This is a genomic window from Undibacterium sp. GW821-FHT11H02 (assembly GCF_058808015.1).
In genome coordinates this window covers 1-57671 of sequence record NZ_JBXARG010000017.1, presented here as the reverse complement: position 1 = coordinate 57671, position 57671 = coordinate 1, and the positions used below count along the sequence as shown (strand labels likewise).

General features: G+C 46.6%; 53 protein-coding genes (1 of these 53 running past the window's edge). 25 read left to right on the top strand and 28 right to left on the bottom strand.

All coding sequences use genetic code 11. The features are described 5' to 3' along the window. The 8 genes from AC1RR2_RS16055 to AC1RR2_RS16020 form a co-directional block, all read left to right on the top strand. Positions 1–1147, top strand: the end of a protein-coding gene (locus tag AC1RR2_RS16055; protein WP_493223277.1) for a bifunctional diguanylate cyclase/phosphodiesterase. 1262 nt of this gene lie to the left of the window's left edge; only the last 1147 of its 2409 coding nucleotides appear in the window; its start codon lies beyond the left edge, outside the window; the stop codon is at positions 1145–1147. Further along, positions 1134–2018 carry a hypothetical protein gene (locus AC1RR2_RS16050; protein ID WP_493223276.1) on the top strand — a complete coding sequence of 295 codons (885 nt, stop codon included), beginning with the start codon at positions 1134–1136 and terminating at the stop codon, positions 2016–2018. Before AC1RR2_RS16055 ends, AC1RR2_RS16050 begins: the two co-directional genes overlap by 14 nt. Positions 2019–2043: 25 nt before the next feature. Next, complete coding sequence (locus AC1RR2_RS16045; RefSeq protein WP_493223275.1) at positions 2044–2700, top strand: methylamine utilization protein; 657 nt, start codon at positions 2044–2046, stop codon at positions 2698–2700. 63 nt (positions 2701–2763) lie between these two features. Continuing rightward, positions 2764–4218: an amidohydrolase family protein gene (locus tag AC1RR2_RS16040; protein ID WP_493223274.1), complete on the top strand. Its 1455-nt coding sequence runs from the start codon at positions 2764–2766 to the stop codon at positions 4216–4218. Between the two features lie 165 nt (positions 4219–4383). After that, on the top strand, positions 4384–5082 hold the full coding sequence (locus tag AC1RR2_RS16035; protein WP_493223273.1) for a FadR/GntR family transcriptional regulator: 699 nt from the start codon (positions 4384–4386) through the stop codon (positions 5080–5082). 592 nt (positions 5083–5674) lie between these two features. Continuing rightward, positions 5675–7090 carry a glycoside hydrolase family 88/105 protein gene (locus AC1RR2_RS16030; protein ID WP_493223272.1) on the top strand — a complete coding sequence of 472 codons (1416 nt, stop codon included), beginning with the start codon at positions 5675–5677 and terminating at the stop codon, positions 7088–7090. Between the two features lie 22 nt (positions 7091–7112). Continuing rightward, entirely contained in the window at positions 7113–8348 is a 1236-nt protein-coding gene (locus AC1RR2_RS16025; protein ID WP_493223271.1) for a BT3233 family polysaccharide utilization protein, read from the top strand. A gap of 158 nt (positions 8349–8506) precedes the next feature. Continuing rightward, the gene (locus tag AC1RR2_RS16020; protein WP_493223270.1) at positions 8507–10342 is read left to right on the top strand and encodes a glycoside hydrolase family 28 protein; all 1836 of its coding nucleotides are present in this window, start codon (positions 8507–8509) and stop codon (positions 10340–10342) included. A gap of 93 nt (positions 10343–10435) precedes the next feature. Here AC1RR2_RS16020 and AC1RR2_RS16015 read toward each other — a convergent pair whose 3' ends face one another. From AC1RR2_RS16015 to AC1RR2_RS15995, 5 genes are all read right to left on the bottom strand, one after another. After that, positions 10436–11185, bottom strand: a complete 750-nt coding sequence (locus tag AC1RR2_RS16015; RefSeq protein WP_493223269.1) for a sulfite exporter TauE/SafE family protein — start codon at positions 11183–11185, stop codon at positions 10436–10438. A 36-nt stretch (positions 11186–11221) separates the two neighbouring features. Continuing rightward, the gene (locus AC1RR2_RS16010; protein WP_493223268.1) at positions 11222–12565 is read right to left on the bottom strand and encodes a pectate lyase family protein; all 1344 of its coding nucleotides are present in this window, start codon (positions 12563–12565) and stop codon (positions 11222–11224) included. A gap of 115 nt (positions 12566–12680) precedes the next feature. Then, on the bottom strand, positions 12681–15614 hold the full coding sequence (locus tag AC1RR2_RS16005; protein ID WP_493223267.1) for a TonB-dependent receptor: 2934 nt from the start codon (positions 15612–15614) through the stop codon (positions 12681–12683). Positions 15615–16285: 671 nt separating this feature from the next. After that, positions 16286–16858: an outer membrane beta-barrel protein gene (locus tag AC1RR2_RS16000; protein WP_493223266.1), complete on the bottom strand. Its 573-nt coding sequence runs from the start codon at positions 16856–16858 to the stop codon at positions 16286–16288. Between the two features lie 313 nt (positions 16859–17171). After that, a complete protein-coding gene (locus AC1RR2_RS15995; protein ID WP_493223265.1) occupies positions 17172–17627 on the bottom strand; it encodes an Lrp/AsnC family transcriptional regulator in 456 nt (151 codons plus the stop codon). Positions 17628–17953: 326 nt separating this feature from the next. Here AC1RR2_RS15995 and rocF point away from each other — a divergent pair, with 326 nt between their 5' ends. After that, positions 17954–18874, top strand: coding sequence for an arginase (gene rocF, locus AC1RR2_RS15990; RefSeq protein ID WP_493223264.1), 921 nt, complete (start codon positions 17954–17956; stop codon positions 18872–18874). A 556-nt stretch (positions 18875–19430) separates the two neighbouring features. Here rocF and AC1RR2_RS15985 read toward each other — a convergent pair. Then, complete coding sequence (locus AC1RR2_RS15985) at positions 19431–19655, bottom strand: hypothetical protein (RefSeq protein ID WP_493223263.1); 225 nt, start codon at positions 19653–19655, stop codon at positions 19431–19433. Positions 19656–19728: 73 nt separating this feature from the next. On the opposite strand from AC1RR2_RS15985, the gene AC1RR2_RS15980 reads away from it, so the two are divergent. After that, positions 19729–21375, top strand: a complete 1647-nt coding sequence (locus AC1RR2_RS15980; protein ID WP_493223262.1) for an eCIS core domain-containing protein — start codon at positions 19729–19731, stop codon at positions 21373–21375. Between the two features lie 89 nt (positions 21376–21464). Further along, a complete protein-coding gene (locus AC1RR2_RS15975; RefSeq protein WP_493223261.1) occupies positions 21465–22511 on the top strand; it encodes a hypothetical protein in 1047 nt (348 codons plus the stop codon). A gap of 33 nt (positions 22512–22544) precedes the next feature. Here the strand turns inward: AC1RR2_RS15975 and proB are convergent, their stop codons facing one another. From proB to AC1RR2_RS15950, 5 genes are all read right to left on the bottom strand, one after another. Then, complete coding sequence (gene proB / locus AC1RR2_RS15970) at positions 22545–23666, bottom strand: glutamate 5-kinase (RefSeq protein ID WP_493223260.1); 1122 nt, start codon at positions 23664–23666, stop codon at positions 22545–22547. 180 nt (positions 23667–23846) lie between these two features. Then, a complete protein-coding gene (cgtA, locus tag AC1RR2_RS15965; protein WP_186922155.1) occupies positions 23847–24956 on the bottom strand; it encodes an Obg family GTPase CgtA in 1110 nt (369 codons plus the stop codon). A 384-nt stretch (positions 24957–25340) separates the two neighbouring features. Next, positions 25341–25595, bottom strand: coding sequence for a 50S ribosomal protein L27 (rpmA, locus tag AC1RR2_RS15960; RefSeq protein WP_186892094.1), 255 nt, complete (start codon positions 25593–25595; stop codon positions 25341–25343). Positions 25596–25647: 52 nt separating this feature from the next. Next, positions 25648–25959 (bottom strand): 50S ribosomal protein L21, encoded by a 312-nt coding sequence (rplU, locus tag AC1RR2_RS15955; protein ID WP_186892095.1) that lies wholly within the window; start codon positions 25957–25959, stop codon positions 25648–25650. 183 nt (positions 25960–26142) lie between these two features. Beyond that, positions 26143–27051, bottom strand: a complete 909-nt coding sequence (locus AC1RR2_RS15950; protein WP_493223259.1) for a glycoside hydrolase family 18 protein — start codon at positions 27049–27051, stop codon at positions 26143–26145. 422 nt (positions 27052–27473) lie between these two features. Between AC1RR2_RS15950 and ispB the strand changes: the two genes are divergently transcribed. From ispB to AC1RR2_RS15915, 7 genes are all read left to right on the top strand, one after another. Continuing rightward, a complete protein-coding gene (ispB, locus tag AC1RR2_RS15945) occupies positions 27474–28403 on the top strand; it encodes an octaprenyl diphosphate synthase (protein ID WP_493223343.1) in 930 nt (309 codons plus the stop codon). A gap of 216 nt (positions 28404–28619) precedes the next feature. Next, a complete protein-coding gene (pilB, locus tag AC1RR2_RS15940) occupies positions 28620–30347 on the top strand; it encodes a type IV-A pilus assembly ATPase PilB (RefSeq protein WP_493223258.1) in 1728 nt (575 codons plus the stop codon). A 15-nt stretch (positions 30348–30362) separates the two neighbouring features. Beyond that, a complete protein-coding gene (locus AC1RR2_RS15935; RefSeq protein WP_493223257.1) occupies positions 30363–31598 on the top strand; it encodes a type II secretion system F family protein in 1236 nt (411 codons plus the stop codon). Beyond that, a complete protein-coding gene (locus AC1RR2_RS15930; protein WP_493223256.1) occupies positions 31598–32464 on the top strand; it encodes a prepilin peptidase in 867 nt (288 codons plus the stop codon). The genes AC1RR2_RS15935 and AC1RR2_RS15930 overlap by 1 nt, the downstream gene beginning before the upstream one ends. A gap of 1 nt (position 32465) precedes the next feature. Continuing rightward, positions 32466–33080, top strand: a complete 615-nt coding sequence (gene coaE, locus AC1RR2_RS15925; protein ID WP_493223255.1) for a dephospho-CoA kinase — start codon at positions 32466–32468, stop codon at positions 33078–33080. 143 nt (positions 33081–33223) lie between these two features. Beyond that, the gene (gene zapD, locus AC1RR2_RS15920; RefSeq protein WP_493223254.1) at positions 33224–33979 is read left to right on the top strand and encodes a cell division protein ZapD; all 756 of its coding nucleotides are present in this window, start codon (positions 33224–33226) and stop codon (positions 33977–33979) included. Positions 33980–33990: 11 nt separating this feature from the next. Beyond that, positions 33991–34185, top strand: a complete 195-nt coding sequence (locus AC1RR2_RS15915) for a DNA gyrase inhibitor YacG (protein ID WP_493223253.1) — start codon at positions 33991–33993, stop codon at positions 34183–34185. 1 nt (position 34186) lies between these two features. Here AC1RR2_RS15915 and AC1RR2_RS15910 read toward each other — a convergent pair whose 3' ends face one another. From AC1RR2_RS15910 to alr, 3 genes are all read right to left on the bottom strand, one after another. Continuing rightward, on the bottom strand, positions 34187–35743 hold the full coding sequence (locus tag AC1RR2_RS15910) for a sigma-54-dependent transcriptional regulator (protein ID WP_493223252.1): 1557 nt from the start codon (positions 35741–35743) through the stop codon (positions 34187–34189). 165 nt (positions 35744–35908) lie between these two features. Continuing rightward, positions 35909–37186 carry a D-amino acid dehydrogenase gene (locus tag AC1RR2_RS15905; RefSeq protein WP_493223251.1) on the bottom strand — a complete coding sequence of 426 codons (1278 nt, stop codon included), beginning with the start codon at positions 37184–37186 and terminating at the stop codon, positions 35909–35911. A gap of 45 nt (positions 37187–37231) precedes the next feature. Beyond that, positions 37232–38350 carry an alanine racemase gene (alr, locus tag AC1RR2_RS15900; protein WP_493223250.1) on the bottom strand — a complete coding sequence of 373 codons (1119 nt, stop codon included), beginning with the start codon at positions 38348–38350 and terminating at the stop codon, positions 37232–37234. Between the two features lie 366 nt (positions 38351–38716). On the opposite strand from alr, the gene AC1RR2_RS15895 reads away from it, so the two are divergent. Together AC1RR2_RS15895 and AC1RR2_RS15890 are read left to right on the top strand one after the other, a co-directional pair. Beyond that, positions 38717–39028 (top strand): hypothetical protein, encoded by a 312-nt coding sequence (locus AC1RR2_RS15895; protein ID WP_493223249.1) that lies wholly within the window; start codon positions 38717–38719, stop codon positions 39026–39028. 137 nt (positions 39029–39165) lie between these two features. Next, positions 39166–39816, top strand: coding sequence for a hypothetical protein (locus AC1RR2_RS15890; RefSeq protein ID WP_493223248.1), 651 nt, complete (start codon positions 39166–39168; stop codon positions 39814–39816). Between the two features lie 47 nt (positions 39817–39863). Here the strand turns inward: AC1RR2_RS15890 and ruvB are convergent, their stop codons facing one another. Further along, complete coding sequence (ruvB, locus tag AC1RR2_RS15885; protein ID WP_493223247.1) at positions 39864–40934, bottom strand: Holliday junction branch migration DNA helicase RuvB; 1071 nt, start codon at positions 40932–40934, stop codon at positions 39864–39866. A gap of 16 nt (positions 40935–40950) precedes the next feature. Next, the gene (gene ruvA / locus AC1RR2_RS15880; RefSeq protein ID WP_493223246.1) at positions 40951–41532 is read right to left on the bottom strand and encodes a Holliday junction branch migration protein RuvA; all 582 of its coding nucleotides are present in this window, start codon (positions 41530–41532) and stop codon (positions 40951–40953) included. A 402-nt stretch (positions 41533–41934) separates the two neighbouring features. On the opposite strand from ruvA, the gene AC1RR2_RS15875 reads away from it, so the two are divergent. Then, complete coding sequence (locus AC1RR2_RS15875) at positions 41935–42258, top strand: hypothetical protein (protein ID WP_493223245.1); 324 nt, start codon at positions 41935–41937, stop codon at positions 42256–42258. A gap of 145 nt (positions 42259–42403) precedes the next feature. On the opposite strand, the gene AC1RR2_RS15870 is transcribed toward AC1RR2_RS15875, so the two are convergent. From AC1RR2_RS15870 to AC1RR2_RS15815, 12 genes are all read right to left on the bottom strand, one after another. Continuing rightward, a complete protein-coding gene (locus AC1RR2_RS15870) occupies positions 42404–42673 on the bottom strand; it encodes an immunity protein CdiI family protein (protein WP_493223342.1) in 270 nt (89 codons plus the stop codon). 42 nt (positions 42674–42715) lie between these two features. Continuing rightward, complete coding sequence (gene ruvC / locus AC1RR2_RS15865) at positions 42716–43258, bottom strand: crossover junction endodeoxyribonuclease RuvC (RefSeq protein WP_493223244.1); 543 nt, start codon at positions 43256–43258, stop codon at positions 42716–42718. Between the two features lie 291 nt (positions 43259–43549). Then, positions 43550–43831 carry a GIY-YIG nuclease family protein gene (locus tag AC1RR2_RS15860; RefSeq protein WP_493223243.1) on the bottom strand — a complete coding sequence of 94 codons (282 nt, stop codon included), beginning with the start codon at positions 43829–43831 and terminating at the stop codon, positions 43550–43552. 26 nt (positions 43832–43857) lie between these two features. Then, positions 43858–45423 carry a bifunctional phosphoribosylaminoimidazolecarboxamide formyltransferase/IMP cyclohydrolase gene (purH, locus tag AC1RR2_RS15855; RefSeq protein WP_493223242.1) on the bottom strand — a complete coding sequence of 522 codons (1566 nt, stop codon included), beginning with the start codon at positions 45421–45423 and terminating at the stop codon, positions 43858–43860. A 21-nt stretch (positions 45424–45444) separates the two neighbouring features. Further along, entirely contained in the window at positions 45445–45678 is a 234-nt protein-coding gene (locus AC1RR2_RS15850) for a helix-turn-helix domain-containing protein (RefSeq protein ID WP_186892113.1), read from the bottom strand. A 114-nt stretch (positions 45679–45792) separates the two neighbouring features. Further along, entirely contained in the window at positions 45793–46827 is a 1035-nt protein-coding gene (gene dusB / locus AC1RR2_RS15845; protein ID WP_493223241.1) for a tRNA dihydrouridine synthase DusB, read from the bottom strand. Between the two features lie 319 nt (positions 46828–47146). Continuing rightward, positions 47147–47665, bottom strand: a complete 519-nt coding sequence (locus tag AC1RR2_RS15840; protein ID WP_493223240.1) for a peroxiredoxin family protein — start codon at positions 47663–47665, stop codon at positions 47147–47149. A gap of 95 nt (positions 47666–47760) precedes the next feature. Beyond that, complete coding sequence (locus AC1RR2_RS15835; RefSeq protein ID WP_493223239.1) at positions 47761–50082, bottom strand: putative bifunctional diguanylate cyclase/phosphodiesterase; 2322 nt, start codon at positions 50080–50082, stop codon at positions 47761–47763. A 190-nt stretch (positions 50083–50272) separates the two neighbouring features. Next, a complete protein-coding gene (locus tag AC1RR2_RS15830) occupies positions 50273–51175 on the bottom strand; it encodes an aldo/keto reductase (RefSeq protein ID WP_493223238.1) in 903 nt (300 codons plus the stop codon). Positions 51176–51196: 21 nt separating this feature from the next. Then, on the bottom strand, positions 51197–51844 hold the full coding sequence (locus AC1RR2_RS15825; RefSeq protein WP_493223237.1) for a DsbA family protein: 648 nt from the start codon (positions 51842–51844) through the stop codon (positions 51197–51199). A gap of 83 nt (positions 51845–51927) precedes the next feature. Next, entirely contained in the window at positions 51928–53037 is a 1110-nt protein-coding gene (locus AC1RR2_RS15820) for an anhydro-N-acetylmuramic acid kinase (RefSeq protein ID WP_493223236.1), read from the bottom strand. 74 nt (positions 53038–53111) lie between these two features. After that, positions 53112–54515 carry a M23 family metallopeptidase gene (locus tag AC1RR2_RS15815; protein ID WP_493223235.1) on the bottom strand — a complete coding sequence of 468 codons (1404 nt, stop codon included), beginning with the start codon at positions 54513–54515 and terminating at the stop codon, positions 53112–53114. A 350-nt stretch (positions 54516–54865) separates the two neighbouring features. Between AC1RR2_RS15815 and tyrS the strand changes: the two genes are divergently transcribed. The 4 genes from tyrS to AC1RR2_RS15795 all read left to right on the top strand — a co-directional run bounded on the left by tyrS (position 54866) and on the right by AC1RR2_RS15795 (position 57627). Further along, on the top strand, positions 54866–56128 hold the full coding sequence (tyrS, locus tag AC1RR2_RS15810) for a tyrosine--tRNA ligase (protein WP_493223234.1): 1263 nt from the start codon (positions 54866–54868) through the stop codon (positions 56126–56128). Further along, entirely contained in the window at positions 56125–56586 is a 462-nt protein-coding gene (gene dtd, locus AC1RR2_RS15805; RefSeq protein WP_493223233.1) for a D-aminoacyl-tRNA deacylase, read from the top strand. The genes tyrS and dtd overlap by 4 nt, the downstream gene beginning before the upstream one ends. Continuing rightward, positions 56583–57236, top strand: coding sequence for a histidine phosphatase family protein (locus AC1RR2_RS15800; RefSeq protein WP_493223232.1), 654 nt, complete (start codon positions 56583–56585; stop codon positions 57234–57236). Before dtd ends, AC1RR2_RS15800 begins: the two co-directional genes overlap by 4 nt. A 115-nt stretch (positions 57237–57351) precedes the next feature. Further along, positions 57352–57627, top strand: a complete 276-nt coding sequence (locus AC1RR2_RS15795; protein WP_493223231.1) for a hypothetical protein — start codon at positions 57352–57354, stop codon at positions 57625–57627. Positions 57628–57671 lie beyond the last annotated feature (44 nt).

The window sequence follows — 57671 nt, the reverse complement described above, 5'->3', positions numbered from 1 at the left end:
CCGCTTACAAGCAACGCTAGATCAACACCAGACGCTTGTTGCGCGTCTTGGCGGCGATGAATTTGGCATCTTAGTTCCAACGACAGGGCAAGATGAAACAATCGAATTATCACAACGTATTTTAGCGGCACTGGACCATGCGATTTCTTTGGAGGGACATCAACTGATTGCGAGTGGCAGCATTGGATTTGTCCAGTTTCCAACGGATGGCGCGGATTTTAATGCACTGTTGCGTCACGCTGAACTCGCCATGTATACCGCGAAACGCAGCAACAGCGGATTTGCCCCATATGACCCTAGCCTGGAAAGCAAAACCCAGCAAAATTTATCGTTGATGGCAGAACTTAAACACGCGATCGAACATCATGAACTGCAACTTTACTACCAGCCAAAAGTTGATATCCGTAGCAATACCATTAGCGATGTCGAAGCACTAATACGTTGGATACACCCGAAACGCGGCGTCATCCCCCCAGATCAGTTTATTCCTTTTGCTGAAAGCACAGGATTTATCGCCACCATCACCGAGTGGGTTATAGAACGCGCGCTAGAACAACGCGCTGCGTGGCAAGCAGCCGGCTTTCCTTTATCGATATCGGTCAATATTTCTGCACGTGATTTGTTGAATGCAAAACTACCTGCAAAATTTGCACAGCTGATGCAAACGCATCATGCAGCACCGGATTGGCTTAGCCTTGAGATCACTGAGAGTGCCATCATGACTGATCCCGAAGGCGCAATGCAAGTGCTGAATCAATTACAGCAAAGTGGTCTACACATGTCGATTGATGATTTTGGCACGGGCTATTCTTCACTTGCCTACCTCAAAAAATTGCCGGTAAATGAGCTCAAAATTGATAAGTCCTTCATCACCGATATGGAGAATAATCACGACGACGCCATCATCGTGCGCTCAACCATAGACTTAGGTCACAATATGGGCTTACGGGTAATCGCCGAAGGGGTAGAAAACCAAGCGACCTGGGATGCTTTGATGGCTATGGGTTGCGATTCCATTCAGGGCTATTTTGTCAGCAGACCATTAGCACCCGAAAAATTAATGCAATGGTTACAGAATTCAAATTGGAAATTTAGTCCCGCAGCTCATCGTCACCAACCCGCAGGCGCCGACCATGTCTCTTCATAAACACCTGTTCTTATCCGTCACGAATTTGCTCCTCATCGCAAGTCCAGCGATGGCACAAGCTGACAATTTCGCGCAATTTGATACACGCCTTCGTTACGACAGTAATCTTGGCAATGCGAGACGTCAGTATATGGTCAGCGATACTAGCCTGATGACGAGCCTCAACTTAGGCAAACAGCACTTTATCGACGATAGTAATTTCAGTTTGTCATATGCTGCCAAGCTATCGAATGAAAATTTCAATCAACTCACAGGCTTGAGTCATTCGGGTGCCAGCGTGCAAATTAGCGGAAAAAACAAATTCGGCATTGGCCCTTACGCACCTAGTGTGAGTTTGGGACTCGGCTTAGAACGTCAGGCGTTTCGCGATAAAGAGCGCAATGCCACATCACAGCAAATTGAACTCAAAGTCAGCAAACGTCTTTCTGAAAGCTTTAATCTCTGGGCTACGGCAGCAATCGAAAGAAATCATGCCGATCATCAGGAGAGCGTCGAATACGACATCCCTGGCACAACGTTTGAAACGAGCAATCGAGTCTACAAACTCAATCTCGATTTCGCCCAAAGTGAATCCAACATCTGGAATCTCGCCTATGCGATGCGCCAAGGGGATGTCTTAGTCACGACCAGAGCTGACTCGCTTTACCTCTACGCAATGGCTCTTGCGATTCGCCCCGACAAAAGTTTTGGTGAGAACCGCGATGTTTATCGCTTAGACGGCAACACCCAAACTTTATCGACGGGATTCACCCGCAGCATCAACAGCAATTGGTCAGTGAATGTCAATCTTCAAAAACACTGGACCACTATTACTGGTGGCGTGAATTATCAGCGTCATGGTCTCACTCTCAGCGCCAGCTATCAATTTTAGAGATTTAACATTAAGGATGAATGCCATGCGATTATTGAATTTCAAAAGTTGGATCGCCATTTGCTTATGTTTCTCAAGTCTGGCGCAAGCTGGCGAAGTTCGCGTCAACGTCAAAGACCAACACGCGAAACCGGTGGAAGATGCGGTGCTATTACTGACGCCGGTAGACCCTGCAAAAATGCCACGACTTAAGCCGCGAGATGAGGTGGTCGATCAGATTGACAAAGAGTTTATGCCCTATGTTAAACCTGTGGTGGCAGGATCAAAAGTTTTCTTCCCCAACAAAGACAATGTGCGTCACCATGTGTATTCGTTTTCTCCCGCAAAGTCATTTGAGATTCAACTCTATTCGGGCAAATCCGCGGCACCAGTGACACTAGACAAACCTGGCATCGTTGTTCTTGGCTGCAATATTCATGACTGGATGCTTGGGTATATTTATGTCGCTGACACGCCCTATTTTGGCAAATCGAAAGCGGATGGTTCGATCTCAATTGAAGGTTTGCCAGAAGGCGATTACCAAATGCGCATCTGGCACCCCGGCATGGGGATGATGGCAGGTGAAACTGGAAAACAAGTCAGCATACGTGATGGCAATGCAACTCAACTTAATTGGCAAATTAACGTCAAACCAGTAGCAAGAATTTCTCGCAAGGACTCGAACCAGGGGCCAGGGTATTAAGACTGATAGACATGGTCGCAGCACACCGAATAATGACAACTATTCACTGACATTTCACCACTTATGTTCAAACGAAAATCACTGTCGACGCCCCTCAATGCCATTGCACTGATCGCTATCACAATCAGTGCCAATGTATTTGCTTACGACAAAATTTCAGCCGATTTATCGTTAACTGGCGCGCGTATCATAGACGTGGCAAACGGTCGCACTGTGTCAGGCAAAACGATACTAATCCGCGGCGATAGCATCTTAGCGGTGGTTGATCAAAAAGACCTAAGTCGTTACGCACCGAAACGTACATTGAATTTGCGCGGTAAATATTTGATGCCAGGTTTATGGGATACCCATGTACATTTTGGCGGGGGGGCAGAATTAATTGAAGAGAATAAACGTCTATTACCTCTTTATCTTGCACACGGGATTACGGCGGTGCGCGATTGCGCCGGAGATCTATCTGACACGGTATTGACATGGCGCGCGCAAATCGCCCGTGGCCAAATGCAAGGTCCGACTATCTTTACCTCGGGTGCTAAATTGGAAGGCTATAAGCCTTTATGGAAAGGCACGATAGAAGTCGGAACGCCTGCAGAAGTCAGTGCAGCACTCGACAAGCTGCAAGGGCAGCAAGTAGATTTTGTGAAGATCACGGAAAACACCATGACGCCAGCTATCTACCTAGAGAGCTTAAAGCAAGTCAAAGCACGCGGTATGGCAAGTTCAGCGCACATTCCTGTGCAACTCACATTAGATCAAGTCTTTGCGGCTGGCTTAAGCAGCATCGAACATCAATCCTATTTACTCCGCGCCGCGACACCGGAAGAATCGCTATTAACTGAGGCGGTCGCGCAGGGAAAAATAAGCAGCAAAGAAGCGATGAAACGCAGTCTGACGAGCTATGACGAAGCAACAGCCAGAGCAGCATTTAAGCGTATGGCGGCAGCAGGCACTGCGATCGTGCCGACCTTGTATGGTTCCTATGTCACGGCTTATCTCGATCAAAACGATCACAGTCACGATAACTATCTGCAATACATAGGCAAAGGTTTACGCGCAACCTATGACTGGCGCGTACAACGTGCTGCTCAAGATGACGCAGAGGCGATTAAGACACGGCATGCGCTGTTTGAAAAATCGGCGTCTTTATTGCCTTTGCTAGCGCAAGAAGGTGTCAGTATTATTGCGGGCACCGACGCAGGCTTTCTCAATTCATTTGATTATCCCGGCATCGCCTTACACGATGAAATTGCCTTATACGTCAAGTATGGTTTAACACCGGCACAAGCCTTGCAAAGTGCCGTACTTGCTGGACCAAAATTACTCGGAAAGACAGATCGTTATGGCAGTGTGAGCGAACAAAAGGTAGCGGATTTATTAGTCTTAAATGCGAATCCTTTAAAAAATATTCAAGCGACACGCGATATTTATCTCGTATTAAGTCGCGGCAAAACCTACGATCAAGCTGCGATCAAGAAAATGTTAGAAGACACTAAAAATTGGGTCGCCAATCCGCATTAACCCAGATACGTGGGCTAGTTGGTGGCTAAAACGTGGACTAACATGGGATTTAATGACGAATTGAGGTTCCAGGGCGACGACATCGCTTGCGACATTGGACAGACCAATTTAGAATAAACCTTGTCATTTTTATCCCCATCTACTTCTCTTACCTTCTTAGATTCAATGAAAAAAGTTGCTGCTGCAGTCGAAACAATCGCCCCTGAACCACGCTTGTATCGCGTCGTCTCTGCCCGCATTCAACAACTAATCAAAGAGGAAAATATCGCCGCTGGTGAACGCCTACCATCGGAACGCGATCTCGCTAGCAAACTCAATGTCAGCCGCGCTTCTTTGCGTGAAGCCTTAATCGCCTTAGAACTGGGCGGCATCGTTGAAGTGCGCGGGGGTTCTGGTGTCTATGTCAGCGAACAAGCAAAAGCAGAAGCCGATGTCATGGAGGTCGGTCCAGGCCCATTTGAAGTGCTATCAGCACGTCGCTTAATCGAATCCGAAGTCGCTGCGATTGCCGCTAAAAATGCCACCGACTCGGCGATCGATGCGATTTTAAAAGCGGTATTAGAAATGGAACGCCATCACGATAATCGTAATGAAAACGAGATGGCAGATAGAAATTTTCATTTGGCGATTGCACGAGCGACCGGCAATAGTGCACTCGTTGGTGTCATTGAATACTTGTGGAATCAACGTGGCAGCCTTTGGCACAAGTTGAAAGAACACTTCCAAACAGAAGAATTACGCAAACAAACTTTGCTCGATCATCGCGCTATCTTAGAAGCGATCGCAGCCCATGACGCGAATGGCGCAAAGCAAGCCATGCGTGCGCATTTGGATCGCGTTAGCAGAACTTTTTCTCGAGGTTGAATTCGGTCGAATTTAGGCTCGCCAGCATTAAGTTAAACAATCTCGTAGGGCGGGTGCAAGCCGCGCCGTCCAATCATCGCGCACCTGAGCCGCGCGGGTTGCACCCCATAGGCGCTAACCAAAATCAAATTGAAACCTCTCAACACAGAGGCACAGAGAAAGGCTGGAGGAAATCAAGATGTGAGGATTCTCTTCATTTTGTGTTTTTCTCTGTGCTACCTCTGTGTCTCTGTGCCTCTGTGGTTAGTGGTTTTGGAAGTTTGGTTAACGCTTATGGGGTTGCAGCCGCCCTACAATTTTGTCTTCGTCGCAGAAAATATTCAAAGTGCTCACTCAATCTATCCCTGATAAGCTCATTCGGGATACATCATAGGTGCATCATTCGCACAACATCGGCTCACCATCAAAATCAATTTAACTATCATGACAACTAAGCCTTTTACGCTTAGAAATCAGATACTTATTTGAAAACATTTTTCCTCAAAATACAAAATTCGGCTAGTCCACATTGCATATTTGGTCTTACCACATTAAAATGGCCTGACCAAATTTAAGTATTTCATCGATTTCATAAAAAAGACGCGAGACGACTATGAAACTTCAGGCAAAAATTCTATGCACCATGCTTTGCACGCTCTTTATCCAACATACCGCGTTGGCAGAAGACAAAGCGCGAACGTACCGCAATCCTGACAATCCGAATCTGGCCGATAGCGGAGAAGGGACGTATCCAGTGCCTTACAAAAAACCGGTCGCGAAAGAAGTCACTGAGGCCTTGCATAGAATTCGTAGCTATCTGGAATCAACGACGCCGACACGGGTCATTAACAAATCAACTGGCGCAACGATCAGCGACTTTAAGAATCCAATCAAAGAAGCAATTTTTGAACCGAGCAAAGGCGATTACGGCATCATGGTGTACGAAATGGGTGTCGTGCATTCAGCGCTGTTGAAAGTGCGCGCGGCCACCAATGACAAACGCTTTACCGATATGACAGAACGTCATTTCGGCTTTTTTGCACAAACCATGCCCTACTTCAAAGCGCAAGAAGAACAATTTCATTTGGAGCGCGGAAATAGCTTTTCACGCTTTTTAGATCCGCGCTCACTCGACGATGTGGGTTCCATGTGCGCCGCCTTAATTCGCGTACGCCTCGCCAACATCGGCCCCGATCTACATACCATGATACAAACTTGCAGCAACTGGGTAAGCAAACAGCAGTTCCGTTTAAACGATGGCACCTTAGCGCGGAGACGCCCTCAAGCAATGTCGCTATGGGCGGATGACATGTACATGGGCATTCCCGCATTAGCAGAGATCGGACGTTTAACAGATGACAAGACGTATTTTGATGATGCTGTACGCAATGTATTGCAAATGTCTGCTTACATGTTCAATCCGCAAAATAACTTATACACCCACGGCTGGAATGCAAACAATCCTGATGCACCGCGTTTTTATTGGGCGCGCGCCAACGGCTGGGCAGTATTGGCGATGTCTGATCTACTCGACGTTTTGCCGAAAGACCACCCCGGCTATCCCAAAGTTTTAAATCAATTACGCCTGAGTTTGAAAGGTATCGCCGAACAACAATCAGGGCAAGGCTTGTGGCATCAAATGCTAGACCGCCATGATTCTTACTTAGAAACGTCGGCTAGCGCGATGTTTGTGTACGCGATTGCGCATGCGGTCAATCAAGGCTGGATTAGTCCTAGTACTTGGGGTTCGATCGCGCAAGCAGGCTGGGCGGGTTTATCAACGCGCATTACCGACAAAGGGGCGATTGAAGGAATCTGCGTCGGCACAACCTTTGCCAGCGACCACACTTACTACTATCACCGTCCGACTAGCGTCGAAGCATTACATGGTTATGGCCCAACGCTGATGGCGGGCGCAGAAATTTTGCAGATGCTGAAAAATCCGGCCTTCAATGTTGAGTACAAAGTTAGAACCTATCACTACGTACCAACTGGTGCAGATAAAACAGATTATCGCGAACATCACTAATTCTCAGTTTAGGGTCACCACCATGCGTTTTCCATACAAAGCAATTGCACTGAGCTTAGGCTTACTTCCTCTTGGCCTACTCGCCCAGCACAGCCAAGCACAAGAACGATTAACGATCACTGTCACCCATCAATTAAACGATGCGCGACCATCTGAGACCATCACGATTCCATGGTCGCAGGTCAATCAATACTTGCCGCATGCCTTAATCCAAAGAATCGCCGTTAAAGATAAGCACGGCAAAATATTGCCGTATCAAGTCACCAATGTCGCCCCTCAGGCGAAAGACCCGCAAGGCGTAGGTATCGCTTACGGTGAATTGATCTTCCAACATAATTTTGCGGCAGGTGAAAAGTCAGCAGAATTCACCATAGAAAAAATCGACACGGTTGCGCCCGTATTTGAGACCAAAGCTTTCGGTCGCCACGTGCCAGAACGACTCGATGATTTTGCCTGGGAAAACGACAAGATCGGTCACCGTACTTATGGTTTGGCCTTGGCCGCGCCAGCGCCCGTGGGTGTGACGAAAGAGGTCTTGGTGACCAGTGGTATCGACATTTGGTTTAAGCGTGTGCCCTACCCTATCGTCGATCGCTGGTATAACAAAGGCCACGACCATTATCACAAAGATGAAGGCGAAGGCTTAGACATGTATAACGTCGGCAAATCGCGCGGTTGCGGTGGCACCGGCATCTGGGATGGCAAGCAACTCTACACCAGCATCAATTACGAAAAATGGAAAATTCTCGCGAATGGTCCGGTGCGCACGGTATTTGAACTCAGCTATCAAAGTTGGGATGCGGCGGGCTTGGCGATTACCGAAACCAAGCGCTTTACGGTGGATGCTGGACATTATCTCGACAAGATAGAAACTACCTTTCAGTATGTAGGTGATGCCACATTGACGGCAGCAGTAGGCTTAAATAAAACGCCTTCCGACAAAGGTCAAGAACCAAAAATCAGTGTAGAAAAAAATCTGAAATCGACCTCACTCTCGCAATGGATACTGCAAACGACCAAGGGAGCATTTGGTACCGCGATTATTCTACCAACCGCAACGGACTACACCGAAGACAATTTGAATCACTTGATTTTGGCTCCCGTCACGAGCGGCAAAACCATGACCTATTACGCTGGTGCGATTTGGGAGCGTTGGGGTGATATTAAAACCAAAGAAGAATGGGATGCGTATTTGAGCAAGATGGCTGCGCGGTATCAAGATCCGATTAAAGTGAGTTTGAGTGGCAGTATGAAGTGAACCAAGGACTATCCATGATCAACCAATACCCAAAAAAAACCAAAGTATTCGCAAATGAATTCTTTTAAAACTAAGCTGCACGCCCCTCATCCCCGTCCCTTCTCCCGCCTGCGGGAGAAGGGGGTTTGAAACATCACAGACTACCAATTCAAAAAAATATGACTATTTCCATCAACATCAAGCGCCGCGCTTTATTGCGATTCTCCAGCGCTGCCAGCCTGTTCAGCATCCCAGCACTCAGCCTCTCGCAACTCTCCATTGCAGCGGAAAGCGACCCATGGCATCGTGCTGAAAAAATCGTCAAACAATTTACCAAACCGATCAAATTCGCCAAACGCGATTTTCCGATTACACGATTTGGAGCGAAGACCTGTGAAGTCATCACCGTCAAAGCGCAAATTGCTTCTGATACCGAAGGCGCGATTGAAGGCGAAGTGTTAACGCCACAATCTGGTTCGCACGATAACTATGATGCGATTAAACAAGCGATCCTAGCCTGCAATAAAGCCGGCGGCGGACGGGTTATCATCCCAGCGGGAAATTGGTACTGCGCTGGCCCAATTCGCCTACGTTCAAACGTACATTTGCATCTGGCGGCAAATGCGCATGTGTTCTTCAGCGCTAACCCAGCCGACTACGCAAAATATGGCGATATCGATTGCGGCAAGAATGGCAAACTGGTGATCTCACGTTGGCAAGGCAATGATTGCTTAAACTATTCCCCTATGGTGTACGCCTATGGTGAAAACAATATCGCGATTACTGGCGAAAATTGGACGAGCATTCTCGATGGTCAAGGTGGCACCTTATTCGAAGATGGTTCTGGCAATTGGTGGGATTGGAAAGGCCGCAAAAATCCCAAGAAACCGATACTGCAATCTGAAGTCAATGTGAACCCAAACAATCCAGAAAACTTAGATCAACTCGCACCATCCCTGACGGAAGACGCAAAAAAACGCGTGCAAGGGACTGGCGATAAATGGCGTACTGATTCGCGCTATTTACCGGTATTGTCTGAACTAGGCATTCACACATCGGCACGCATTTTTGGCGTTGGTCATTATCTACGCCCTTGCATGATAGAACTGATAGGCTGCACCAATGTCGAACTCACAGGCTACAAAATTCAAGCAGCGCCGTTCTGGCTACACCATCCGGTCAAGTGTCGCAATGTGCATATCAGCAAAGTGAATATGGATAGCATGGGACCGAATAGCGATGGTTTCGATCCTGAAGCTTGCGACACGGTGCTAGTGGAGCATTGCAGCTTCAATACAGGTGACGATTGCATTGCGATTAAATCCGGCAAAAACCGCGACACGCAAATGGGGCCAAGCCGCAATATCGTGATTCAACATTGTGTGATGAACAGCGGTCATGGTGCCGTCACGCTAGGCAGTGAAATGGCGGCAGGAATAGAACATGTGTACGCGCAAGAGCTCGACTTCCGCAATATGCATTGGGATAAAGACCCCTTAAATACCGCAATTCGTATGAAAACCAATATGAATCGCGGTGGATTTTTGCGCCATTTCTACGTACGCAATGTCACGATTCCGAATGGCGTAAAAACCACCGCAGGCTTCTACAAACCTTTATACGATTCACAAATTCCCGCACAAACAGTATCGTCTAGCGCAGGTGCCGTGATTACGATTGATTGTGATTACGCACCTGCCGACGACAGCGTGCGCATACGTCCACCTGTCATCTCCGACATTCACATTTCCAATATCAAAGTTGGTACGGTGCAAATGGATGGTGGCAACTACTCTGCCTACCAAGCCTTCGTGTTATTGGGACCAGTCGCATCGAGTTATAACGGTAAGACCAAGCAAGCGATTTTGCCAATACAGAATGTCAGCATCCGAGAATGTGATTTCGGTACGGTACGCAATCAACACACACCGTGGTTCTTGCATCATGTGCAGAATTTGCAGTTAGAAAATATTCAGATTAACGGTAAAACTTATACCGAAACTTTATCAACGTAATTGCGTCTATATCGTTGAACCTTGTACATCGTACGGTTCAACGATGAAAATGCAACTGAGATTGAGTACGCAGTAAAACCGATCTACCGCAATTCATAGCGCATCGTAGATTAACTTCATACCAGAAATCCCCAACAAAGCTGTCGCCAAAGAATAGAAATAGCGTTCGGGAATCACACGCAAGACATGCAAACCCATCCACACACCCAGTGGTGCAAAAATCGCCAGGCTAGCGGCGATTTGCAAACTATCTACGGTGAAGAATCCTAGTGCGATGTAAGGCAATAACTTACCTGCATTCACCACCGTAAAAAATACCGCAGTGGTGGCGACGAACTGTTCCCTGGCCAAATCTTTCGCCATCAAATACACCAAAATGGGCGGACCTCCCGCATGTGCTACGGTGCTAGTGACACCCGACACTGTGGCGCAAACGCGTGCAAATACTTTGCCAGGTTGATGATGCCAATGCAGGCGCTGCCGCAGCTGAAACAGTCTATCCAACATGAATGCCACCGCGATCACACCTATCATGCCTTTGATATGTTTATCAGAAAACACACCCATCGCAAACGCACCCAAAATAATCCCGACGATGCCGCCAGGTAAGATGATTTTTAACTCTACGACTGACCATTTTTTCCAATAGGCTTTGACGCCGAAGACATCCATTACACAAAGTATCGGTAGTAGAACCGCGACGACTAAACGCGGCGATAAAAACATCGCAATCAAAGGTACACCGACGCCACCCAATGCGCCGCCAAATGCTGATTTAGAAATACCCGTGATCAAAATAGCGATGGCACAAATCATCCAACCGATCAGACTCATTTCATGCATAAAGGCCATCTACCGCGAGGTAGGTATTTGCGCTATTCATCGCGAACTTGCTCTCGGTATTCCATTGCTCATATCCCAGTCTTGTTCATTAAACGCTGCCTGTACCATCTTGACGTTTGGATAGCGACTGACTTCGCGCTCATCATTGATAATGGTTCCACGACCTTCAGCGATATAAAAGAGAATCCGAATATCATCTGCATCTCTATCCCAAGGGCGAGCGCCGGCATAGCGCAATAAATCTGTTTCTACATCTCTAGCTGGCATCGCTTGTAAGCCATCCGGCCAATCGATAGGTGCCTCTTTCAGCAACAATTGCGCACGGGTTTGTCCATAGCGACCCAGCATAGGCAAAGCCGCGCCAAACTGATCGACGGCGATATTATCTTTCTCAAAATAGGCAAGATCACCATCACCGCCTAGACTCATCAGAGGCAAGCCCTTCTTCGTCGATAAACCACCGCGTAGTACATTGCCGACCACGTTCAATTTACCCAACTGATACGCATGCTCGCCCCACTCTAAGGCCATCAAATTATAGTGAATCGCCTTGGCGCGTGGATTGTAAATCAAATTATTCACAACGCTCGCTTGCACACCGCCTTTGAGTAAAGGGTTGCGCTCAACATTGTGCGCCCAGATATTGCGATAAAAAACAATCTGCGTCACGTTATCATGCACCAGACTGCCCTTGGAATGCTCCCCCTTACTGTGACTCGCTTCGGCCAGTCCTTCTGCGGCAATATTATTTGAAAACAGCACGTGGTGACTGGTACCATTGCGCCATTCATCGGGCGTGTCACCTTTAAAGCGCGGCCCCGATGCCGACATATTTTCATCGATCGCCCAACTAATGCTGCAATGATCAACTAAGACATGGTGTGCGGCCGAGACATTTATTCCATCGACTTCCCAACCACTGTTCTTAGTTTGACCATCGACACCCGTACGCACCCGTAGATGTTGAATGATCGTTTGCGATGCGCGAATATTGATACCACCACGGATCAGGGTAATGCCAGGAGCGGGCGCGGTTTGTCCGAGTATTGTGAGGTAAGGTTCAGCTACTTGTAAGACACTGCGCTCAAGGTCAATTACCCCGCCCACTTCAAAGACGATGATGCGTGGCCCCTTAGTTTCAATCGCGGCGCGCAAAGAGCCTGGCCCCTCTTTTTGCAAATTAGTGACACGCAAGACCTGTCCACCACGACCACCTTGTATCGCTGCTACCCACGACATATCGGCAGGATAAGCGTATTGCTTTTGTAGCGATAAAAAATCGGCTGCACCCGCGCTAAATGACAGCATCGCAATACCAAGGTAAGTCAATAGTAAACGACATCGATACCAATTCTTCATCTTGTTTCCCAATTCACTCATCACTATTTCCTTAGTCATTTTTGACGTAAAAAATAGCGCGGCTTAACAAATCTATCGTTAAGCCGCGCCGCTTTTTACTTCATATTGTTACGTACATTCAAACCGTCGCATACGCTTAGAATTTGTAACGTACCCCTAACAAAAACTCACGACCAGTTACGTTATTCACGACCACGCTATCACGGGCGCGGCTGATAAATTGATCATTCGCCTGATTAGTCAGGTTGGATCCTTCAAAACTAAATTCCCATTTATCATTAAGTTTATAAGTCATGGACAAATCAACGTTGACCGTACCATTTTTACCTTCTACGTCGTTGTTGTTTTGACCTGGCACACGAGTCAGGAAGGCGGAGCGTTTCGACGCAGATACACGTGCACTAAAAGCGCCATCATCATAGTAAAGCGTGGCATTCCAGGACTTCGGTGATAAATTCAACAAATCATCCGTAATCGTTACCGCGCTGGTTGGCGAGACCACATATTCAATTTTAGAATTGACGTAAGTATAGTTAAGCAAGGTACCGAAATTTCTGCCCCATGCTGGCAAGAAAGTGAAGGGCTGTTGATAATTTATTTCAAAGCCACGCAACTTGCCGCCTTTGGTATTAATTGGCGCAGTCACTTGGAACACTTCTTCACCGGTGAAATTGGCTGGCAATAAAGACATAGGCAAACCCGTGTCTTTAAAGGCGACGTTGGTACGTATACTTTGGATATAGGTATTAATGTTCTTTTGGAATAATCCTAAACCTAAGAACGCATTTTTTCCAAAATACCACTCGAAGTTAGAGTCAAAAGTATCAGCGCGGAATGGCTCTAACAAAGGATTGCCACTAGTGACAGACAGCGTACCCGTGGTTGAGATTGTGCCGCCTGGATTTAAGTTACCTAGCTGCGGACGCGCCATCACTTTAGCGGCAGCAAATCGTGCAATGAAATCTTTCGACAGATTCAATGCTATATTCACTGAAGGCAAAACATCATTATAGGAATTGCGCACAGTCACTGCAGTACCGCCGGCATTTGCTTGATAGCCAGTGGCAATTTGCTCAGTCTGTACATAGCGCACACCAAAATTACCGCGCACTGGAAAACCAAAAATATTGTTCGTGAAATCCCCCATGATGAATGCGCTCTTATCGTTCTCTGTCACGGCACGGTTATTGCCGCGAGCATTACCATTGGTGATAGAAGACAAAGTGAAATCACCTGGGCCGCCCGCTGGGCCGCTCTTCAAACAATTGCAGTATATGTCGTAAGCTTTGGCAATCGCATTCAGGTCAGGGATTAACCAAGAGCTTGGCGTCCCTGCCGGTAAATTTTGACCGCGGCCAAAACCAGTTAATTGCGTCGTTAAACTCGCGATACTTGTGCCTGCATTGGGCGCAAAAATCGTGTCATTTTGATTGACGCGACGTGATTCATAAGAATCAAACGTGTATTTTTTGTAGTCGGCACCAGCGCGTAAAGTCAATTTGTCTTCAATCGCATCCCAAGAAAAATCAACATGAGCGACATCGTTACGATTATTCGCACCTTGCGGACGAATCCGGATTTCACTGGTTGAGGTATTGGTCACAGTGTTTGGCTGGGTGCCCGTTGCTACTTGCGGCACAGAAACCAGTGTCATCGGCCCCGTCGCCGATGTCACATCAAACGGATAGGTGATCGTCGGCATGCGGTCGTTGGCACGAAAATCTAGCGCATAGCCATTCACGTTCAGGGCATCTAAGGTGGTGGTAGTTTGTATAGGATTGGCAAACTTGGACGTAGCACGGCCAACGCGCGCATTCATGCGGAAAGTTTCACTGAACTGATGATCCAGGGTCAAAGTAGGTTGTGTGAAAGTCGTCGATAATTGGTCGAAACGTGATTCAGCACGAATATCAACACCGTTATACATGCCATACAACAAGGCGCCGTTCGGTGCATACTCAGTTTTCAGGACGCTAGTTTGTGGCTTTCCACCTTGACTGGCGCTACGACTAAAAGAGATCGCTTCTAAGAAATCCTCTTGACGTGTCGCATCCAATTTGGAATACAGCAAATCCAAAGACAAGGTAGTGCCGCGTTGCGGTTTGTATTGTAAAGACGCGGTTAAACCGAGGCGATCCTGATCATGTGTCAAACGACCATAGCGTGGCAAACGGGGGGCAAAATTATTGGCCGAACTAGCGAGATTGTATGCAGCGATATTCTCTGCGGTACCTGGCAAACGTGCGACGCCTTGTGCGGTCGGTCCACAGGTAGTCGTGGTGGTAGCCGGATTGGCAGGTGTCACGCCAACCGGAGAACACCAGCCACCTGATGAAGGTCCATTATCCCAACGCACAGTACTAAAGCCTTCTTCATAAACGCGGCGTTTAGAAAATGCCCCCGACAACAAAGCACCAAATGTATTGTCTGCAAAGGTATTTGAAATTAAGAATCCAAGGCGGGGATCGGTCTTTTGTGATAAATCGTTGTAACGGCCTTTTGCCATCACAGTCGCATTAAAGCCACGCAGATCAAACGGACGCATAGTTTGTAAATCCACGGTCGCACCAAGCGAACCTTCATCCACGTCAGCGGAAGCGCTCTTGCGCACGGTCAAAGAATTAAATAATTCTGAGGGGAAGACATTGAAGTCAAAACCACGCGAACGATTAGCGCCGCCCGAACTATCGGTACCACCTGTCGTCGCCAAGCCTTCGATGCCATTAATACGAACACGGGTAAAATCTTGCCCCAAGCCGCGCACGGTAATACTACGGCCTTCACCTGCATCGCGATCAATCACCACACCGGGAATACGCTGCAAAGATTCGGCCAAGTTAGTATCGGGGAATTTGCCCATGTCCTCCGATTTGATCACGTCGACAATACCATTGTCGTCACGTTTTTTGTTTAAGGCACTCTCTAAGGAGGCACGTAAGCCAGTGACGACGACTAACTGCTCATCACTCTTCTTAACCTCCTGAGCGTAGGCACTGCTGATTGCCATCGCCAGCACCGAGCTGGTCAAGGCAAATCGACCGATTTTTTGCTTCAAATTGGTATTGCGCATGATCGTATTCCTTTGGTCTCGAATTATTATGATTAAGCTAGTGCAGGAATCGTCTCTGTTGCCTTACCACGATAGGGTGATCAAGCGATATCGCGAACGCGAGTAAAACCCAGATACATTTCTATCTACCTAACTTTGAACCAATTCTAAAATTAATTTCCTTATCAACGCGAGCACTATCGATGTAGCAAAATAAGCAAATTCTTAAAAACCCAAGCAAAAATAATTATTTTTAGGCAATCTTAAATAGTGCAACAAATCGTTACCACCTTAAAAATTAATCTAAGTTCGCCTAAATTCTTTTAAAATTATAATAAATTTCCCTTAAGCAATAATTTTTATTAAATTAAAACCGTTGAAGACACTATCAAAAAAAATCTAAAAATATCCCCAAAAAACAACAATTGGTCTTACCAAAATCATTTTTTGGTTCACCAAAAATACTATTTTGGTCAATCCACATAGATTCCTTGTCCTACCACATATTCAAACAAATCGATGTGTTTAAGGATACGAAAGGCATCTTTCTGAAAACAAACGTAGCGCATTCAAGGAAGACAGAATGCAAACTAGAGGCAAACAATCGGGTAAAAAAAACAGCCGCAAATTGCGACTGTTTTTTCATCGTTGAATGCTTAACTAAGAAACTAGATAAGCAGCAAATGAAGATCTTAGAACTCCGATTGCAAGCCTATCGTAAAGCTAGTCACGCCAAAAGTTGAATCGCTAAAACCTGCAATTTTTACTTTACGTTTATCAACTTCAGCGCGCACTGCCACTTTTTTATCGATTTGATAGATGACGCCCAAACCAATCAATGGCTGACCAGAGTAATGTGTTTCAGAGCCTGTAAAACCAGCCGCGCTGGCAACAATTTCCCCCTTCATAAACGCAACACCTAATTTCGCAAAACCTACGAAATTATTCATAGGTGTCGTCTTCGCGACACCTGCTAAATCAGCACCACGGCCATTGAAAGTTGCCTTCAAAGTGGAGTCACTGGCACCGACTTCATTCAAATACACGTAGCTGCCTTCGATACCGAAATTAGGTGAAAAATCGCGACCACCGAATAACTTCCAAGTGCCGGCGGCAGTGTGACAGCTAGTCGAACCAGCACAATTAAAATCCCATTTCGCACGGCCAATAGAACCGCCAAAATAGCTTGACTGAGCAGACGCCTGCGCGCTCACAAATGCGCTACCTAAAACAAGGGCTGCAACCAGAATATTTTTCTTTAACATGAAGTATCACCTTAAGATGAGATTTTAAAAAGCCCGCACCTAGTCATTATTTGTGTCACTAGTTGAGCCGCTAAGTGAGCCAGCTAGTGATTCGTTTAACAAGCTATTAACGAGCCGAACATCTGACGAAATCAAAAACAATTGCTTCTATACAGTCGCGATTTCGTATCAATTTGGCATTCTACCCGTAGAGAACTGGCGTGAGCAGGAATTATTTACATTTCGTTGTGTTTTTCTTGCATTCTGGAATATCGACGAATGCAGATCTTATAAGCGATTTACAAAACACAGTCCCGAGCATAAACAAACTACATTAACGTATAGGCAAACTACTGACTGGTTTAATCTCTTCCATACAAATCATAGAGCGCAGATTTCCCACACCCGGCACTTGCATCAACTTATCCGTCAAAAACTGCGACAAGCTCTTCAAATCATTTGCCACCACCTTCAACAAATAGTCAAAGTCACCTGAAATCGTGTGGCACTCAATAATGTCGGGAAAGGCTTTTAAGTGCCGCTCAATCTCGCGTGCATTACGATATTGCTCTCGGTCCAGGGACAAACTGACAAAAGCCATCACGCCCAAGCCTATAGCTTCCGGTGCAACTTGTGCTGTATACGAGCGAATCACATTAGCCTCCTCTAAGGCTCGTACCCTACGCAAGGTCTGCGGTGGCGATAAATGTATCTTCTCTGCCAATTGCAGATTACTGATGCGCCCATCATCTTGCAAATGGCGCAAAATATTCAAATCATAATTATCCATATATCCCCACCTTCCCATAAATTCCGCATAAAATCGCAAAACAGACACTTAATTCCAAAAACAATCACAATGTGAAATTAAATTTCTATTTATCCGATTATACATAATAATTACGAAATCAAATTATCGCACGTACGCATATAATTTCACCACCTGATAAAGTCCAAAGAGGGTAAAACGTTTCAAGTTACCCATACCTAAAAAAAGACGCATAAACCCATCGCAATCAGTGATTAACAAGTACCATTACGCCCGTATGCGCGGTCGCAAGATCGTAACAATAATGTTCAAAGCCCGACCGTTTTTTTGAAAGCAAAGAAGAGACAATGAAAACTATTTCCTTAATTGGTGCACCGACCGATGTTGGTGCGAGTGTCAAAGGTGCAGGCATGGGACCTGACGCATTACGCGTAGCAGGCTTGACACAGGCGCTAGAAGCGCGAGAATTAACGGTAATTGACCACGGCAATCTGCATGGACCCGCCAATCCCTGGCAAGCGCCAGTCAATGGCTTGCGCCATCTGAACGAAGCGATAGATTGGAATCAAGCGGTCTACGATGAAGTCAGCAATGCACTCAAACTCGGCCATATGCCCATGATGCTGGGCGGCGATCATTGCTTAGCGATTGGCTCTATCAGCGCGGTCGCCAAACATTGCAAAGACAGCGGCAAAAAATTACGCGTTTTATGGTTCGATGCGCATGCTGACAGCAATTTATCGACCATCAGCCCAACCGGCAATATCCACGGCATGCCAGTCGCTTGCCTGATGGGTCACGGCCCAGAACAGTTGATCGCCTACGGTGGCTATACACCCGCGATGCTCCCCAATGAAATTCGTCAAATCGGCATACGCAGCGTCGATGATGGCGAACGTCAATTCATCCACGACATGGGCATTCCCGTGTTTGACATGCGGTATATTGACGAACATGGTATGCGTGCCGTGATGTTAAAAGCGCTCGAAGGCATCGATGAAAATACGCACCTTCACGTCAGTTTCGATCTCGACTGTCTCGATCCAGATATCGCACCTGGCGTAGGCACTGCGGTACTTGGTGGCCCCACTTATCGTGAAGCGCAGTTATGCATGGAGATGATTGCGGATACTGGCTTATTGGGATCACTCGACGTGGTTGAACTGAATCCTGCATTGGATCTGCGTAATCAGACAGCGATTTTGGCTGTGGATTTGATCGAAAGTTTGTTTGGCAAATCAACCTTGGTGCGGATGCCAAGTAAATAAACCATCACGCAGTAAAGTACACAAGCCCGCAGAATATTCAAATACTGCGGGCTTTTTTTTGCCTATTAACAAGCACTTAAGCCGCTGAGCTCAGAAGCGCGCTTGCAGAATAAGGAAACACCTCACAACACAAGGCATTCTGAGAAATAAACACTCAGCGTGAAATCAAGCACATGAACTTGCTGAGCTCAACATACAAAAATCTAGGGTTCAGAATATTTCCGCTCCAGCTAGATTAGATCGATTGGCTTTGAGGATTATCCATTGCTTGGATCACAATAATCAGGCTCGTACTTTCAATTCATTATCAAAATGAGGAAATCAGCGAACCGCTGAGGAGAATCCAAATATCAGGTTCATCGCACCTTGCCTTTTTGCGTGTAAGAGAACATATTTACATGCAAGGCTAAATTATTTGACATGTAATGTACTCATAATTATGGTAGGCCTTACCACTTTCGCAGTAAATTTTTAATACTTTGTAAGCAAAGAATGAAGACTCTGCCTCGCTTGCAAGCTTGCACAATCTTTGCTTAGTCAAAAAAAATGCAATGAATTACGCGACAAAACTAAAACAGAAAACCCGGTGCCATCCTTGACTCGTCGGTGCTAGCGCGGCCATGGAAGCATAATCTAGCAAACTATGTGATTGGACTTGATTGATGACTGCCGCTTCCAGGATAAACTCGACGCCCGCATCGAAAGTGAGGTCTTTAGCCTCACCTGCACCCCAGAGCATCTCGCAGTGCGTTAGCGACTTTGATGCGAGATCCGAGACCATCGCTCAAAGAATACAAAGCAACCAAGCCAATCAAAGTAGCCAGAGTTTGCAATTGAAAGAGCGGCAAACTCAGATGGCAACGAGCCTGAGCGCAGTACAGATGAAAGCTATGGCAAGCCGGATGAAACAAGCTGAACAAGCTCTGCAACGACCTGCGGAGCCGCCACAAAAGAGCAAGCTGCCGTTTCAATTACAAGCGGGAATAGAATCACTCTCTGGCTTAAATATGGACCACGTCAAAGTCCACTACAACTCAAACCAACCAGCACAGCTCAACGCCCATGCTTACGCCCAAGGGACTGATATTCACGTCGCCCCCGGCCAGGAACAGCACTTGCCGCACGAAGCTTGGCACGTGGTGCAACAAGCACAGGGGCGCGTGAAACCGACTACACAAATGAAGCAGACAGGCGCTGGCACCATACAACGACGAGTCGCCGATCCCACCGGACTGGCAGCCGCCACGCCCGAAGTGATCGACGGTGCTCGACGCAGCTTAGTTGAGACCCTGATCGATATCCGTCGCACAGCACCGGACGGACCAGACTGGATAGACAATACTTTGCTATTGCCAGGCGACCGTGGCGCAATCACCAACTTGATCGCCGCACTATCGGTTCCTGATTTGATTCTCAAAATCGGAGAAGTGCGTACCAAATACCCAGCTGAGCAATTTGACTCCACCAATTTCGATGTAAAACCCACCGGTGGGACGCAGGAAGATGCCTATATCCAAGCTTTGCTAGCCGCCACAATACTCAAGATGACGGCAGCCGAAGGACGCAACGCCGATTTGCTCAATGTGTTTGGTGACGGTGATGTCACTTCCGGTGCCTCAATCGCGGCGGCTGCGACAGCATCTGGCAAGATCGCTGCGGCACGTGCCAAACTGACTGGATTTAACAATATTTTCATCGATACTGCTGGCGTCGCGCCCCGGGTTGGCATCGGCGGTTACGCTAACTTCAATCGCAAAATATTTTTACTGGTGCAAGACGTTAACCAAATTCCACCAAGTTCGGGCGCGGTATCAACCCTTTTCCATGAAACCATGCACCTGACTCACTCTGAAATTCTCGACGACGGTGGTTACAGTAGCTCAGGTGCGTCGTTTCGCCAACGCAGTGTCGCCGCCAAGTTGACCAATGCCGATCACTATGCCGAAATTGCCAAGATCATAGACGGCACTTCCACCCACCCGGTTCCATTTACACCCGTCGTCGTGGGCGGTGCTGTGGCTACCCCCACCAATCCGTCCGATACCGCGGCCACTATGGCGGTACGTAGCAATGTCATGCATCGCGGACGCTTGCTCTGGTCTGGTGCTGCGGATGCGTTTATGACGGCGGTAAGAAACAAGCGCACCTCGTCTAGCTCTGGTAGTAATGATGCATCCAAACGACTGCACATGACTTATCACAATACAGCGTGGTACAAGACACCCAATTTGACAGAAGTCGATTTGTCGTTGGCGGAAGCTTCAGTGAATCGCATACGTCGTTTCACCACTCACGTTAACACCTACATGCAAAATCCTGCAGATCTTAACTTCAGCTATATCAATACTCGTTATTTAGCGGCCGCAGGTGGTGGCGCTACTAAAGAGAAAAATGCGGGAAAAACCATACTGGTCGATCTCGGCACCGCCTCCGATATTTTGGCGCCGCAAGATAAATTACCCTCAGTACAGGCGAGAATTGATGATTTATCTCGGACCTAAAGAAAATTCCAGCCAAGGACACGTGATCCTGGGCGCATGAATTCTGAGTATGCGTTTGTAAAATTTCGATCAATGAAAGGTAGTCAGCAATGCTAGGGTATGCCACTGCAAACAAGGACCGGGCTGAAGCAGCAAATAACACGGCGATGCATCAACGCCAAGTTAAGCAACAAGCTAACAGCAAACCAAACAATGCCAACAATGTCCAGCAAAGCCGGCAAGCATTGATGGATGACAGTTCACAGTCGCGACAATTAAAAGCCCACTCGGCTCTGATGAATTCGAAGCAAACAAACACCTTACAAAGGGAAGTAATCCAACGCGAAGGCGAAGAATCTCGCGGCAACCAAGCGCTCGTTATGGGTGCTGTAGGTGCAACCATAGGCGCCCGCGCTGGCTGGATCGGTGCAGCTGTCGGTGGTGCGATCGGTGCCACGTATGGTTATGCAAGCGGCTATAGCAGCTTTTCCAATCACCAAAAATCCAACTACGAGAGTGAACTATCCACTTATAGAAATTGGCTACAACACAGACCCGACGGTGCCAGCGCTTATCAAAGCGGACAAATCTTTAGCTACAATTCAGGAACCGATGCCATCATCCACAGCATGCTTTGCGAGGGCAAAGTAATGTACACCTACGACACTGGCAATCAATTGCGCGTATCCGGGAATCACGATGCCATCAAACATGCCATCGTTGCCAAAAACAAGGATGTGTACGCGGCAGGCACAGTTGATCTGAATGATCCGACTAAGAATCGATTGGCAGAAGCGATTTCACATGCGAAATCGCGCGATGAATATCAAGGCAATATGGTCGGCCTGCGCGACCGAGGTCAAGTCGAAATGTTCGGTGGATATGTACGCGAGGCAGAGGTCGCCTTGGGCAACCTGGGATTTGCACCTGACATCTTGGTCAGTGAGCTGATTTCACGCTACGAAAACACCCCTGTGCTCAAAGCCAATGCCCAACTCGATGTCACCGAAGATAGTGGCCACTATTCCCCGAGCTACGATTCGGGTCACAAAGCCCTCGAAGCCTGGAAAGGCGCCGGCTACTCCAAAATCAATTGGGCACCGCGTTGGACGAAACGTAAATTTATGCAATCTACCGTCGAAAATATTAATGTATAAGATCGTGGAAAGTCCGAACACATCCAGAGCAATTTAGGCGACCAACACCAAATTATCTCTATGGATCAATTCTGGCTCTTCTACAAATCCTAAAATACTTTCGATTTCCGATGAGGCCTTGCGCATAATACGACGCGCATCGCCGCTACTGTAATTGCTCAAACCCTTCGCGATAGTTCGTCCGCTATCATCCACGCAACTCACTACTGCACCGCGACCAAATTCACCTCGTACATCAGACACGCCAATTGCTAACAATGATTTACCTTCATCGCGCAATTTATTCACAGCACCAGCATCCAATATGACTTGCCCCGAAGTCTGTAAATGATCCATCATCCATTGCTTACGCGCTGCTAGTGGTGCCATATCAGAACTTAATTGCGTGCCTATTGCCTCACCGTTCGCCAAACGCACTAACACATTTTCTTCACGGCCCCAGGCAATCACCGTATGCGCACCAGAACGCGCCGCACGTTTTGCCGCAAGAATTTTGGTCAACATGCCGCCGCTACCCAGACTAGAGCCAGCACCACCGGCCATCGCCTCCAACGCAACATCGCCAGCCCGTGCCTCGTGAACAAATTGCGCATCAGGATACTTGCGTGGATCGGCGGTGTATAAGCCTCGTTGGTCGGTCAAGATAATCAGGGCATCGGCCTCCACCAAATTCGCTACCAAAGCACCGAGAGTGTCATTGTCGCCAAACTTGATTTCGTCGGTCACTACGGTATCGTTCTCGTTGATCACGGGCACAATGCCAAAACCAAGCAAGGTCAACAAAGTGGAGCGTGCATTCAAATAACGTTCACGATCCGCCAGATCAGCATGCGTCAATAAAATCTGCGCCGTCCCCAATCCGTGCGCGCGAAAACTCGTCTCGTAAATCTGCGCCAAACCCATCTGACCGACCGCCGCACAAGCCTGTAATTCGTGCACGCCCGTCGGTCGCGTCTCAAAGCCCAAACGCTGCCGACCTTCGGCAATCGCACCAGAACTAACCAACACGACCTCCTTTCCCATTGCTCTTAAAGCCGCAATTTGCTGCGCCCAATTGGCAATAGCAACACGGTCGAGACCACGACCTTCATTGGTGACGAGTGAAGAACCGACCTTGATAATGAGACGTTTGGCGCTTTGGATGAGGGATTGCATGAGGAATAAGATATTTCGTTTTCATTCGGAATTGAATGACGCAAATTATACATTATTCTGAATTTGTTTCAATTTTCGGAATTTTATTCCGATTTAAGACTTTAAAAATGAGAAGTAAACGTAAAAAGAGCCGATCAAGTCGGCTCTTTTTACATCAAAATCGATTCGATCAAGACGAAATTAATCAATCACTTTAAAACGTGGGTCATCCGGATCAATCGACAAAATCCCTTGAGCTTCTTCTTTCATCTGGGTTTCTTGTGAACGTTGTTCCGCTTGGCGTTTTTCGGCTAAATGCGCATAGATATCATTCACCAAAGCTTGGCAACCTTCGTGATTCAGAGCGGAGATTTCGAATACCGGACCTTTCCAGCCGAAACGTTTGACGAAATCTTTGACGCGTTTTTTACGATCTTCTGCATTTAAAACGTCGAGCTTATTCAAGACTAGCCAGCGTGGTTTTTCTGCCAGCGATTCATCGTACTTAGCTAATTCTTTGATCAACGCTTTCGCATCTTTGACTGGATCGACATCATCATCAAACGGTGCTAAGTCAACGATGTGCAAAAGCAATCCGGTGCGCTGTAAATGTTTCAAAAATTGTACGCCGAGACCGATACCGTCTGCTGCACCTTCGATCAAACCTGGAATGTCAGCGATCACGAAACTCTTTTCGTGACTAACCCGAACCATACCTAAATTTGGATGCAAAGTCGTGAAAGGGTAATCAGCAATTTTCGGGCGCGCATTGGAAACAGCCGTGATGAAAGTTGATTTACCCGCATTCGGCAAACCCAACAAACCAACGTCAGCCAACACTTTTAATTCAAGTTTGAGTTCACGGCGTTCGCCTTCTTTACCGTCACTGCGTTGGCGTGGCGCGCGATTGGTCGATGATTTGAAATGGATATTACCCCAACCACCTTCACCGCCTCGCGCTAATAAAACTTCTTGACCATGCTCAGTGATATCAGCGATGACTTCATCGGTATCTCTGTCCATAATCAAAGTGCCAACTGGCATACGCAAACGGATATCGTCCGCACCTTTGCCGTAGCAATCTGCGCCACGACCGTTTTCACCATCTTTGGCTTTGTGTAATTTGGAGTAACGGAAATCGACTAAGGTATTGATGTTACGGTCACCGACGGCGTAAATACTGCCACCTTTGCCACCATCACCACCATCAGGACCACCAAATGGACGGAATTTCTCACGACAGAAGGATGCGACACCGTTGCCGCCGTCACCTGCGATGACTTCGATTCTTGCTTCGTCAATAAATTTCATGTTTGCCGCCTAAACGAAAGGGCTTTTCAGCCTTGATTCCCAGTCTTTCTTTTTGGTGGCATCTGGTTTGATTTAGACGCGCTTAAAAACTGAACACTGGGCGATTACGAATTGAGAGTCTGAACGGGCTATTGTGCTGTTTTATTTCACTGGCAGCAATAGACAATGTTCTAAGACAAAGTCGGCTAATTGGCTAAGGCAATTAGCTTTGATGATCGCTACGATCATCGTTTTTCACAAGGAATTAACTAAGGCGATGAATTCTTATTTCCAGCACTGATTTCCAACACTTAGTTATGACACTTGCTTATAAATCCTCTGAAAACTAAAAAGGCTCTACCTATGGCAGAGCCTTTTTGTTCAGCAAATTGTACGCTTAATGAATTAAGCAACAACCATCACTGTTTGACGCTTCAACGCGCCTTTGATTGCAAATTGTACTTTGCCTGTTACCAGAGCGTACAAAGTGTGATCTTTACCCATACCAACGCCTTCGCCTGCGTGTACTTTAGTACCGCGTTGACGTACGATGATACCGCCAGCATTGATAGCTTGGCCGCCGTAAACTTTAACGCCTAAGCGTTTTGACTCTGAGTCACGGCCGTTGCGCGTGGTGCCGCCGCCTTTTTTATGTGCCATTTAATAGCTCCTTGAATTCTAGTGAATATGCTCTACGTCGTTCTTAACGGAATTAACCGTTGATAGAAACGATTTGCAGTTCAGTGTAGTTTTGGCGATGACCCTGGCGCTTTTGGTAATGCTTACGACGACGCATTTTGAAAATGCGAACTTTGTCGTGACGACCTTGGTCGATTACCTTAACCAGCACCGTTGCACCTGCGACCAATGGAGTACCAAATTTAATGGTTTCTCCAGCACCCATAGCGAGTACTTGATCGATAGTGAATTCGGAGCCAATGTCTGCAGGTATCTGTTCTACTTTAAGTTTTTCACCAGCGACAACTTTATATTGTTTGCCACCGGTTTTTATGACCGCGTACATGTGAAACCTCATCAAATAAATAATAGGGATTCCCAAGAGCTCTTACCGACATCGCCAACAAAAATTCAAGGGAACTGCGGATTATACATAACTTAGCGGGGTCGGTCAAAGACTTTTGCATAAATTTTCAGCAGGATCGTTCAGAATTCTTACTTAAAAATCAACCCACTAGCGCCTGTTGACTTATGGTAAAGTCGCTTTCAATTCGGCCTTGGTTTTAGCCTTCACTTCACTCGCATTATCACGATTGCCGCGTAATTGCCGGATCTCCGTCCAAGTCTGGGTGCTGCGCCATTGTGGCGCAGCCAATTGCAGATCCCACAATGCAATTCCCAAACCCAGCTTTCTAGCTTCTTGCAAATGTGCTGAAATACTAGAACCCAAACCACCGTCACCCCAATTGGCCAACCAAGTTGGTACACCCATTACAATTTGGTCGACACGATAGCCTGCTTTTTTGCCGTAAGCCATTTGCCAGCTGTATTTAAAAATAGCCGCTCCGCCTTCACAAGCTGGCTTATTGTCTGGCGTAAAACTAGCGGTACTTCCTTCATACAGATCTTGATAACCCATGCTATGAATGGCATCGACTTGTCCCTGCCAATCACGCCACCAACTCATATTTGGTGCATTGGCGCAAGGGCTGTGAAAACTATCGATGGTGAGTAATTTTTTCTGCGGCTTTAGCTGCTGGCTTAAGTTTTTTACAAACTGCGCATAAGCTGCTCTATCCACATCTAAATCCCCTTCACCTTCCAGATCAAGATCGATTCCGTCTAAACCATACTCCTGCATCGTGGCTATTAAAGAAGCAATGAAGGCTTGCGGGTGATCTCTAAAGGCACGCCTGGCTAATTGCCAATCCCATTTATTGCTGACTTGAGAATTGTTATACACAGTTAATAATACTTTTATCCTGCGTGCTTTAAGCCAAGCGATCACATGTTTGACATCCTTGTCTTGTAACAGATGCCCATTCTTATCTACAGGCGCAAACACCAGACTTTTACCATCAGCAGAGGGATTCCAAAACTGCAACCCCACTCTCGTGAGTCCGGCTGGTATGTGGGGATTCTCCTGCAAAGCCTGCATAGACTTTTCCAGTCCATATGCAGGAATCCACCCGACAACCTGAATTCTGGCAGGCTGAGCATAGCTCGACGCACTCGCAAAAACAATTAAAAAAACACAAAGAAAACACTGATACAAACGCATAAATTTTTCGCCCTCCCAAAAGAATCAAATAACAAAAATCAGATTTTGGTCTAATTCCAAAAGGAAACAATCAGTGTTTTGCTGTATACATCAAAGGGAGATTACTTAGTTCGTCGCTGATACAAGGATACTAACGACACTTCAAAAATCCAATAAAAGCAAGAGCGAACACCGCACTTTTTGTGCAGTATTCTGTTGGCATCGTATAATCACGCCACATTTCAACTTTGCTTTTGCAGGATACGCCCTTGTCTGCCACGCCTAACCAAAACACCATCAATCAATTAATCGCACCAGAAATGGATGCCGTCAATCTGGTTATACGCCAACAACTGCATTCTGATGTGGCGCTCGTGAGCCAGATCTCCGAGTACATCATTAATGCTGGCGGCAAGCGCATTCGTCCAGTCTTAGTTTTACTGATGGCAAATGCTTATGGCTATCAAGGTCAGCATCATTACGATCTGGCGGCGATCGTCGAATTCATACACACGGCGACCTTATTGCATGATGATGTTGTCGATGAATCTTCCATGCGTCGTGGACGTCAGACTGCCAATGCCTTATTTGGCAATGCCGCCTCGGTGCTAGTCGGTGACTTCTTGTATTCACGTGCTTTTCAGATGATGGTATCCATTAATAGCATGCAGATTATGCAAATCTTGGCTGATGCTACCAATGTGATTGCAGAAGGTGAAGTTTTGCAGCTATTGAATATGCACGACCCTGATGTGACAGAAGAGCGCTATTTAGAAGTGATACGCTGCAAAACAGCAAAATTGTTCGAAGCTGCAGCGGAAATCGGGGCCCTGATTAGCGGTGCAACCCCAGCGCAAATAGCCGCCGCTGGTGAATATGGACGCTCTTTGGGAACGGCATTCCAATTAATCGATGATGTACTGGACTACTCTGGCGTTGCTGAAGAAATAGGCAAAAATGTCGGTGATGACCTGCGCGAAGGCAAACCGACTTTACCTCTGATCTATTTGATGAAAAACGGCAGTGAGACGGAACGAGACTTAGTGAAAACATGTATTGAAGAAGGTGACGAATCAAAATTTGATGCGATCTTAAGTGCCATCACACAATCAGGAGCGCTAGACTATACCAAGGGTAAAGCTGACAAAGCTGCTGCTAATGCAGCGCAAGCCATCAGCGATCTACCAAACTCTGCCTATAAACAAGCCTTGATGGACTTAGCGTTCCTGGCTGTCAACCGAAATCACTGATTAGCCGGCCTTTCGCTGTCAATTCCTCTCCAGCATGGGCTTCAGCCCAGCCCATGCGTTGATAGTATGAGCCCCCCACCTTCAAGACGACGCTAAATCAAGCGTTTTCAAAACCACGCTTTGTGTCTCAGAAGTAAGATGCCTGTTTACAAAAGTCTCACTTAGTTGCATTATCACAAAGCATCCTATGGTCCAACTCATTTCCGATAGAAAACTATGTCAGCTGTCCCACCAAATTCGGCACCCAGTCTTCCCACTTCGGGCTTAGCGCGTGCTTTAGCACAGGCAAATTTGGTGTCACCCGCTCAAATTGACGCGATACAAAAAAAAACACAGATCGATAAAAGCCCTTTTCTTGACGCCTTAATCCAAAGTGGCACCATCAACGCACGAGATTTAGCGACTTTTTGTTCAGAAACTTTTGGCTACCCGCAAATCGATTTGACTCTATTTGATGAGTCGATGCTGCCAAGCAAAGTGATCGATGCCAAAATGATGCAATCACAAAAGGTGATTGCTCTCTCAAAAAAAGCCAATAAAGTATCGATCGCAATCTCTGATCCGACCAATACAGTCGCAATCGATCAAATAAAATTCCAAACTGGACTAAGCGTAGACATCGTAATCGTGCAACATGATGTCCTGACTAAAATCATAGAGAAACTAACGCAATCTTCCGATCAAACGATTACCGATTTGGCGGGTGATGATTTTGATCTTGAATTCAAAGAAGAAGACTTAAACGCTGGTGTCGCCGATGCACAAGCGGCAGAAATCGATGATGCACCGATTGTTAAATTCTTACAAAAAATGTTGGTAGATGCGATCAATCTGGGCGCGTCCGACTTGCATTTTGAGCCTTACGAAAAATTTTACCGGATACGCTTTCGTATCGATGGCGAGTTACGTGAAATTGCGCAGCCTCCCTTAGCGATCAAAGATAAATTGGTGTCGCGTATCAAAGTTATTTCAAAACTCGATATATCTGAGAAACGCGTCCCGCAAGACGGACGTATGAAGTTGGTGCTGTCGGCGAACAAGGCCATTGATTTCCGGGTCAGCACATTACCTACGCTGTTTGGCGAAAAAATCGTTATGCGTATTTTGGATGGATCGCAAGCGCAAATGGGTATTGACGCGCTGGGTTACGATCCGGATCAAAAAGAAATTTTGATGGACGCCATTCAACGACCCTACGGCATGGTCTTGGTCACAGGTCCAACAGGCTCAGGAAAAACGGTGTCGCTGTACACCTGCCTGAACGTCATTAATAAGCCCGGAATTAATATTTCCACGGCTGAAGATCCGGCTGAGATTAACTTACCTGGCGTCAATCAAGTCAATATCAATGACAGGGCGGGATTAAGTTTTCCAGTCGCCCTTAAGTCCTTCTTGCGTCAAGATCCTGACATCATCATGGTGGGTGAGATCCGTGATTTAGAAACAGCCGATATTGCAATTAAAGCGGCACAAACTGGTCATATGGTGTTTTCGACCTTGCATACCAATGATGCACCGTCAACCTTAACCCGTCTGATGAATATGGGAGTGGCGCCGTTTAATATTGCCTCTTCGGTCATCTTAATTACCGCTCAACGTTTGACTCGTCGTCTCTGCACCTGCAAAAAACCAGTAGAAATACTGGACGAAGTTCTTTTAGCAGCGGGCTTTCTTGATGAAGAGCTCGATGGGACATGGAAACCCTATGGTCCAGTAGGATGCGAACGTTGCAGCGGCTCCGGCTACAAAGGTCGTGTCGGTATTTATCAAATCATGCCAATTACTGAAGCAATTGAAAGAATTATTTTAAATAATGGCACTTCCCTGGAAATTCGCAAACAATCTGAAGCCGATGGCGTCAAGGGCTTACGACGTTCTGGCTTGCAAAAAGTACGTCAAGGGCTCACCAGCTTAGAGGAAGTTCTCGGCTGCACCAACGAATAAGATATAGGAAAAAGTATGGCGACGACGTCAAAGAGCAAACCAGCCAAATCGGCGCAAGTCAAAGAGTTTTTATATGCCTGGGAGGGCAAAGACCGACAAGGCAAAAAAGTAACTGGAGAAATGCGTGCCGGCGGCGAAACCATCGTTGCAGCGACGATACGCCGGCAAGGTATTGTCGTCGTTAAAATCAAGAAGAAAAGCTACAGCTCTGGCAAAAAAATCACCGACAAAGACATCACCTTATTTACCAGACAATTAGCCACGATGATGAAAGCAGGTGTACCGCTACTACAGTCGTTTGACATCGTAGGTAAAGGACATGCAAATCCCTCGGTGTCTAAATTATTATTAGACATCCGTGCCGACATCGAAACCGGTACCAGCTTAAATCAGGCGTTTAGGAAATATCCGCTCTATTTTGACCCGCTTTTTTGCAACCTGGTTGGTGCGGGTGAGCAGGCCGGTATTTTAGAAGATCTATTGACCCGTCTAGCGATCTACAAAGAAAAAACGCTGGCGATTAAAGCCAAAATTAAGTCAGCACTCACCTATCCTATTGCCATCTTATCGATTGCATTTATTGTTACCGCAGTCATTATGATTTGGGTGGTTCCAGCCTTTAAAGGTGTATTTGAGAGTTTCGGTGCTGACCTGCCTGCACCAACTTTGATGGTAATGGCAATTTCTGATTATTTTGTTAAGAATTGGTATTTGATTTTTGGCGGAATGGGCGCTGTTATTTATTTCTTTTTCCAAACTTGGCAACGCTCTTTAGAAATGCAAAGATTCATGGATAGGGTCTTACTACAGGCACCTATCTTTGGCGATGTAATTAGAAAGGCAACGATTGCACGCTGGACACGTACATTAGCAACGATGTTCGCTGCTGGCGTCCCCCTGGTGGAGGCATTGGACTCAGTAGGCGGTGCAGCCGGCAATGCGGTTTATCTCGATGCAACGATTAAGATTCAGACCGAAGTAACGACTGGTACCAGCCTTACGGTTGCTATGCAAAACTCTAACGCCTTCCCAAGTATGGTTACACAGATGGTCGCAATTGGCGAGGAATCGGGTGCGCTTGATGCGATGCTAGGGAAAGTCGCTGATTTTTATGAAGACGAAGTCGATGAAGCGGTGGCTTCTCTGTCTAGTTTGATGGAACCATTGATCATGGTCATTCTCGGCGTCATTATTGGTGGCTTGGTCGTCGCCATGTATTTACCAATTTTCAAGCTTGGCTCGGTGGTGTAATGCTAGATTTAATCTTTTTTACTGAACCAGGTACGCTGTTAAGTACGCTTATTCTTGGCGTTCTGGGAATGCTAATAGGTAGCTTTTTGAATGTCGTCATTTACCGCCTCCCGAAAATGATGCAAAGGGAATCGGATAATTATGTTGCCCATGAGTCGGGTAAAGAATTGCCCCATCCAGAGCGCTATAACTTAATACTGCCACGCTCAGCCTGTCCGAATTGCGGCCATCAGATCACTGCATTTGAAAATATTCCTGTGCTCAGTTACCTGATCATCGGTGGAAAATGCACTTCATGCAAAACGCCAATTTCCATACGCTACCCCATCATCGAAGCGCTCACAGGTCTGCTATCCGCATTCATGATCTGGCATTTTGGCAGTGGCCTGCCTGGCTTGGCGGCCATGGTTTTTGTGTGGTTTCTGGTAACGATGACGTTTATTGATGCCGACACCCAGTTACTTCCCGATGATCTCACCTTGCCTTTGCTGTGGGGAGGCTTATTAATCAATATTTTCAGCACATTTACCTCGCTCGAAAGTGCGGTCATAGGCGCCGCCGCTGGTTACCTGTCGCTGTGGTCAATTTATTGGCTATTTAAGTTAGCTACCGGCAAAGAAGGTATGGGTTACGGCGACTTTAAACTACTCGCGGCATTGGGGGCATGGATGGGCTGGAGTATGTTGCCCTTGATCGTGTTGCTGTCATCGGCTGTCGGCGCAATCATCGGTATATCTATGATAGTTCTGGGCAAATTAGGCAAAGGCAAGCCCATACCATTTGGTCCTTACCTGGCGATTGCTGGTTTAATTGCCTTGGTCTGGGGGAAAATCCTAACCCATCAATATTTAGGCATGATCAATTAAAATGCAGGATCGCAAGTTCAGTGTAGGCTTAAGCGGGGGCATAGGCAGTGGTAAGACAACCGTCGCAAATATGTTTGCTGAGCTTGGTGCCAGTATTATTGATACCGATATCATTGCCCACCAATTAAGTCAAACTGGCGGTGCTGCAATTCCTGTTATTGCTGAATATTTTGGTGCCCAATTTATTGATGCTAGCGGTGCCATGGACAGAGCAAAAATGCGTGAATTGGTATTTTCCGATGCGCACGCAAAAAGACAGCTTGAAAATATTCTGCATCCTCTAATACGTCAGCAATGTGAAATTGAAGCAAAGAAAGCGGACGGCACTTATCCCATCTTTGTGGTTCCGCTATTAATTGAATCAGGTGACTGGCGAGCCAGAGTGCAACGTATCCTGATAATTGACTGCGATCAGGAGACACAAATTGCGCGAGTGATGCAACGTAATAAATTTGAACGTGCTCAGGTTTTGCGCATTTTGGCGACGCAGGTAAGTCGTGACGAGCGTTTAGCACAGGCGGACGATATTATTAATTCCATGGCAGATTTGTCGCATGTACGCAGCGAAGTAGAAATACTTCATAAAAAATATCTGAATTTCGCGATTTCAGGCTAATCATACGCACGCAATGTTTGTAATTTTTCTCCGCTTGGTTCAGAATCACGTGAGGATTATTTAGAGCGCATTTATCGCTTGCTTTCAACTTAGTTCAAGCACAAATAGCAGCTAATCAGCACCAAATTTACAGGGAATTTATTTTGATCGTTTATGAGTACCCTTTTAACGAGCGCATACGAACTTTATTGCGGTTAGAAGACCTGTACGAGAAATTTTCTTTTTTCTTACATCAGTCTGATCCACTACAACATCACGTTGCGATCGCCACCATTTTTGAGATGCTCGAAGTAGCAGGCCGCGCCGACTTAAAATCTGATTTATTGCAAGAACTTGATAGACAAAAAAATACCCTGATCGGTTTCAAGTCGAATCCCAATGTTCAAGCCGACATGCTCGACCAGGTCATTAATGATGTCGAGCGTGCCAGCGTCAACCTAATGGCATGTACAGGTAAAACTGGGCAAAATATCCGCGATAACGAATGGTTGATGAGCATACGAGGTCGCACCATTATTCCAGGTGGCGCTTGCGAATTCGATTTACCAAGCTATCACGCCTGGAAAAAGCTACCGGCCGAAAAACGATTTGCGGATATTTCAACCTGGTTTGCGCCTATTGCTCCCTTATTTGATGCCATTAGCGTGGTTTTAAGGCTGTTGCGCGAGTCCGGTGGCACAACCAAGGTAATTGCTCAAAGCGGCAGTTATCAGCAAATGCTGCAAGGCAAGGTATATCAATTACTACGTGTAAGCTTGCCGCAGGAATTAGGGGCCATCCCGGAAATCTCAGCAAATAAATACATGCTCTGGATACGCATCATGTCGCAAGATGGCGATATGAAACCGAAACCATTCGAAGGTGACGTGCCTTTCGATCTGACGCTCTGTAACTTTTAATCTACCTAATTATGGCAACTGTTGTCTCCTGCCCCACTTGTGCGGCTAAAGTCGTATGGTCTCCTGAAAATGCTTTTCGTCCGTTTTGCTCTGAGCGCTGCAAACAGATTGATCTGGGTGCTTGGGCTGAAGAAAAATACACAATTCCTGCAGTCAATTTGCCGGAAGATCCTGATAATGCGGATTTAGGATCTGCCAACGATTAAGCTATTTCTTAGGAATTCCATGCTTGCGCAATTTAGCGGCAATCATGGAGTGAGAAGTATCGAGGCGCGCCGCTAGCTTACGACTCGACGGAAATTCCTGGTACAGCTTGGTCAACAAGGCTGTTTCAAACCGATTGACCGAGGCTTCCCAAGTCTCTGCCTCCTCAAATACCACCGCTTCCCCTTGCATAGAATCTTCGGCCCAATCCAGATCGGCTGCATCGAGCACACGCTGGTCTGACATCGTAATCGCTCTAAAGACGACATTCTGCAATTGCCGCACATTCCCCGGCCAGCGATTATTTAACATTGCCGCCGTTGCTGCTTGATTCAGTCTGGAAACTGGCTTTTGCGCTTGCGTACAAGCACGTTCGATGAAATGGCGAGCCAGTAGCAAAATATCATCCGATCGCTCGCGTAGAGGCGGCATCTCCAAATGCAAGACATTTAGTCGATAGAATAAATCTTCGCGGAAGCTACCTTCCTGCACCATCTTTCGCAGATTTCTATGGGTAGCGCTGATGATGCGCACATCAACCTGAATTTCTTTGTCACCACCGATGCGGCGGAACTTTCCATCATTCAAAAAGCGCAGTAATTTGGCTTGCAGGTACAAAGACATTTCGCCGACTTCATCTAAGAATACCGTGCCGCCATCCGCCATTTCAAATAAGCCAGGCTTACCACCACGATTCGCACCAGTAAATGCGCCCGCCATATAACCGAACAATTCACTCTCAGCCAGGCTCTCAGGCAAAGCGGCGCAATTCAATTCCAGAAATGGTGCATTGCTGCGCGCGCTAACGCCGTGACAGGCTTGTGCCAGTAATTCTTTACCGGTGCCAGTTTCACCTGTGATTAACAAAGGCGCATCGACCACCGCCACCCGCGCTGCGCGTTTTTTCAAAACCCGAATTTGTTCGGAGTCGCCGATGATGGCTTCAAAGCCGCCAATTTCGGCGCGCGAGATCGCATGCAAACGCTCGCCTATGCGTTTCGGTGCGGTCAAAGTTAGTAGCGCACCAACCGCCATGCCATCGCTGGCGGTACCTGCCGATAAAGGTTCAAATACGGGCGTCACATCCATCAAGAAAGGTTCGCCGTTCAACAGCACTTCGCGCGTAGGGGCACAAAATTCATTGGCGATCAATTCGTGTTGAATAGTGCTGTCTTGTAGCACTTGGTATAAGGATTTTTGGCATAGCTCTTTTTCACTGCAGCGCGCCACTTCCGCCGCTGCCGCGTTGGCAATCACGATACGTCCTAGTGCATCAATCGCCAGCACTGGATCTTCCATCACTGCCATGATCGTATCGAGGTTTAAGCTGCGCCGCATGCCGGGCAAGATATCGACGACCTCGATAGTACCAACGCCTGCAACCTGATCACAATCAGCCTGCAAGCTAGCGAGCATGCTTTGTTTTAATTCGGGGATGTCAATGTAGATGTTGGGTGGATCGACCTCGACCGCTTGCACGTTCAAACCCTGACGTGCCAATACCGCGAGAATCTCGTGAGCGATACCGACTCGATCTTCAAAGGGAATATTGACGCGCATTGTTAAACTTTCTTACTAAGAAGCTCATTCGAAAATCAAACCTCTCAACACAGAGACACAGAGTGAAAGAGATGCACAGAAAAACCTTAATTCTCTTCGGTTTTCCTCGAATCCTCTGTGTCTCTGTGTTGAGAGGTTTTGAATTGTTTTTTTTAATTACATTTGTCAAATCGCAATCGGACGATTCACACTGCCATAACGATCCATGTACAAACCTTCAGTCGAAATTGCTGGCTTTTTGCCGGAAATCAAATCCGCGAGGAATTGACCAGAACCGCAAGACATGGTCCAACCCAAGGTTCCATGACCCGTGTTCAAGAACAAATTACGATACGGCGTAGGGCCTATAATCGGTGTGCCATCCGGTGTCATAGGACGTAAACCCGTCCAGAACTCAGCCTTACTAACATCGCCGCCATGCGGGAATAAATCGGTCACAGAATGCACCAAAGTCTTACGGCGCGACTCGCGCAGGCGCAAATCGTAACCTGTAATTTCTGCCGTACCGCCAACCCGGATACGGTCACCCAAACGCGTAATCGCGACCTTATAAGTCTCATCCATCACGGTCGATTCCGGGGCACCTGTTGCGTCAGTAATCGGCACGGTGATCGAATAACCTTTGATCGGATACACAGGAATTTTGATGCCAAGTTCACGCAACATAATCGGGGAATAACTACCGAGCGCCAATACAAATTTATCTGCTGTGAAATGTCCTTTAGAAGTTTGCACGCTCTTCACATGATCACCTTCCGCGATCACACGTTCTATGCTCACACCATATTCAAATTTCACGCCCAGACCTTCAGCCAATTGCGCCAAATTTTGCGTAAATTTAAAACAATCACCAGTCTCGTCACCAGGTAAACGCAAAGCGCCGACGAATTTTTCCCGCACATTTTTCAATGCCGGTTCGACGCGCAAACATTCGTCACCACTCAGTGATTCATAAGGCACGCCATAGCGTTTGAGAATGTCGATATCGGCTTGCGAACCATCGAGTTGCTGTTGATTGCGGAATAGTTGCAAAGTACCTTGAGTGCGCTCGTCATACGAAATGCCTGTATCTTCACGCAATTGCTGCAAGACTTCACGGCTATACTGCGCCATGCGCAACATGCGGCCTTTATTGATTTCATAACGCTTGGTGGTGCAATTCATCAGCATCTGAAACACCCAGCGCCACATGGCTGGATCTGTGCTAGGGCGAATTGCCAATGGGCTGTGCTCCATCATCAGCCACTTGATTGCTTTTAGCGGCACACCAGGACCTGCCCACGGTGCCGAGTAACCAGGTGAGACTTCACCCGCATTCGCAAAACTGGTTTCTAATGCTGCACCGCTTTGGCGCTCAAGCACAGTCACTTCATGTCCAGCTTTGGCGAGGTAATACGCGGTGGAGGTACCGATGACGCCTGCTCCCAAGATGACTATTTTCATGTGTATGTTCCTGTATTAATTAATTGCGTGAATTCGGTAATAGAATCAAGCGTCGATGTAATGACGTTGGTAGCGCGGTCCCAAGCTGGTCAAAATTTCATAGCCTATAGTGCCAGCGCGTTTCGCGACTTGGTCAACGGTGTTATTGGGACAAATTAAATCCACCAAAGCACCCGGATACAAAAGCTGAGGATCAACATGGCTAACGTTTAAGGTAATCGTATCCATGGACACATTACCAACCATCGGCACTTCAATCCCTGCAATGTGCGCTACACCGCAATTGCTCAAACTACGCAGCCAACCATCGGCATAACCGACTGAAACGGTGGCAATCTTAGAAGGTTGAGTAGCGCGCCAAGTCTTGCTATAACCGACGCTCGCGCCCATAGGAATCTCACGCGTTTGAATAATCCGTCCTTGCAGTTGCACTACTGAATGCATAGGACTCGCCTGTCCCGCCACTGGAGCAACACCATACAAAGCCGCACCAGGGCGCGCCAAGTCAAAATGAAAATCGGTGCCCAAAAAGATGCCTGAGGAATTTGAAAAACTGGCTTTTAAATCTGGATATTGTTTGCGCAATTGTTCCAACAAATGTTGAAAGCCCTTCAATTGCATTTGATTCATAGGATCGAGTTGATCTTCGGCACAAGCCAAATGACTCATCGCGTAACGAACATCAATGCCTTCGGTGATGCTGAAATCATTCAACCACGTAACCAACTCCGCCTGTGACAGACCCATGCGAGCCATCCCTGTATCGATCTGGATCACAGCAGGGAGACGTTCTTGACGTGCCAGAGCCAGTTTGCGCCATGCTGCGATTTGATCAAGACTATTCAAAACAGGCGTACAGCCGTATTCGATAAACTCAGCCTCATAGCCAACCGGCGAACCGTGCATCACGTAAATCGCGACATCACGTGGAATATGGGCGCGCAAGCTAATCGCTTCTTCCAATTGCGCGACAAACAAATGACGGCAACCTTCATCCACTAAAGCTTTAGAAACAGGAATCGCGCCTAAGCCATAGGCATCCGCTTTCACCGCGGCACCACAGGCAGCCTTACCCAAGCGTCCCTGCAAATAACGGTAATTCGCACGTAGCGCACGCAAATCGATCGTAAGTAGCGCCCCAGCGCGCCCAGCTTCTTGCAGCATAGTCACCTCGAAAAATCATCAATTGCTGTGAATTAGCAATTGCCATGCCAAGTTTTTCAATCGCTGCACAAGCTGCGAAATCAAGGACTTAGCATTACACTCGATAATTTTAACAGAATAGACTGTATCGAAATAAATACAAGAAAAAAGAAATTCCTCTAGAAATCGTTGTTTTATATATGAATACTTATCAGTCGCCTAAGTGTATTAAATTTAATACGATGTATCTAATAGCATACAACCATCATCGCCTGAGAAGCAAATATTCAAGCTAATCAAATTGACTCGCTTCGAACTAGCATTAACTTTAACGCTCGATTTACAATTCTAAGAATACATAAACTAAAGAACAATTAATTAACAAAAATGATGAATTCTCACAATAAGCAAAAAGTTGATACCCCAAAAAATATCAAATGGGATTGCACCCCCATCGCGGATGCGAATGCAGTTCAAGCTGAATATGGCGATTTGCTGATCTTAACCACAAAAGGAGAATTGTACGGGCTCAATTCGGACACTGGCGCTCAAACAAAATTATGCGAAATCGTCTTGCCAGAAATAGATCATTCAAATGACCATGAACATTTTGGCATTTCAAAATTTCGACTGCATTCATCCTTTGTTGGTAAATATGCGGCAGTTGTATTGACCACGGTCAGATTGGAATGCTCATAGAAACCTGTTGCGGAAGGATAATCACGCATATCAATGGTGGCAACTACTGCGAAGAGACTGTGCCTTTCAGCGCATGCTTTATTCATTTCGAAGGACAAAATTTACTAATCCATCGAACAGCTTGGAATCGGCTCGATGTGACCGATCCAGTCAGTGGACAAATCATTACAAATCGATTGATAGCTCCTTATGACTCTTCAGAAAAAAGACCAGAGCATTATCTCGACTACTTTCACGGAAAATTAATCTCCAGCCCTAACAACAATCAACTATTCGACGATGGTTGGGTCTGGCATCCATTATCGGTTCCACGAACTTGGTCAATCAAGCAGTGGCTAACTACCTATCCTTGGGAAAGCGAAGATGGCGACTCAATAATTGATTTTCCTCTAGGCGACGATTGGAGTGTTCCAGCATGTTGGATCGATGATCAACACATTGCAATGTGGGGAATACCCATTTGGGATAAAGACGAGGAAATGGAAATGAGACAAGGTTCGGGAATAGCGATTTATAGCCTTAGTAATTCAAAGGCAACAATCGAAAAAAGTATACGCATCACTAACAAAAATGAATGCAATTATCTATTTTTGAATGGCAGACACCTTTATGTAGTGACGGATGCGGGAACGACTATTTGGGATATCGATTCAGAGCAACAAATGTGTAAACTAGACGATTTCAATCCACAAATTCACAACAAACACAACGACACGCTTATTGCTTTCACGGCGAACTCGATCAGCATACTTTCCGTGCCCACAATAAAATCTAATGGCGTAAAGTAATTACCGAGGGAAAACAACTGCTATCTGTCTTTAACAAAGCTGCACCGTCACGAAGCCCCCCACAAATCCCCGTTCGGATTAGTGCGCGGCGCAGTCAAACCGAAGTGTTCGTAAGCACTGGCAGTGGCGATGCGGCCGCGTGGTGTACGCTGCAAATAACCTTGCTGTATCAAATACGGCTCTAACACATCTTCTATCGTATCGCGCTCTTCGCCAATGGCTGCGGCGACATTGTCTAAGCCAACCGGACCACCGCCAAATTTAAACAAGATGGCTTCGAGCAATTTTCTATCCATCAAATCAAAACCGACCGCATCCACATCCAGCATCTTCAATGCAGCATCGGCCATAGGCTTGGTGATTTCGCCATTGCCTTTGACTTGGACATAATCACGTACGCGGCGCAATAAGCGATTCGCAATCCGTGGTGTGCCGCGCGCACGTTTTGCGATTTCAAATGCGCCGTCATCTTTAATCGGAACTTGCAACAAAGATGCGGAACGAGTAACGATACGACTGAGTTCTTCTGACGTATAAAATTCTAAGCGAGCCACAATACCAAAACGATCGCGCAAAGGATTGGTCAGCATCCCGGCACGCGTGGTCGCCCCAACCAAAGTGAATGGCTGCAGATCAAGCTTGACTGAGCGCGCTGCTGGACCTTCACCTATCATGATATCGATTTGATAGTCCTCTAAAGCAGGATACAAAATCTCTTCCACCACTGGCGAGAGGCGATGGATTTCATCAATGAACAAGACATCGTTCGCTTCGAGATTGGTCAGCAACGCCGCCAGATCACCGGCACGCTCCAGCACAGGGCCTGAAGTCTGGCGCAGATTCACACCCATCTCGCGCGCAATAATATGCGCCAAGGTCGTTTTACCTAAACCTGGTGGGCCAAACAATAAGGTGTGGTCGAGTGCCTCTTTACGCTGACGCGCCGCACCGATGAAGATTTCTAACTGATCACGGATCTTCTCTTGTCCAACATATTCATCCAGTTGTTTAGGACGCAAAGCACGTTCTATCGCCTCTTCATTAGGTGAAGTTGGCGTCGCTGCAATGATGCGGGTATCGACGAATTGCGTGGAGAGATTGTCGGTTTGTATGCTCATGTTTTTCTATTCGTGTTTAACTCTTAGACAAAGCTTTGAGTGCTGCTTTAATCCCATCCGACACGCCCGATCCTGCAGGCACCAATTTCAAAGCCGCCAAGGCTTCTTTATCAGAATAACCGAGAGCTAATAAGGCATTCAAAATATCCGAACTATGATCGCCAGCGGCTGCAGCCACTCCAGCAGCACCCAGATCGGCACCCAGCTTGCCTTTAAGTTCAAGCAGCAAGCGCTCGGCGGTCTTTTTACCGATACCAGGCACACGTGTTAAACGCCCTGCTTCCTGCAAAGTAATTGCCTGAGCCAAATCAGCGACTGACATGCCGGATAAAATTGATAATGCAGTACGCGCGCCGACACCACTGATTTTAATTAATTGCTTGAAAGTTGCACGTTCTTCAGCGGTACCAAAGCCAAATAAGACATGTGCATCTTCGCGGATCGCTAAATGGGTCAACAAGGCGACCTTTTCACCGAGCGCAGGCAGATTATAGAAAGTGCTCATAGGCACATCGATTTCATAACCAACACCTTGGCAATCAACCATGATTTGCGGCGGGTTCTTTTCGATTAAGGTTCCGGCGATACGACCTATCATGCTGGGCTTTCGTACTGTATAAATAAACAGTAATAGTAAACTATTCTCTGCTGGTTGTGGTGGCGATGTTTTTGCTGAATTGTTGGTTTTAACTCTTGCAACTGGTTAACTCAACTGAACGATTGCTGGTCGGGTGTGGCCCGACAGCCAATTACCTTTTTTGCTTCGTCAAAAAAGGTAATCCAAAAAAGACGACCGTAGACTCGCCCCTGCGGGGTGCTTACGCTACGCTCCAGCATAATTTGCGCATCACAAAAAATGGGAAAGTGTTGAAACTCGCTACGCTCAGACACAACACTTTCTTATCCATTTTCTGTGAAGCACAAATTACATCGTCTCAAACGGGGGTAGGTCAAAAGCAAATTCAAAAGCAACGATCGACAACAGCTAATGGAAAATTGAATGTCCATCGGTACTGATTGTTTTGGTGTTGCCGTTGCTTTTGACTTTGTTTTTGCTTTTGTTTTTGCTTTTGTTTTTGCTTTTGTTTTTGCTTTTGTTTTTGACGCCGTTCCACTTCTGACACTGCCAATTGTGCAGGACAGAAAATGGATAAAGAAAGTGTTGTTGTCTGAGCGAAGCGAGTTTCAACACTTTCCCATTTTTTGTCCTGCACAATTGGGAACCCGAAGGGCAGTGGCAGCGTGGTCGCCTTTCTTTGCTTCCTTTCTTTGGCGAAGCAAAGAAAGGGAGTGGCTGTCGGGCCACCCCCGACCTGCAAATTAAAAATCATCTACAAAATTTAAACCACCACAACGGACAAAGATCCAACTTGATATGAATACAAAATAATAGGGTTAGATTAAATTATCGCAAGTCATTTTGAAATTAAATTTTGAATTTTTTCTAACCCCATTTTTCACAACTTTGCCTAAACATAAATGACCGAATACTTACTACCAAGTTCCGATTGAAGTGAAAGACATAGATCATGCCCTTTATCATGAAACTCAACCTTCAATTTCTCTGACGAGAAACCGGATTGGACTGGATCATCGAGATTTAGCGTAGCATCAAATATTTCAGCCCATTCATTTAACATTGAGATTAAATTTTCAGAAATTGGGAGAGATGCTGGATCAACATTTCCTACAAGATTTGACGAATTCTCCCAAAGTGGGAAACACTGATAATCGGCCATCAATTTCAAACATCTCATTCGTTATCTCCCAGCAAGGTTTGGTCAACCAATCAACCTGCCCGCCCTAACCCGCAAACCCTTCTTAGCCAACTCAGGCGCAATCGCACCCAGCGTCTTCAAAGTATCCCCACTATGCGCATGACAAATCGCCACACCCAGAGCATCAGCTGCATCGGAACTAGGCGTGCCAGATAAAGACAACAAACGCTGCACCATATCTTGCACTTGCTCTTTCTTGGCTTTACCGTGACCGACTACACCTTGCTTGACTTGCAGAGCCGTGTATTCTGCAACATTCAATTCAGCTTGAACCAAAGCGCAAATCGCAGCACCACGTGCTTGGCCAAGTAGTAGTGTTGATTGTGGATTGACGTTGACGAATACCTTCTCAATTGCCGCGCAATCGGGTTGGTAAGTTTGGATGATTTCAGTGACGCCGGAAAGAATGGTTTTGAGGCGTTCTGGCAAAGTGCCTTCAACTGTTTTGATAGTACCTGAAGCGATGTAAGTGAGCTTACTGCCCTGCTTATGGATGACACCAAAACCTGTGGTGCGTAAGCCGGGATCTATGCCTAGGATTTTCATTGGTGTTTGTTTTCTGTGTATGAATTTATTGCTAAATTATACGCAGGTCTTGAGTGTTAGCGTGTTGTACTTCTGATCCGTAATTGCTTTTGTTTTTGCTCAACGAACGCCGCTGGATTCCTGCCTTCGCAGGAATGACGGTCAACAAATGCTAGGTTTAGTTTGAAGTTTTTCAGCTTTGTTTCCTACCAACAGTCATGCATCAGCAAACAAATTACCGTCGCTCCTGCGAAGGCAGGAGCCCAGTGTCGTTAGTTCAAGGCTGATAAAAGATCTGGGGTGAAACAGTCACTACAAAATCGAATCAAACAAATCATTCCAATAAGGATTAGTCGTTTCAATCAAATTGATCTTCCACTCACGCTTCCACTTCTTGATTTGCTTCTCACGCACAATCGCGCCTTCGATAGAATCGCAAGCCTCAAACCAAACAAGTTTGTCCACGCTGTACTTTTCAGTAAAGCTTGGTACAAACTTGTTTTTGTGTTGATAGATTCGCTGAACCAGATCGCTTGTCACACCAACATACAAGGTGCCATTACGATCACTGGCGAGAATGTAGACGAACGCCATTTTACTAACGACGTCCTGAGTGCAAATTAATGTCTAAAATGACGAACACCGGTGTACAACATGACGACACCACGTTCATCTGCAGCATCAATCACTTCTTGATCACGCATAGAACCACCTGGATGAATCACGCACGTTGCGCCTGCATCGACCACGACATCTAGACCATCGCGGAATGGGAAGAATGCATCAGACGCAACTGCAGAACCCTGCAAAGTCAAACCAGCATTTTGTGCTTTGATCGAAGCGATACGTGCGGAATCGATACGGCTCATTTGACCTGCGCCTACGCCTAAAGTCATGCCATTACCGCAGAACACAATCGCGTTGGATTTAACGTATTTAGCGACGCGCCATGCGAACATCATGTCGGCCATTTGTTGCGGTGTTGGTTGCAATTTACTGACCACGCGCGCATCGGCTGGCAAGACGTTTTTCGCGTCTGGTGCTTGCACTAACAAGCCGCCACCAACACGTTTCACATCATATTGATTCACACCAGAACCGAGAGGGATTTCTAACAAGCGCACGTTTTGTTTTGCTGCAAAAATTTGTTTGGCTTCGGCAGTGAAAGACGGTGCGATCAAGACTTCAACGAATTGTTTTGCGACTGCTTCTGCTGCTGCGCCATCGCACACGGTATTGAAAGCAATGATGCCGCCGAAAGCGGAAGTTGGATCGGTTTGCAAAGCTTTGCTATACGCTTCCAATGCCGTCGCACCGATCGCTACGCCACATGGATTCGCATGTTTCACGATCACGCACGCGCCAGTGTCAAAAGACTTTACGCATTCCCACGCTGCATCAGCATCGGCGATATTGTTGTAGGACAGTTCTTTACCTTGCAATTGCGTGTAGTTCGCTAATGCACCTGCAACTGGTGCCAGATCGCGATAGAAAGAAGCGGATTGATGTGGGTTTTCGCCGTAACGCATTTCTTGTACTTTTTCGAAATGCATATTCAGCGTTTGTGGATAAGCACTACGCGTTGTGTGTGCTTTATCTTCACCCAAGCTGGTCAAGTAATTCGTGATCGCGCCATCGTATTGTGCGGTGTGCGCGAAGACTTTTTTCGCCAGCATGAACTTAGTGTCATATGACACGCCATTGTTGCCTGCCTTCATTTCCGCCAGAACTGTTGCGTAATCGCTAGGGTCACAAATCACGACTACGTCTTTGTGATTTTTTGCGGAGGAGCGCAACATGGTTGGACCACCGATATCGATATTTTCAATCGCGTCTTCCAAGGAACATTCGGCTTTGGCGACGGTTGCCTGAAATGGATAGAGATTCACCACCACCATATCGATGGTTGGAATACCGTGTTTTTCTAAAGCAGCTTGGTGCTCAGGAAAATCGCGGCGAGCCAAAATACCGCCGTGTACTTTCGGATGCAAAGTCTTGACACGACCATCCAGCATCTCAGGAAAACCTGTGTAATCGGCTACTTCAGTAACAGGCAAACCGTTATCTGCCAGAAGTTTTGCAGTACCGCCAGTGGACAAAAGTTTGACGCCCATGGCATTAAGTTCACGTGCAAATTCGAGAACACCAGTTTTGTCCGAGACGGACAGGAGAGCTTGTTTGATCATGATAAAGATAGGTAATTAAAATTAAAGAAGACCGTGTTGCTGCAATTTTTTGCGCAAGGTATTGCGGTTAATGCCGAGCATATCTGCCGCCTGAGATTGATTGCTATCGGTGCGTGTCATGACCATTTCTAACATCGGTTTTTCAACCGCTAACACCACCATATCGTAAATATTTGAAGCCGGTTGTTCGCCTAAATCACGGAAATATTTTTCCAGATTTTTATGGACGGCTTCTTGGATGCTTTCTTTACTCATACTGAATTTTCTTCTTATTAATAAATTCCTCGTTAAAAAAACTACCGGGAATTCAAGGGTTAAACTAAATGAAACTTCCACCAAAATCATACTGAGGAGAGCGAGGAAATTACTTCAAGCGGCCAAGGCCTGAGTTAATTCTTCGTTCGGGTTTATCTCGGAGGGGCGGTATTGTAACCGTTCTGTCGGTCGACTATCAAAAAACATTTTGACCGCCGCCAATTGTTCCTCACAAGTTTCCAACTTATTCATTTGCTGGCGGAAGGCTTCGCCATCCACCAAATCTTCGACGTACCAGCCTATATGCTTGCGCGCTGTGCGTACGCCCATGAACTCACCATAAAACGCATAATGTTCACGCAAATGACGATCAAGTAAGCCACTCACTTCCGACACCAAGGGCGCTGGCAAGTAGGTGCCAGTCTTTAAATAATGGTCGATCTCACGGAAAATCCATGGTCGGCCTTGCGCAGCACGACCGACCATAATCGCATCGGCACCCGTCACCTCCAACACATACTTCGCTTTTTCTGGTGTAGTAATGTCACCGTTGGCCACAACAGGAATTCCAACCACTGCTTTGACTGCCGCAATGGTGTCATACTCAGCCGCGCCTTTATAGCCATCAGCTCGCGTACGTCCATGTAAAGTTAACATGGCAATACCCGCAGATTCAGCGATACGCGCTATTTGCAATGCATTTTTGTTCGCTCTATCCCAGCCTGTGCGAAATTTCAAAGTCACAGGAACATCCACCGCAGAAACCACTGCGTCAAGAATTTCACCCACTAATTTTTCATCTTGCAGCAAGGCCGAACCACACCAGGCATTGCAGACTTTTTTCACTGGACAGCCCATATTGATGTCGATAATTTGCGCCCCTTTATCGACATTGTATTTGGCGCATTCCGCTAACATTTTGGGATCAGCACCAGCGATCTGTACTGCCTTGGGCTCCATCTCGCCTTCGTGATTGGTGCGGCGCGTGGATTTTTCGGTTTCCCACAGTTTAGGATTCGATGCCGCCATTTCCGACACCGCATAACCAGCGCCGAGATCTTTGCACAATTGGCGAAATGGTCTATCCGTCACACCGGCCATAGGCGCGACAAAAATATTATTCTTCAGCTGATAGGAGCCAATTTGCACGATGTTAGAACCTTGGGGGAGTCGGAGGAATTTCGAGGAAGCGCTATTCTACCTGAAAAGCTGCCTAAATAATTAGCAAAATCAGGCCTTGAACCTAACAATATTTTTTAATTTAGAGCGGGTTTTCAATAGACTTTTTTGCGAAATATTGCTCAATTAAATAGCAGGATTTTGCGATGAGTTGAAGACAAAAAAAATCTAAGATAAAACTAAGAAAAAAAGCAAAACAAGATCAACACAATTAGCGCCGCTTTACTCACAATTAGCGATAAATTAAATACATACCAGACACAAAGCCAAGCATAAAACTTAACAGAACTTAAGCTTGCTTCAGCAATTGGGCTAACAATTGATCCAATTCAACAAAAGAAGGCTCGCCAACATAGCGTTTAATTATTTTTCCTTGCTTATCGATCACAAAAGTTGTCGGTGTCAGCTTCACATCGCCAAAGGCTTGCGCGATCTTTCCCTCCACATCAAGAACAACTTGAAATGGCAGTTGACGTGTTTCGGTAAAATTAAGCACATAGTTAGGCGGGTCGTAGCTCATCGCCACCGCAAAAAATTCCAAACCTTGGGAGCGAAATTTTTCATAGCTGGCTATCATTTGCGGCATTTCTTTAATGCAGGTCGTGCAGGAAGTCGCCCAAAAATTCACCATATACACTTTGCCTTGCAAGCTTTGCGTGCTGGTCTTAAGGCCTTGCAAGTTAGTAAAATTTAGTGCGGGTGCGGATTGCTTGTTATTCAGCGACTGATAAGTAAAAAAGCCAGCGATCACAAGCGCGCTGAATAACAGCAGAGTCCCAACTAATTTCTTTGAGCTATTTGATGCCATAAATAAAAATTACCAACAAATAAGGGAAGCGTGAATTATACGTGTGTTCTGACTACTAGGTAGGGAAGGAAAAGCGAAGTAAAAGCGTCGTGACCTTAATACCTCGCCGCTAGCCAGGCGCTCGGTGCGAGCGGCCTAGAATATAAAAATCCCTGCAAAGAATCACAGCCATTTTCTATCAGATACTGAGCCTGAGCTTCGGTTTCTACGCCTTCTGCAACGACTTTCAAGCCAAATTGTTTTGCCATAGACAGGATAGAACCGACGATAGCCGTGCCATTCGTATCACTCGGTATATCTTGCACAAAGCTCCTGTCGATTTTCAATTCATACAGAGGTAAGCGTTTTAAATAATTCAAACTGGAATACCCTGTTCCAAAATCATCAATTGAAAAGCGTATGCCTAGCGCCGACAGCTTTGACATTCTGGCGATGGTTTCTTGCAAGTTATCGATAAACAAGCCTTCGGTCACTTCGAAGATCAAATGAGAACCGTCCACTTGATATTGCGCCAAAATAGCGATTACTTTATCTACAAAATCTGCTTGGCGAAATTGCTTAGGGCTCACATTAACGGAAAGAGGAAAGTCGCAGCCATGTCTACGCAATAGCAAAGTAATTTCACAAGCCTGCGAGATGACCCAATCACCCATGCGAACAATCAAGCCTGATTCTTCGGCTAAGGGTATGAACACCACCGGTGAAACCAATCCACGCTCTTTACTATTCCATCGCATTAACAACTCAGCACCTACAGGCTGACCGGACTCATTGACCTGTGCTTGCATGACCATTTGCAATTCACCTAAATCCTGAGCTTTGGCAAGATCATGCTCCAAGGTCAGGCGCTGCTCTACCTCAGTTTGCATCGTACCTTCAAAGAAAGCAATTTGATTTCTGCCTGCCGATTTAGCTCTATACATCGCGGTATCAGATTCACGCAATAAATCATCGACAGACTGACCTGCCTTCGGCAAAAGCGTCACTCCTATGCTGCAACTTGAGCTATAAGTTTGCCCATCAATTTCAAAATCTTTAGCGAGTGCAATTCGGATTTTGTCGGCAACGGTTAATGCCAGCTTACCCGCGTTTTCTATTTGATGGTCGAGATTATCGACTAGGACAACGAACTCATCACCACCGATACGCGCTACCGTATCTACCTCACGCAAGATAGCCGACAGACGTTTAGAAACCTCAATCAATAACACGTCACCGGTTGCATGACCACGGGCATCATTGATGGTCTTAAAATGATCCAGATCGATAAATAATACAGCGCTAAAATGTCCGGTGCGCTGGGCGCTGGCCAACAATACCCCCATACGATCACGTAATAAGCGCCGGTTTGGCAGACCTGTCAGTACATCAAAAAACGCCAAACGATAGATGTCAAATTCCGCCTTCTTACGCTCGGAAATATCCCTTTCTATCGCAACATAATTACTACATATCCCAGCGCTATTATTAATAGGTTGAATATCCACTTCCAACCAAAATTCTTTGCCCGCCTTGTTGTAGCCTATGATCTCAGAGCGTATCGCCTGCTGATTTCGCAAAGCCGTACGAATTCGAATAATCTCGTGGGCGTCAGAATTTTGTCCATATAAGAGATCGACATTTTTGCCTATCACGTCCGCTCTTGCGTAGCCGCTAATGCGTTCAAACGCCCTGTTCACAAACACCAGCTGTGGCCCGTTTGCGCTCAAATCATTATTGGTGATCAGCACCATGTCATTTAAATTTTCTACGGCGGCAGAAATCAAACGTAGTTCTTCATTCGCCTTACGCAAAGATTTTTGCTCATCTTTCAATGATTGACTGATCTCCATTTGCTTGCGCAAAGATTCCTCCAGTCTACGCAAAAGAACGCCACACGTAATCGTAATGACGGAACTGATGAAGGTGAAATTTAAAGTGATGATGATCCAACGCAAAAATGGCCGGTCATGGTAGCGATCAAATTGTAAATCGATATCTGCAAAAAAACCTATGGTCAGCAAGGTGATCGCATTCACTACCAGGACCGCGATAGCCGGCCGTAATCCCAACAATAATGAAGTGAGTACCGGTACCGCCAAAAGATAAATCTGGCTGACTGGCCCTACTTTCAGTAGAAAGAACACGCCCACCAGATAAACAATAAAAAGAAAATTCCAGCTACGGGCAACAAAGCTTAAGCCGCGCCAACGCCACAGAGTGAAGAGCCAGGCGATCGCCAAAACATCGATGAAAATAATGGAATAAAGACTATCGCGAAACGCGAGCAAGATACTCGGCACCGCGGTCAGGGTACCCAGACACATGGTCACCAACAAGATTGCCGATAGCATTTCGTCGCGCCATAGCTGCAGGTCTTTTGTTGGCAGACGCTGAGCCCGTAAAAAGCGGCGTAAATAGAATCGGAATATCTTCAATTACTAAGCCCCTAATCTAAGTGTGCAAGCTGGCTGCCACTATTATGTTGGAAATCAAGCGCCAACAAGCGAACCCTAGGCCAGCACAAGTTACAAATGATGGAATTGGATGTATCTGCAGTACCAGTGCTCTTTTATACGCTGTTTCCCTCTTGCTGAAAAGTATTTTTTTAAGAATCACTTATCGGGTTTAGGGAATATCAAAACCTTTAGCCGCACGCCATAAGTCAAACCAATGTTCGCGCGACAAGCGCAACTGTGCCGCTTGTACGGCTTCTTGCAAAACCGTCACCCTACTAGAACCTGTCAATACCAAAGGGCGACTGGGGAGATTCAAGATCCACGCCAAAGCGACACAAGACGAACTGACATCGAGTTGTTCAGCAATTTGTTCAAGGCAGACACGAATGCGTTGCGCACAGTCGCCACCATCACTGAAGAGTGCACCGCCAGCCAGCGCTGACCAAATCATAGGAGCGATACGCAAACGCTGTGCCAAATCAAAGCTGCCATCGTCAATAGCGGCCATTTGCATCAAGGAGCATTCCACTTGATTGGTGACTAAAGGATAGCGCGAATGTAACAATTCAAACTGAGCATTGGTGAAATTCGACACACCGAAATGTTTCACTTTACCGCTCGCATGCAAGTGCGTGAAAGCCTCAGCAATCTCATCCGCATCCATCAAAGGATCGGGTCTATGGATCAACAATAAGTCTATGCTCTCAATTTGCATGCTGCGCAAAGAGGTTTCTGCCGAGCTAACAATGTGTTGACGGGTCGTGTTATATATATGCGAGGTCTGGGCGGGACGTAAAGCGGCGGGAAACTGTATACCGCATTTCGTGACGATCTGAAAATGCTGGCGTAACTCTGGTGCAAACGCAAATGCTTCACCGAGCAAAGTCTCACTGGTGTAATCACCATAAATATCGGCCTGATCTATAGTCGTAATACCCAGGTCTAATGCGGCATGTAAGAATTCCGCGCGTTGCGCCGGATTCATTTGCCATGACGATAAACGCCATAGGCCTAAGACGATACGGGAGAATTCAGGGCCCTGTGGGGCGAGTTGTTGGCGTGGACTGATCATTGACTTGTCATCTCTCAAAATTTACTTCAGCAATTGTTGATAGGCTACTTGCAAATTTTCGGCCTTGGTATAACCAGAGCTGAGCATATGCAGGCCGTCACTTTTCAAGGCAAGCAATACAGGATAACCACGCACACCCCACCTTTGCACCTGTTCAAAATGCTGACGTGTTTCGTCGCGGGTTGAGGGCGCAGTCAATACTTCATAGAAACTGTCGTAGTCAAAACTATCGCCACCGTCAAACTCGTTCAAAGCGCAACTAGCGACTTCAGCCAACACTTTGTCATCGGTCACATCGCGCGCCGCCGCATAAAATGCATGCTGCAAGGCTTGGAACACACTAAATATCACCATATTCGGCATGTCTTCCGCCAGTATTTTTGCCGTTACCACTGCACGACACACTGGCTCGGTATCGTACACAAAACCATTCCGATTTAAACCCGTCATATCGAAAGGCAGACCACTCACCTGCTGTACCTTATGCCAATGCTCTAAAATCATTTCGCGCTGCCCATCATCCATCACTTGGCGGTTATAAGCACGCAGGCCGCCCAGAATAATATCCAATTCAGCTTCTGGCTGAGTCTGCAAAAACTGGTGCAATTCCGGACCGAATCCGTAACACCATGAACACATGGGATCGGCGATATAGACGAACTTACTCATAAAAATCATTCATAAAAAATACTAAAAAAACGACCTCATGCAAACTGTCTCAGAACATTAAGTTGGGCCTTACGAAATCTAGATCACGCTGGATACAAAGCACCCAAAATACGCTCACCTTGGGCACCAGTCACGTCACTAAGATTACCTGCAAGGCGCAAATGAAAGCGCTGTGCCAGCCAAGCGAATGCCAATGCTTCCACATGATTCGCCGCGATTCCCAAATTATCCGTACTATCCAAATGGATGTCACCCAAGCGCGCTTTCAGACTGCGCATCAAACTAGCATTGTAAGCACCACCACCACACACATAGACGGCCTCGCAATCCGGTGCATAGTCGAGAATCGCATCGGCGATAGTCTTGGCGGTGAATTCGCACAAGCTGGCTTGTACATCGACAGCACTGATCTCAGAAAATACTGCCCGCTTTTCTTCCAACCACGCCAGATGAAATAAATCACGACCCGTGCTTTTTGGTGGAACTTTCTGCAAATAAGTTTCTCTACATAGCAGTTCTAAGAACGCCGCATGAACCTGTCCCTGCGCCGCCCATGAACCTCGATCATCATAAGCCAAACCTTGATGCTGATGTATCCAGGCATCCATCAGTACATTACCTGGACCCGTGTCAAAACCGCTTGTATGTCCGTTCGCATGCAAGAGACTAACATTGCTGATGCCACCTATATTCACTACCACGCGGCAACGTCCTGCTTGACCAAACATCGCTCTATGAAATGCAGGTACCAAAGGTGCGCCGTGCCCTCCTGCGGCAATGTCACGACTACGAAAATCAGCAATCACATCGATGCCCGTCAACTCCGCCAACAAAGCAGGATTATTTGTTTGACGTGTGTAGCCCAAGTCCGGACGATGACGTATGGTTTGACCATGTACGCCAATTGCTTGCACTTGGGATGCCTCACAGTTTGTCGTATTCAATAATTTTGAAACACAATCGGCATAAACGCTTACTAAGGCGTTTGCCAACAAAGCTTCACGCTCAATTTCGTTCGCACCCGCTTGTTGTAAAGCCAGCGCCTGCTGCTTGAGTTCGGGTGAAAAACTTTGATGCGCACTGGCATGCAGCTGCAAAGCCTCACCTTCGGGAAAATGTACGAGAACGCCATCAACACCATCAAGGCTAGTACCTGACATCAGGCCAATGAACGTGGAAGATTTTTTTTCCATATTTAAAAAAATGAATTTGAGAATAAAAAAGCCGAACTAGGTTCGGCTGTTTTTTTGAAATTATCGTCAGGTATTTAGCGTGCGGCAATGCGCGCCACATTAGCTGCTGAATTTCGCTCTGGACGCAACAAATCAAAGCGGTGCGCCATATCTGCAGCGACTACTCTGAATTTTGGCAACTCATGCGAAGCTAAGGCCGCAGCACTTTGCACGCTAATGGTGTTTGGATCACGTGGCTCATTATTGACCCGGAACTCATAGTGCAAATGAGGGCCGGTCGACCATCCGGTAGAACCGACATAACCAATTACCTGACCTTGACTGACACGAGTACCTTTGCGTGCACCAGGTGCGAAACGACTCATATGAGCATAGGCTGTACTATATCCATTCCAGTGCTTAACGATAACCATATTGCCGTAGCCACCCTGAGGACCCGCATGTTCTATCGTGCCGTCAGCCGAAGCGCGAATTGGTGTACCACTGACCGCAGCAAAATCAATACCGGTGTGACGCTTCCACTTGCCAGAAATAGGATGAACACGCATAGAAAAACCAGAAGAGACGCGGGAGAATTCTAGAGGGGATTTCAAAAAGGCTTTTTTCAGAGATTTACCATCGAAGCTGTAATAACCACCTTCGCCAGCGCCTTCATCAAACCAGACTGCCTGAAACAATTTATCGGAATTTTTGAATTCACCTGACAACAAGCGACCGGTTTTTACCATTTCGCCATTCTGCCAAAAAGTTTCGTAGACCACGTTAAAGTAATCACCACGTTGTAATTTGCGGAAGTCGATATTCGTTTCGAACATCTTGATAATTTGATCGGCTACTGGTGATGGAATTAATGCCTTATCAGTCGCCACGAATAGAGAAGATTGAATATCGCCAGAACGCATTTCTATACGACGTTCTAATTGCTCAACAATTTCAGCGGCCTTAAAAGTGTTGTGCTCGTCGCGCGATACCAGCAAAGTCTTGCCACCTTTTTCACCACCGTCAAGGCCAACGCGTAACCATTCCAAAGTACCTTCATCCGTAGTCTTTACGCGTATCGATTTGCCTGCGCGCGCCTGCAACACATTGCGAGCTACCGGATCGGTTTTCAGGAAATTACTGGCGTTCACATCATCGACACCCAGTCGCTGCATTAAAGAAGCCAAAGTGTCGCCACGTTGAATTTTTTCTTCTTTAACATAATGCTGTTGTTGTAAAACGATTTGAGAGATTTGCTCATCCAAAGATGGCAAAACCAATTCTTGTGTAATCGTTTTGACAGGTAAATTAGAAGCGTCGGGTGCTAATGGGGCTACACCTACCGCGCCGACTGCACATACTGCGAAGAATAAAGCGGAAAAAGAAATGACCCGTGATGCACGCATACTGCGCACATTGTGGATACTGTCTTTGACAATTGATTGGGCTTTAACTTTCGTAGTTGCAGCTAGATGACGGAAATTATCGGATAATCGCATGCAATAAGTTAAAATTGATGTTTGAGTGCTTGCGTTGATAGGCAGGCACCCAACAGAGTGTTAGCAAACCCACTCCTTTTTATTCTTATTACCGAAGGTGGGGCTCAAAATTAGTCGCCTGATTGTATAGCAAATAGCGAATAATGCAAGGCGTTGATTATGTCGGTAGTGCACTACTTGCGCCACCTCTGTTACAAATTTTTTTACGACTGATCTATGTCAAAGTCTCGGCATGCTTTATTGCAAATAAATTACAAATAACATAAAACTTTGCTATCGGGCTCAATGTCCTTATCGAATTTTCACTAAATTTTCACTCTATTTTTTCATATTGCATATTCAATTTAATCATGACCGCCACTCCAGCTTCCGCCACTAACGAAAAAAATAGCAGCACTCTCTTGCCTTTGTCTGATGCAGTACAACACGCGCTTGCAGTGACCAAACGAGGCGTCGATGAGCTCTTAATTGAATCTGAATTCGCGCAAAAGCTCGCACGTAGTGAAAAAACCGGCAAACCACTACGCATCAAATTAGGACTTGATCCTACAGCACCTGACTTACATCTGGGTCACACCGTGGTGCTCAACAAAATGCGCCAGCTGCAAGATTTGGGACACACCGTCATTTTCCTGATCGGTGATTTCACTTCCATGATCGGCGATCCATCCGGCCGCAATGCCACGCGTCCCCCATTGACCCGTGAGCAAATCGAAGCCAACGCCCAGACTTACTTCAAACAAGCGTCTTTAGTCTTAGATGCCAGTAAGACTGAGATTCGTTACAACTCAGAATGGTGCGATCCACTTGGTTCACGCGGTCTGATTCAATTGTCCTCAAAGTACACCGTGGCGCGCATGATGGAGCGCGACGACTTTACCAAGCGCTTTAAAGCGGGAACGCCAATCTCTGTACATGAATTCCTGTATCCATTAATGCAAGGTTACGACTCTGTCGCTTTACATGCAGATCTGGAACTCGGTGGCACTGATCAAAAATTTAATTTGCTGGTCGGTCGCGAACTGCAAAAAGACTACGGCCAAGAGCCGCAATGTATTTTGACCATGCCTTTGTTGGAGGGTCTGGATGGCGTGGAAAAAATGTCCAAGTCCAAAAACAATTACATCGCGATCACAGAACCTGCGAATACCATGTTCGCCAAGGTCATGAGCATTTCTGACGAAATGATGTGGCGTTACTATGATTTGCTGTCTTTCTGTTCTTTGGAGCAGATCGCGCAATACAAGAAATCCGTCGCAGAAGGTCAAAATCCACGCGATATCAAAGTCGCTATCGCACAAGAAATCGTGACACGCTTCCATAGCAAACAAGCTGCTGAAGATGCCTTGGCGGATTTCGTCAATCGCTCTAAAGGTGGGATTCCAGATGACATCACTGAAATCACCTTAAGCGGCGCCCCGGTCGGTATCGCTCAATTATTAAAGCAAGCGAATCTGTGTGCCTCCACTTCGGAAGCGATGCGCATGGTCGATCAAGGTGGCGTGCGTATTGATGGCACAGTGATCAGTGACAAGCAATTGCAAGTACAAGCGGGTACGGTGGTTTTACAAGTAGGCAAACGTAAATTTGCCAAAGTGACGCTGACGGCATGATCGCATTACTGCAAAGAGTTCGTCACGCCAATGTGGTCGTCGATGGTGCGACCATAGGCGCTATCCAAACTGGCCTAATGGTTTTGGTCTGCGCTGAACGCCATGACACTGAAAAAGATGCTGAGCAATTACTCACTAAATTGCTCAGCTATCGTGTGTTCTCGGACGATGCTGGCAAAATGAACCGCAGTGTCGCCGACGTACAAGGCGGCTTGTTGTTAGTCCCGCAATTCACCTTGGCGGCCGACACGCAATCCGGCACTCGCCCCTCATTCACACCCGCCGCACCGCCTGAATTGGGCAAACAATTGTTTGACTATTTTGTTGCCCAGGCACGCAACAAACATGCTGTGGTCGAGACCGGTCAATTTGGCGCAGATATGCAAGTTTCACTGACCAATGATGGACCGGTCACCTTCTGGTTGCAAACCAAATCCAAAGCAGAAAAATCAGCGTGACCGAAATTTTACTAATACGCCACGGCGAAACTGCCTGGAATGCGGTGCGCAAATTGCAGGGACATTTAGACATTCCCTTGAATGCCGAAGGACGTCGCCAAGCAAAAGCCTTGGCGGCTGGTTTGCAGCAAGAAAAACTCGCTGCGATTATCTCAAGCGACTTACAACGTGCCATGCAAACTGCGGGTGAAATCGCTAGACTGCAAGGTCTGCCAACCCGCATCGATGCCGCATTACGCGAGCGTTGCTTTGGCGATTTTGAAGGTAAGCTGTATAGCGAATTACCTGAAATTTATCCTGAAGAATATGCGCACTGGCGTCAGCGCGATCCTGATTTTCATTTTCCGCCAAAACTCGATGACAACAAGAATGTCGGCGAAAGCATACGCGAATTTCAGCAGCGAACGATAGACTGCATTGTGCATTACGCAGAACAATTCGAAGGTCAAAAAATCGCCTTAGTCGCCCACGGTGGCGTACTTGAATGCGCCTATCGCGCCGCCATGAATCTTCCCTTGAACGCCGAACGCACGATCACGATTTTTAACGCGAGTATTAATCGTTTTGAATTCCGGGATGGACGGCTAGCGCTGATCAGTTGGGGCAATATTGAACACTTGGGTGATGCGATGTTGGATGAAGTTAGTTAAGCAAAGAGACTAAGTTCAAAGAAGCACAAAAAAAATAGCACTTAAAAATTGACTGTTTTATATGCATGAAAGAAAATGGTAAATTAAAAAACAGTTTCTTTCACACCTACATCTGATGCCAACACACGCAAGCCAATTCTCCATCTTGTCAATCTCAGGCTTCTTATTCCTATCCTCGAGTACATCGGCGCAAGCGCAAGAAAATAAAGCGGTAGCACCAGAGGTAACCGCAAGTCAGAGCGTCACAAAAGACAAGCCACAACAAGTCGAAATCAAAGCTAAAAGTGAAGTCGAAAATGCCAGACGCGATACCGCAGCCAAAACGGTCATTACGAACGACGAATTAATGCGCTATGGCTGTAACCCTCCCGTAAAATCAAGCCATGCATAACTAGAGATCTTGAGGCAAACTTATGTGCCAAAGGAGAACAGAAA

Excerpts from the sequence above, each read along its gene's own strand:
- AC1RR2_RS16050 (WP_493223276.1), top strand. The coding sequence starts at position 1,134 with ATGTCTCTTCATAAACACCTGTTCTTATCCGTCACGAATTTGCTCCTC.
- AC1RR2_RS16045 (WP_493223275.1), top strand. The coding sequence starts at position 2,044 with ATGCGATTATTGAATTTCAAAAGTTGGATCGCCATTTGCTTATGTTTC.
- AC1RR2_RS16040 (WP_493223274.1), top strand. The coding sequence starts at position 2,764 with ATGTTCAAACGAAAATCACTGTCGACGCCCCTCAATGCCATTGCACTG.
- AC1RR2_RS16035 (WP_493223273.1), top strand. The coding sequence starts at position 4,384 with ATGAAAAAAGTTGCTGCTGCAGTCGAAACAATCGCCCCTGAACCACGC.
- AC1RR2_RS16030 (WP_493223272.1), top strand. The coding sequence starts at position 5,675 with ATGAAACTTCAGGCAAAAATTCTATGCACCATGCTTTGCACGCTCTTT.
- AC1RR2_RS16025 (WP_493223271.1), top strand. The coding sequence starts at position 7,113 with ATGCGTTTTCCATACAAAGCAATTGCACTGAGCTTAGGCTTACTTCCT.
- AC1RR2_RS16020 (WP_493223270.1), top strand. The coding sequence starts at position 8,507 with ATGACTATTTCCATCAACATCAAGCGCCGCGCTTTATTGCGATTCTCC.
- AC1RR2_RS16015 (WP_493223269.1), bottom strand. The coding sequence starts at position 11,185 with ATGCATGAAATGAGTCTGATCGGTTGGATGATTTGTGCCATCGCTATT.
- AC1RR2_RS16010 (WP_493223268.1), bottom strand. The coding sequence starts at position 12,565 with ATGAGTGAATTGGGAAACAAGATGAAGAATTGGTATCGATGTCGTTTA.
- AC1RR2_RS16005 (WP_493223267.1), bottom strand. The coding sequence starts at position 15,614 with ATGCGCAATACCAATTTGAAGCAAAAAATCGGTCGATTTGCCTTGACC.
- AC1RR2_RS16000 (WP_493223266.1), bottom strand. The coding sequence starts at position 16,858 with ATGTTAAAGAAAAATATTCTGGTTGCAGCCCTTGTTTTAGGTAGCGCA.
- AC1RR2_RS15995 (WP_493223265.1), bottom strand. The coding sequence starts at position 17,627 with ATGGATAATTATGATTTGAATATTTTGCGCCATTTGCAAGATGATGGG.
- rocF (WP_493223264.1), top strand. The coding sequence starts at position 17,954 with ATGAAAACTATTTCCTTAATTGGTGCACCGACCGATGTTGGTGCGAGT.
- AC1RR2_RS15985 (WP_493223263.1), bottom strand. The coding sequence starts at position 19,655 with ATGGTCTCGGATCTCGCATCAAAGTCGCTAACGCACTGCGAGATGCTC.
- AC1RR2_RS15980 (WP_493223262.1), top strand. The coding sequence starts at position 19,729 with ATGGCAACGAGCCTGAGCGCAGTACAGATGAAAGCTATGGCAAGCCGG.
- AC1RR2_RS15975 (WP_493223261.1), top strand. The coding sequence starts at position 21,465 with ATGCTAGGGTATGCCACTGCAAACAAGGACCGGGCTGAAGCAGCAAAT.
- proB (WP_493223260.1), bottom strand. The coding sequence starts at position 23,666 with ATGCAATCCCTCATCCAAAGCGCCAAACGTCTCATTATCAAGGTCGGT.
- cgtA (WP_186922155.1), bottom strand. The coding sequence starts at position 24,956 with ATGAAATTTATTGACGAAGCAAGAATCGAAGTCATCGCAGGTGACGGC.
- rpmA (WP_186892094.1), bottom strand. The coding sequence starts at position 25,595 with ATGGCACATAAAAAAGGCGGCGGCACCACGCGCAACGGCCGTGACTCA.
- rplU (WP_186892095.1), bottom strand. The coding sequence starts at position 25,959 with ATGTACGCGGTCATAAAAACCGGTGGCAAACAATATAAAGTTGTCGCT.
- AC1RR2_RS15950 (WP_493223259.1), bottom strand. The coding sequence starts at position 27,051 with ATGCAGGCTTTGCAGGAGAATCCCCACATACCAGCCGGACTCACGAGA.
- ispB (WP_493223343.1), top strand. The coding sequence starts at position 27,474 with ATGGATGCCGTCAATCTGGTTATACGCCAACAACTGCATTCTGATGTG.
- pilB (WP_493223258.1), top strand. The coding sequence starts at position 28,620 with ATGTCAGCTGTCCCACCAAATTCGGCACCCAGTCTTCCCACTTCGGGC.
- AC1RR2_RS15935 (WP_493223257.1), top strand. The coding sequence starts at position 30,363 with ATGGCGACGACGTCAAAGAGCAAACCAGCCAAATCGGCGCAAGTCAAA.
- AC1RR2_RS15930 (WP_493223256.1), top strand. The coding sequence starts at position 31,598 with ATGCTAGATTTAATCTTTTTTACTGAACCAGGTACGCTGTTAAGTACG.
- coaE (WP_493223255.1), top strand. The coding sequence starts at position 32,466 with ATGCAGGATCGCAAGTTCAGTGTAGGCTTAAGCGGGGGCATAGGCAGT.
- AC1RR2_RS15915 (WP_493223253.1), top strand. The coding sequence starts at position 33,991 with ATGGCAACTGTTGTCTCCTGCCCCACTTGTGCGGCTAAAGTCGTATGG.
- AC1RR2_RS15910 (WP_493223252.1), bottom strand. The coding sequence starts at position 35,743 with ATGCGCGTCAATATTCCCTTTGAAGATCGAGTCGGTATCGCTCACGAG.
- AC1RR2_RS15905 (WP_493223251.1), bottom strand. The coding sequence starts at position 37,186 with ATGAAAATAGTCATCTTGGGAGCAGGCGTCATCGGTACCTCCACCGCG.
- alr (WP_493223250.1), bottom strand. The coding sequence starts at position 38,350 with ATGCTGCAAGAAGCTGGGCGCGCTGGGGCGCTACTTACGATCGATTTG.
- AC1RR2_RS15895 (WP_493223249.1), top strand. The coding sequence starts at position 38,717 with ATGATGAATTCTCACAATAAGCAAAAAGTTGATACCCCAAAAAATATC.
- ruvB (WP_493223247.1), bottom strand. The coding sequence starts at position 40,934 with ATGAGCATACAAACCGACAATCTCTCCACGCAATTCGTCGATACCCGC.
- ruvA (WP_493223246.1), bottom strand. The coding sequence starts at position 41,532 with ATGATAGGTCGTATCGCCGGAACCTTAATCGAAAAGAACCCGCCGCAA.
- AC1RR2_RS15875 (WP_493223245.1), top strand. The coding sequence starts at position 41,935 with ATGTCCATCGGTACTGATTGTTTTGGTGTTGCCGTTGCTTTTGACTTT.
- AC1RR2_RS15870 (WP_493223342.1), bottom strand. The coding sequence starts at position 42,673 with ATGGCCGATTATCAGTGTTTCCCACTTTGGGAGAATTCGTCAAATCTT.
- ruvC (WP_493223244.1), bottom strand. The coding sequence starts at position 43,258 with ATGAAAATCCTAGGCATAGATCCCGGCTTACGCACCACAGGTTTTGGT.
- AC1RR2_RS15860 (WP_493223243.1), bottom strand. The coding sequence starts at position 43,831 with ATGGCGTTCGTCTACATTCTCGCCAGTGATCGTAATGGCACCTTGTAT.
- purH (WP_493223242.1), bottom strand. The coding sequence starts at position 45,423 with ATGATCAAACAAGCTCTCCTGTCCGTCTCGGACAAAACTGGTGTTCTC.
- AC1RR2_RS15850 (WP_186892113.1), bottom strand. The coding sequence starts at position 45,678 with ATGAGTAAAGAAAGCATCCAAGAAGCCGTCCATAAAAATCTGGAAAAA.
- AC1RR2_RS15840 (WP_493223240.1), bottom strand. The coding sequence starts at position 47,665 with ATGGCATCAAATAGCTCAAAGAAATTAGTTGGGACTCTGCTGTTATTC.
- AC1RR2_RS15830 (WP_493223238.1), bottom strand. The coding sequence starts at position 51,175 with ATGATCAGTCCACGCCAACAACTCGCCCCACAGGGCCCTGAATTCTCC.
- AC1RR2_RS15825 (WP_493223237.1), bottom strand. The coding sequence starts at position 51,844 with ATGAGTAAGTTCGTCTATATCGCCGATCCCATGTGTTCATGGTGTTAC.
- AC1RR2_RS15820 (WP_493223236.1), bottom strand. The coding sequence starts at position 53,037 with ATGGAAAAAAAATCTTCCACGTTCATTGGCCTGATGTCAGGTACTAGC.
- AC1RR2_RS15815 (WP_493223235.1), bottom strand. The coding sequence starts at position 54,515 with ATGCGATTATCCGATAATTTCCGTCATCTAGCTGCAACTACGAAAGTT.
- tyrS (WP_493223234.1), top strand. The coding sequence starts at position 54,866 with ATGACCGCCACTCCAGCTTCCGCCACTAACGAAAAAAATAGCAGCACT.
- dtd (WP_493223233.1), top strand. The coding sequence starts at position 56,125 with ATGATCGCATTACTGCAAAGAGTTCGTCACGCCAATGTGGTCGTCGAT.
- AC1RR2_RS15795 (WP_493223231.1), top strand. The coding sequence starts at position 57,352 with ATGCCAACACACGCAAGCCAATTCTCCATCTTGTCAATCTCAGGCTTC.